Here is a 57,671-nt window from a genome sequence, read left to right on the forward strand (position 1 = left end):
TCTTCGGTGCTGCACACACGCCGAATTACCGCTTCGCGGCCTGGATTCTCTGAGGATTCAGCTTTGATTGCTTCGGAAAGATCGGCGACGCCTTCGACGCCCTGGTAGAGCAACCGGCTCATGCCGTCACCTCGTCGTGAAGAGCGGCTTCCAGAGCCGACATCCACGGCTGACGAAGTTCCGATAGTGAAGCGGAGATCACCATATCGCCATAGACCGAGATCTCAAGCCGGTCACCACCTGTTGTCCCAATACGAGCAGTCATGAAGTTGTACTCCGAGGCCAAAGCCTCAATCTCAGAAACCCGGTTCGGTCGCGTCGAAATCACGACCGTGGAGGCCGGCTCTGCAAAAACTCCGAAGAGCGGGTTGGCCATCTGCGACCGCTCCTGCTCGACCGAGGCACCGATGCCATGAGCAAATGATGCCTCAGCCAATGCCACAGCAAGTCCGCCATCTGTTAGATCGCGCACCGACGAAACCAGCTTCTTGTGGGCCAACACTCCCAGAAGTTCTTGAAGTTTCGCTTCGGCGGCAAGATCGAGCGACGGCGGACAGCCCCACACACTGCCCTGCACCACCTTCGCATATTCAGAGGAACCGAAAACAATCAGGTTCCTGCTCATTTCCGCCTCTGTTCCCTCAGCGGTTTCGCGAGCCCTGGGCAGCGGCTCCATCGCCGGAAATGGATACTGACTGATCGGCAGCGGCTCAAAGGGAACCTGAAGATTGGGCTCAGGCTCTTCGCCGCGCGGGACAGGCCACAACAGCAGAATTGCGTCCCCGGCTTTCTGGAAATCCGCCGGAACAGCCTTGGTCACATCCTCCAGAATGCCAACGATTCCCAGGACAGGCGTGGGATAGATTCCTTCGCCGCGTGTTTCGTTGTAGAGCGAGACATTGCCGCCGGTAATCGGAGTTCCAAGCGCAGTGCAGGCCTCACCAATGCCGTCGATGGCTGCGGAAAGCTGGGCCATGATTTCGGGCTTTTCCGGGTTGCCGAAGTTAAGGCAATTCGTAGCCGCTACCGGCGTTGCGCCGGTGCAGGCGACCTTGCGCGCAGCTTCGGCTACGGCATGCATCGCGCCCAGTTTCGGATCGAGGTAACACCAGCGGCCGTTGCCGTCGAGCGCCATGGCGAGGCCGCGCTCATGGCCGGGCGTCCCTGTTCCCTTGATGCGCATCACGCCGCCTTCGCCGCCCGGGCCCTGCACCGTATTGGTCTGGACCATGGTGTCGTACTGCTCGTGCACCCAGCGCTTCGAGCAGATATTGGCGCTGGCGAGCAGCTTTTTCAAATCGGCCGTGTAATCGCGCGGCTCATTCAATGCAGCAACCACCGCTTCCGGAGGGTCGAGCGGCAGTGGCGACTTCCAGGTACCGACAGGGCGATTGTAGAGCGGGGCGTCGTCCGTCAGTGACTCGTTGGGAATGTCCGCGACGAGCACACCGTGATGGCGAATGCGCAGGCGCGGCTCCGGCTTGACAGTGCCGACGATGACCGCGTCCAGACCCCATTTGGCAAAGACGCTGAGAACTTCGTGCTCGCGGCCGGATTCGGCGACGAGCAGCATACGCTCCTGGCTCTCGGAGAGCATGATCTCGTACGAATTCATGCCCGTTTCGCGCTGCGGAACATTGTCGAGTTCGACGTCGAGACCGACGCCGCCGCGCGCGCCCATCTCGCAGGTGGAGCAGGTCAATCCTGCTGCGCCCATGTCCTGAATGCCGACAATCGCGCCCGTCTGCATGGCTTCGAGGCAGGCTTCGAGGAGCAGCTTTTCCATGAACGGATCGCCGACCTGCACATTGGGCCGCTTCTGCTCCGTACCCTCATGAAACTCTTCGGAAGCCATGGTCGCGCCGTGAATTCCGTCGCGGCCAGTCTTCGCGCCCACGTAGATCACCGGATTGCCCACGCCGCTGGCCTTGCCGTAGAAGATCTCGTCGATCTTGACGAGGCCGAGCGCGAAGGCGTTCACCAGCGGATTGCCGCTATAACAGGACTCAAACTTCGTTTCGCCGCCGAGATTGGGCACGCCGAAGCAGTTGCCGTAGCTGGCCACGCCGCTGACCACGCCATCGACAATCGAGTGATTCCTGCGAACAAGCTCCGGCGATTCAGATCCCGCTTCAATCGGCCCAAAACGCAGCGAATCCATAACCGCCAGCGGACGTGCACCCATGGTGAAGATGTCGCGGAGAATGCCGCCGACGCCAGTCGCGGCGCCCTGGTGCGGCTCGATGTAGCTGGGATGATTGTGGCTCTCGATCTTGAAAGCGCAGGCCCAGCCGTCGCCTACGTCAATAATGCCGGCGTTTTCGCCCGGTCCCTGGACGACGCGATCGCTCTTGGTAGGCAGCCGCTTCAGATGCACTTTGGAGGATTTGTAAGAGCAGTGCTCGCTCCACATCACCGAATAAATGCCCAATTCGGTAAGCGAAGGCACCCGGCCAAGCGCAGCCAGAATGCGGGCATATTCGTCAGGAGTGATACTGTGCTGGGCCAGCAGCTCCGGAGTAATCACTGCCGGTGCGGGAGCTTCCGCCTCGCCAAAATTCTGGCTCGAGACCTGACCAGGGAAAGGGGATGATGTCATCTCGGTCACATTCCATTGTCGCACGGCTGTAATGGAGAAAACATCTGCCAACCTCAGCCCAAACGAACCGGGAACGGATGACGCCGCGCGCGCACCTATGCGATACTGTCCGCTGTAGCCCACCCCAAGCCGGGATGGCGGAACTGGCAGACGCAGCGGACTCAAAATCCGCCGAGACAACCTCTCGTGGGGGTTCGACCCCCCCTCCCGGCACCAACAAAATAAAAGGTTTAGAATACAGACATTGTCGTAATATTTTCCGACTGCTAACCTTGCACAGGTGTTACACACTTTCACGATTGTGAAGGGAGTGACCGATGCCGGAGCATCACACAATCCTCGGCGGAAAAGTCCACGTTTACAAACGGGACGATGACAGCCGGTACTGGCAATGTGCCAGCTACCTTGCCGGCAAAAACCGGCGGGAAACAACAAAAGAGGCGAGCCTCGCGAAGGCCAAGGACTTCGCAGAGGATTGGTATCTGGGCCTGCGCGGCAAAATCCGCGATGGCGAACTCATCACGGAAAAAACATTTCGTGATGCAGCCACCCAGTTTGAGCGTGAATACGAGATCATCACCGAAGGCCAGCGCAATCGAGTTTATGTGAACGATCACAAACGACGACTGCGCATCCATCTGGTCCCCTTTTTTGGCAATATGGGGCTCTCAAAAATAAACCCCGGTCAGGTTCAGGAGTACCGTATTCACCGCCTTGAAGAGGCGATGAAGGTGCATGGCAAGCCCCCGGCCCGGAATACCATGCACCAGGAGATCGTGACGCTGCGCCAGACACTCAAGACGGCAGTACGTCACCAATGGCTCCAATATCTTCCCGACTTGTCGGAGCCCTATCGGGCTTCGGGGAAAATCTCGCACCGCGCCTGGTTTTCCCCGGAGGAGTACAAGAAACTCTACGAAGCAACCAGAAAACGAATGCAGCACCCAAAGAATCCACGCTACAAATGGGAATCCGAACAACTCCATGATTACGTGCTTTTCATGGCCAATACCGGCCTGCGGCCGGATGAAGCCGCCCGCCTCCAGTTCCGGGATGTGACCATCGTCGAGGACGATGCCACAAACGAGACCATTCTTGAGATCGAAGTGCGCGGAAAACGAGGTGTCGGCTACTGCAAGAGCACGACCGGCGCAGTCAGGCCCTTCGAGCGACTGAGGGACAGAAACAGTGCCCGAAAGGCTCAACAGAAGCAGAAGGCGCAGCCGACCGACCTGATCTTCCCCAAGACGCACCGGGAGCTTTTCAACACAATCCTGAAAGAGGAGAATCTCAAGACGGACCGCGAAGGTCAGGCGCGCACGGCGTACAGCCTGCGGCACACATACATCTGTCTGCGCCTCATGGAAGGCGCGGACATTTATCAGATCGCGAAGAACTGCCGCACCAGCGTCGAAATGATCGAAAAGTATTACGCCTCCCACATCAAGACCAGCCTTGATGCAGCAGCCATCAACATCCGAAAGAAAAAGCCGTTGAAGAAAGCAGGGAGCGAATCCCGTCAGGAAGCATAAGGCTCCCCTGTTGGGATGAAGAGGATATGAGCGAAGAACTTCTTTTCAATACATACGACATATATGGGGTCGTTCAGGGTCGCACCGAATCGATAAAGAAACGCGTGAATTCAATCCCACCCAACACGCTTCTGGGTGCGAGCGAACATGATCTCATCCAGGTGCTCGTGGAAGAATTTCGATTGAACGTGCCCGTGATCAAAGAGGATGAAATCCATGTCGCAGATTCGGGCGAAGTCTCGGTCGACGTTAGCGGCGATTCCATGCGAATGATCTACGACCGGTCGGAGCCTTTTTATGTGCCCGGCAATAAGACTGTCATCGCCGTGCCTTTTGAAGGTCAAGTGGAATTTTTCAGAGTACAGCCAAGGAGCTTCAGCCTCAGCCCTCCACGGGCGGAGATCGACAAAGGTGAGCTACTGCTCACATATGTCAGAACGAATCCCAACGCCGAAGAGATAAAGAGGAGCTACCAGGGGACGATCAATTCCATCAAGGAGTACCTTCGCTCGCTCTCGGAATCGGTGGCACAGTTCAATGACCAGCTGCAAAGCTTGATTACGGCTCAACTGAAGGCAAGGAAGGAAAGGCTCCTCGCCGATGCGGGCATGACGGCGGCACTTGGACTGCCGATGAAGAAGCGCGAAGGCGCACCAGCCACATACTCCGTCCCGGTCACCCGGCGCGTACCGAAAATCGAGCAGATCAAGGTAGCGGGGGCATTTAAGCCCGAGCCAGCTCTCTCCGCGCAGGATTATCAGGAAATCCTGCGAATCATGAAGAACATGGTGCATGTGATGGAGCTAAGTCCTCATGCATTTTCCGCGATGGGAGAGGAGGATTTGCGCTCCCACTTCCTCGTTCAACTCAATGGCGCGTTTCAAGGCCAGGCAACTGGAGAGACTTTCAATTTTCAGGGAAAAACAGACATTCTCATCCGGGTTGACGGGAAGAATATCTTTATCGCCGAGTGCAAATTCTGGAAGGGCGAAAAGTCTCTCATCGACACAATCGACCAGCTGCTTTCCTACCTCAGCTGGAGAGACACGAAGGCCGCCGTAATAGTGTTCAACAGGAATGCCGATTTCAGTGCAGTCCTGGCGAAGATTGCGGAGACTGCGCCAAAGCATTCAGGCTTTAAACGTGATCTTGGCAAGGAAGATGAGAGCACGTTTCGCTACGTTTTTGTCCAACCCAACGACTCGAACCGTGAGATCGCGCTTACCGTGATGGCGTTCGATATTCCGACGGCGTCTGTCAGCTAGTCCTTCAGTTATCTTGCTCCCCAAGGACGGACCTGATGGTGTCGCTCATATAAACAAGAGATAGTCGCAAGACCCGTGAGGGTTGAACTCCCTCCGCCCGCACCGCCACTCGACGAACCGTCACCGTGTCGGGCTGAAGCTCGTTGACAATCTTTTCTTTCCGGTTTACCCAGGTTCTCCTATAAATTAGGTGTCGGGTATTGTGAGGCCGGGTATGATACCTCGTAATTCTGGCAAGAGCCAATATCCCCAAGAGATAAAGAAGGCTGCATATGTATATATCAGAGATTCACGCTGTGGGATTTCGTTGCTTTGGACAAGAGAACGCTCTCACTCTGAACTTACACCCGGGGTTGAATATTCTTGCCGGACCGAATGACTCAGGAAAAACTGCCATCATCGACGCTTCGCGATTTGTGCTATGGACGCGTGGCGACGACTTTCTTAGACTCGAGCCGGCCGACTTTCATGTAAAGCCTGACGGCGAGCGGGTCACGGAGCTTCTTATCCGTTGCACGCTCGACGACCTGACACCGGATGAAGAGGCTCGCTTCCTCGAATGGTGCAGCAATGAAGCAGGGCAGCTGCGCCTCTACGTGTGCCTGCGTGCCACCCTTCGCAAACTTCCCGGCGGCGGCGAATCCGTAATTCCGCTATACCGGGCAGGCAAGAACGGCGATGGGCCAGCACTGGAAGGTGATCTTCGGGAGTACTTGAAGACAACGTATCTAAAACCGTTGCGAGATGCCGAGCGCGAACTGCGCTCGGGCCGCAGGTCGCGGCTTTCACGCATTCTCGGGGCACTGCCCGCGATGGCCAGGCAAGCCGACCCTGCAACACCCGGCAGCGCCGCGACGCTCCGAGACACAATGCAGCAGGCCGACCTGGCGGTCGAAGGTAATCCGGCTGTTCAGGGCGTGCAAAACGCCGTCAACTCGACATATCTTGACGATCTGTCTTTTTCCGGCGATCCGCTGAACGCCACTCTGGGTCTTGGCGCGAAGGGCTCATTCGACCAGCTTCTTGAGAGGCTCGAATTGTATCTGAATCCTCCACCCGGTCAGACACAACGGCTGACGCGGGGATTAGGTTATAACAATCTCCTCTTCATGGCGGCCGAATTGCTTCTCCTCCAGTCCCACTCCGATGAGATTCCCTATCTGCTGATTGAAGAGCCCGAAGCACATCTTCATCCGCAACATCAAACGCTCTTTATGCAGATGCTGGAGACGCGTGCTGCACCCGTACCGGAAGGTCAGGAAGGCCAACGGGTTCAAATTCTCTTAAGCACGCACAGTCCGCATCTCGCTGCAAGTGCGGACCTCGAATCCATGGTGATGATTGTCGGACACAAGGCCTTTCCCCTCGGCAAGCACCACACAAAACTGAAAGATGGCGACTACGCATTTCTTCGCCGGTTTCTCGATGCCACAAAGGCCAATCTCTTTTTTGCGCGCGGGCTGATCATCGTCGAAGGCGATGCGGAGAATATCCTGCTCCCTTCGATTGCCAAGAAAATCGGCAAGTCGTTTGGAAAGTTCGGCGTTTCTGTCGTCAATGTCGGTCACCGTGGTCTGTTTCGCTATAGCCGTATTCTGCAGAGAGCAGACGGCATGCGGATGCCGCTACAGGTTGCCCTCTTGCCTGACCGTGACATACCGCCAGACACTGCCAAGGCGTTGGTGGGTGATCGGCTGACTCAAGGCGATTGGGGGAATGCCGAAATCGCAAAACATATGGCGGCGCTTGTGAAGGATGAAGGTGGTGCCGTCAAGGTGTTTCCGTCTGAACAGTGGACTCTTGAGTTCGATTTGGCGCGGACAAATGCTTTTGCGATTTTCGTTCATCAAGCCATTCAGGTTGCAAAAGGAAGGCGCAACAAGACCGATGCGGAAGTGGCAGTGGAGGCACAAGCTGAGGTTATCGCACTTCGGGCGGATGACAGCAAGAGTGCCGACGACGTTGCCGTCTTCATCTTCGAACCGCTGTTTAAGAAGCAAGTTTCTAAAGCGATGGTTGCAGAGCAGCTGGCGGCCTTAATTGACGCGTTGCCCGACACGGCGGCTGAATTCAGAGCCAAGCTCCCGACGTATATCGTCAATGCAATCGACCATGTCACGACTTTCGACAAAGCCGAGTCCGTAAGAGAAGAGGCACCTGCCCCTAAAGCGGAGGTGGCAGCATCATGATCAACATCCCGCCACTGACTCCGGAGTTGCTGGACGAGCTTGGTAATGAGCTTGGTGGATGCACGTTTACCGGCGAAGACCAAAAGGCATTTCTGTCTTCCAATCAATCCTGCGATGTGCAGGCCGCGCCAGGAAACGGCAAAACAACCTTGCTTGTTGCGAAGCTCGCTTTGCTTTCGCGATGCTGGACATCACGGTCTCAGGGCGTCTCCGTCATATCTCACACGAATACCGCTCGTGAGGAAGTCGAAAAGAAGCTTTTCACCCACCCTGCAGCATCGTCTTTTCTTGCCTATCCGCATTTCATCGGCACGGTAACGGCCTTCATTGATCGGTTCATCGCGCTTCCCTACCTTCGCGGATTAGGCTGGTCAGTGCAGCGCATAGATGACGATGTGTTCGCTTCGGTTGCGGGTTCAAGGTGGAAATCAAAGCCGACTCTCACAAACATCTCGCGTGCAAATAAGGGGAAAAATGCACATTCTGTGACAGCATGGGTTTGCGGTATGGACCTGGCAAGTGATTTCGTCTGTGCGGTGGATGCCAGACCAACACGACTTGCAATAAGGGACAAGGGAAACCGCCAGCCCGGACCGCACACGAAGTCGGGCGCAGAGCTTGAAGAGCTGAAAGCTGAAATCGGAAACGACGGATTCTATCGGTTCGCTGATATGACAGCCATCGCGCTTCAAGCCATTGACAAATGTCCCACACTCCTGGATCGAGTCCGCAGACGCTTCCCCCTCGTCCTCCTGGACGAGGCTCAGGACACGAACGGGGCGCAACTGGAATTGCTCGACCGTCTCTTCAGTCAAGGTGTTGCCTATCAGAAACTGGGTGACCAGAATCAGACCCTTTACGAAGACGCCGCCCTTTCCCCGAACCAATACTGGAGAGCGGGCCACACTGTAATATCACTGAACCAAACCAGGCGTTTTGGCGGAGAAATTGCCGCATTTGCCAGCCGGCTGACCGTTCGGTCCACTCAACAGATCGAAGGCCTGGCTGGGATTCCATGCCGCCGCAGCCTTATTTTGTTCGACCGTGCATCCATCGCTCGGGTGCTTCCCGTATATGCCAGTGAGGTACGCGCTCACTGGGGTCAAAGCCTCGGATCAAAACACAAGATATGGGCGGTAGCCTCTCGCCACAATCCGTCGAAGGACACGACGGGCGATTGGCCGAAGACCCTTATGGATTACTGTCCGCATTACCGAAGCAGCAAGGGCCGAACCAGCCGTCACGATACCCTTTGTGGTCCGCTGCGCGAGATGTCTCTCTTGTCGGAACGTTCTTCCCCTTTGCCGGAAATCGTCGATTTGTTCACAACGGGAGTGGTCGATCTTTTGCGGCATCAAGGCATCCTGGACCCTGCAGGGAACCGGATTGGCAAGCGAAACCTTTGGACTGTTCTTGCCTCTCGTGATCGACAGCTCCCTCTGCGCCTTCGACGGCTCATGCGGGATCGGATTCTCTTTGGTAATGCAGCTTGGTGCGCTGACGGATGGAAACAGTTCTGCCGTGATCTCAACGCAATCCTCGGAATCAGTCAACCACTGACAACGCTTGCCGTGAGCTTCTTAGCCTTCGTTCCAGAATCTGCGGCTGAGCAAGGAACGCAAACGCCGCAGCGCTCCCGGGCGGTTTTCGTTCATGATGACATTCCAGTCCAGCTCGGATCGATCCACTCCGTCAAAGGCAAGACGGTTGATTCAATTCTGGTTCTTGAAACGGAAGTGTGGCGGGGACAAGCACGCGACATGCGCGCAATGGATGTCGGCACGGTGTTGCCGCATGTGCTCGGGATAGAAGATCGCGACTTTAACGGCAGCGTCGCGCACCTTGCAGCCGCAACCAACATATTTGTCGCGGCAACACGCGCAAGGCAGCTCCTCGCATTGGCGCTTCGCAAAGAAGCCGTGTCGCAAATCCATCTTGAAGCAGCTCACAATCAAGGATGGCAGATTCTCGATACGACAGAAGTTGTTCTCAACCGCGCCGCAACACCACCGCCGATGGCATGACATCGTAAACCGGCTGCGCATTTGGACACGAAACGTTCGAGCTGGGAACCTGCTCGTTGCACTGCCGGCGCGGGCTTGGCGGAGTGAACGCTGCCCGTCCGCCCTGCTTTAACATCCGGCAGGAGCGCCTTTGTCTCGCCCACCCGGCGGGCTTGCGCTGTCGCTGCAGCCGAGTCGTCGGCCGGCAATGACTTCTCACATATTCCGGCGGTGTCCAATAGCTCACGTGGATTTCCTCTCGGAATTATTTCAGTGGGCCTGGACTCATCGAAGCAGACCTGGGATAATCATTCCAGTCGAGGTTATATATGCCGCGTCAGGAAATCTTTTTTGAACAGCGAAGTGGTGACCGGCGTGTCGAGGTCCTGAAAACCTATGACCGATCATATGCCCGCGAGGTCTTCAGCGGAATTGATACCGGAGCAAGGGAGGCTCTTGCTGCGGCCCTTGAACTTGAAAAGAATTATGAGCCAGCGGATATCCCGGATCCTGATGGAAGCGACTATGACGACTTCCTGTGGGACGAACTGCTTGAGGCCGCCCGCGAAGACGTCCGCAATGACCCTAATCTTTATTCATTCTTCGTCGTCTCAGAAGCGAAGTCAGCTCAGTCTCAGGATTTGTACATTTCGCCTGACTGGCCGAGCGCCGAGGCGTTTGCAAAAAATCGCATTGCGTCCACGAGTTAACGACACCCTGCCCGGAAGCGATATGCAGAACAGCCCGCTCATCAAAGAAGTTAAGGGCGATCACCACCACATCCATCTGGCGGCGATTGGAGCACCCACGCTCAACGTTCCGATCCGGTTTGCGGACGAGGCGTCGAAAGTGTTTTCCGCGTACCGCGAAAAATACGAATTCGGAGCGTCGGAAATGAAAGCTGGATGCGGCGATATCTACGACTCCCAAAATATCATCGTGGGGAAAATCTCCTACAACGGCCGCATCTGGACGGCTAATGGCGTCCCTGTCGAATAGGTCGGCCAGCATAGCCCTCTCACTTATCGCGGCCGGCCTGTGAGGCGACGAGTTCCGAAGTCAGAAGCATCCGCAGACCTTCCTCCGACCTTGACTGACATTCCCAGATTGTGACGACGTGCCAGCCTGCAGCTTCGAGCGCGGCCCTGTGCTTTTCGTCGCGAGCTACGTTTCCACCGCGTTTTTCCTTCCAGAATTCAGCCCGCGTTTTCGGAATGACGCTGCCCCATCGGCATTCGTGACAGTGCCAGAAGCAGCCGTGCACGAAAATAACGGTGCGGTGTTTCGGAAGAACAATATCGGGCTTTCCCGGCAGGTCTTTTCTGTGAAGGCGGTATCGGTATCCAAGAGCGTGAAGGATCGAGCGGACCCGCATTTCGGGTTTTGTATTTCGGCCTTTTATCGCAGCCATGTTACGGCTGCGCTGTTCAGGACTGTGAACATCTGCCACGATCAGGCCACCCCGGAGCGGCCTTCTCGTTCTTTGACCATCGCGGTGAAGTCAGCAACGGTGAGCAGCGTCTGTCGTTGTGCCGGCGTAAATGTCTCGTGAAGGCCGCGTGGAATAACCAGCTGGAGCTTGTGTTCCCGCATCTGGTCTGTCTGGTGGCTGCTGATAGCCGCTTCGAGCGTCAGCAGGTGTTTATGTTCGATGCGCTTTGCTTCCGCGAGGACCTGACGCCAGCGGTCCTTGCAGGTAGTCTTGGCCCCCAGCATTGTAAGCAGAGCGGCGTCGTAAGCTGCATCCCTGTACTCCTTTGATCCGGGGAAAAGGAAGTCCGGTTTGGCCTTTCCTTCGGTCGCTACACCGCGCTCATAGCGCACCTTGTTGGAGTTGAAGATTACCTGAAGATGATTTTCCAGTGCGTGCCCCGACCGGCTTTTACGCCGGTTTTGGACAGCAAGAGAGAAGGCAAGGAAACCGTCAACATCGTCGGCAAAGCCCTTTTGCAGTCGATCACCCAGGAGATGCTTTTCCATCGTGCGGAAAAGGATCTCCTCCCGTTCCATCCATCCCAGCAATGCGCCGTCAGGGTCGGCCACGGGATCAAGCTCCGGGACCGTTTCGCGGGCGTAGGCCGAAAAAAGATTGGTCGCCGGCAGCTTGCCGTTGAATTTCGCCAGCATCGTGTCGAGATAATTCTCGGCGGCGACAGGATCGTCAGGCTCGATCCCAAGCTGCTCCAGGATAAAGGCTGACGCGAAATGAATTCGGTCCTGTTCTGTTTCCAGTTCCTCACGAACGGAAAATCCTTTATGTTCAACGTGGACGCCAAACAACCATTGAACCTGGCTGGCAATTGTGGAGCCGCCCTGTGCGATCACAACCAGGACTGAATTGTCCGGCCGCCGCGCGACTACGAGCAGATCACCTTCAGCCGCCACCATCGACACCTGATTTGTGGGAAAGTACAGGCGGTGTTCGGTGCGCGTTGCATGGTTCAGCCGCGCGTCATACCATGTCAGGTTTCCCTTTGCGACTACGGGTTCATCATCGCCGTCGCTCAGGTAAATGTACAGAGCCTCATACCGCTGTTTTTCTGTCGCTGCGCCGAAAACCTTCATCAACGGATTAGCACCGTTGAACTCATGCTGATGGCTGCGACTTGGGTCCGCTTCGACGGCACTGAGCGTCTTCATCGCAACGCCTGTAAAAAACTCTGAAAGATAGCCAGCCTTCATACGCTCCTAGCTCGCATCCGCGAACAGCGGCAATTCCAGGATTCCCGTTTGTTCGTATCGTTGCAGGATACGGATATGAGGAGCCATGAGCCGCGCGACTTCTGCGATCACCGGCACGACGACGCTATTTCCAAACTGCTTGTATGCCTGGGTGTCCGAGACGGGAATGATGAATTTGTTCCCGGTCGGACTGTCGAACCCCATCAGGCGGGCGCATTCCCTGGGGGTGAGTCGGCGCGGGCGTTTCTTGCCGCCACGACTGACGAGAATTTCGGAGCCGTCCTTGTAGTAGCGGGCGCTGAGTGTCCTGGTGGTCATTTCGGGCGTGACCAAACCAAATCCGAATCCGTTGCCGGCAGCCTTATGCTTTGCAGCGTAACCCTTGAGGTACTCCCACAATTTTTCCGTCAGCACATATTTGGAATGAACCTTTGCCAGCGGGCCAGTCGTGAATGGCGCTTCTGCCTCTTCCGAGCCGTCTTCAGGGTGAAGGATCGAACCCAGGAGCGGCCCCTTCGCCGGTTTTTGGAAATCATCAAAGCTGAAACCGGTGGCTTCCCGGAAGCCCACAATCAGGATGCGCTCTCGATGCTGCGGCGTGAAACTCTGGCCGTCTATGACTTTCGCCTGGACGTGGTAACCCAATTCCCTGGCGAGCGTTTCCTTTATGACGCGGAACGTATTGCCGCCGTCGTGGCTCACCAGGTTCTTTACGTTCTCAAGCAGAAATGCTTTCGGTTTTTTCTCGGCGATGATGCGAGCCACATCGAAGAAAAGCGTTCCCTGCGTTGTGCATTCAAATCCGTGCGGCCGGCCGAGCGCGTTTTTTTTGCTTACGCCGGCGATGGAAAATGGCTGGCAGGGAAAACCCGCTAGTAGAACGTCGTGGTCTGGAATGTCGGCCGCATCGACCTGCGTAATATCGCCGTCAATTTCATGCTCGTCACTCGGAAAATTCAGGCGGTAGGTTTTCTTTGACCATTCATTCCACTCACTCGTGAAAATGCAGCGTCCGCCCGCGCTTTCAAAACCCCTCCGAATGCCGCCAATGCCGGCGAATAAATCTATGAAGGTAAAACTGCTCGGAGCTTCGCTGCGGCCGCGCATCGGAAGCATCTCGCGCAGGGCCGCCTGGACGTATTTGGGGCAATCGGTTTCGCGCCGTTCCCAGCGTCCCACAGTCTTGGGGTCAACCTGGAGGTGTTCCCCAATCTCGCGTTGTGTCATGCGCTGGCGTACCTGGGCTAAGAGCGCCAGGGATTCGGTAGGGAGATTCGAGAAAGATTCGCTGGGCATATCAGAGGACATTTTGTCCTAAAACAGTCCCTTATGTCCAGGAAAACGCGTTTTTTTTCGTAAACCCTTCTATAGCTGCGCGAGTGTCGCAGCTGTCAGGACGGTGAACTCGGATCGGGGGATTCGGATCACGGCGCTTGCGCCACCCTGCATATTTGTCCCGCCGGCGCGAGAACCCCAGGATGCGAACTGTGCGAGATGATCGAAGGTGATATAGGACCAGCGAACCAGATTCCGATCTGTTGCATTGTCGATTTCGCGAACGACGTAGAGTGAATGGAGATTACCCCGCTTTGCCGCATAGTAGGCGAGTTTCACAAATGGTCCGATATCGAGTCCGAAATAAAGTCCCATGTCGTCGGAATCTGCGGGAGCCTTCTCCTTTATCTCAATCGGATATGTGTGCTGATTACCCCAGAACAACCCGTCGATGTCGGAGATTTCTGCCATGTAATTCGTATTGAATGTGATGCGGAGATGTTCTTTGGCGAATTCTTCCGGCACGGCCAGATCAGGGATCGTGCCGGCGTCGGCCGTGTATCTCAGAAAATTGTAGTTGCGGCCACGCAGAACGAAACCCGTTCCTGCAAGGCGTTCTATCAAGGGCGCGTATGGTTGCGGCACGGGTACACCCAACTGAATCGCGTTCCAGCGCAGCGAACCCGGATTGTCCGTTTCGGGAACTGTCGCCGCACAGAAAAAACTCGAAATGCCGCTCTGGTGAAAAGTGGCGCATATTGTGTGCAGTCCTGGATCGGGGTACGGCAACGCTCGATCAACCGCGTAGTCGGCGAGGGGATCGGGAATTTCGGGAAACAAAGCGACGGTCGACTGTCCGAATATCGCCGGCCCTTTCGTTCGCACGATCCAGCCGCCTCTGGAAATACGATTTCCGAACCCCTGCTCCGCGAGATAAGAGCGCAAATTTACTTCGGCCAGCAGCCCTCTCAATTTGTTCTGATTGAGGTTCGTGATGCTCCTCGAAAGGTACGTTCGCATTGCTTCGAGTGAAAGTGTCCCCATCAATATCCTGTCGCAGGAGTTAGGCCCGCCGTTTGAATGACTTGCCTCATTCAAATAGCCGCCTGCGCTAGAGTAGCAGACCAGATATGCTTGTACGCCTACGCAACACACGCCGCGTTCCAGCGCCTTGAAGCAGCCCGCGAAAACCGGGGCTAACGTATTCCCGGCACCCCCGGCGATACCTGGCAGTGATGTCTTGAGCAGGATCAGGGCGTCCTTGTTGACCTTCTGCCCCGCCTGCATGCTCAATTCTGTACAGAAGAAAACCGATCATCCCGATACCCCGAGACTGGTTCACGCAGGTCAACTCGCTGCTGCGCTCCATCCCGACATGACCGCAGGGTTCACGCCGACCGTCGAAAACTATTTCAATCGCATCACCATGCTTCAAACACTTGAAGCCTTGCAGGAGGCGAGACAACAACCCCGGCACCTGCCGGGGGGAATCTCAAGAATGCGGAACTCGCCGCGCTCGCCGCGAAAGAGGCCGCCGCAACCGGCTGGCCGCCTTTGCCGCTCCAGCAAGCACTGTAAGCAGCCACGCCATGACGCCGGTCGCGCAGGCGACCGGCGTCATGGCGGTGCTGGCGGCAACGGTGGAACGGGATCAGGAAACGGTACAGCGGGCACTGCGCCGGGCGGCGGCGGCGGTGGCAGTGGTGGTACCGGCGGAACATCTGGCGCAGGCGGTGCGGGCGGTTGTGAAATACAGGGATACGTATAATGAGTTAATAGCTGCAATTGTTCTAGATATCTACTCCCCTCCTTCAGACCACTCCTTCGATACATATCTGCGACTTATTAAGGAGTAGAGCTTCTGCTTTGCACAGAGAGAGCACCAGTGTTCCTGTTTAGTGCTATGAGGAGCAGCTTCTCGCGAATGGCCCTCCTTGCCGAGCTAACAGGTGGCTCCCAGAAAGAGAAAACGTGAGACTTTAGGGCTATTGACTTACACGGTTTCTTACACGTATAAGGACAGGATAGAAATTTTGATAGGAATTACAGTAGGTTGGAAATAGCTGGTTCGCGCTCATAACCTGAAGGTCACAGGTTCAAATCCTGTCCCCGCAACCATTTATCAATGACTTAGCAACTGTTTCTTAACCTTCTCCTGTCATAATAGTACTTACACGGTACTTACACGGTGGGAGAAAGGCGATGCACGATCAAGAGAATCAACAGAACTATGCCGTCCTCGGTGGCAAAGCCTATGTGTTCAAGCGCGACGACAGTAAGTACTGGCAGGCCGCCACATATCTCAATGGCAAAAACTTCCGTTATAGCACGAAGGAAGAGCAGCTTCACAATGCCATACAGTTTGCAGAGGACTGGTACATTTCGCTTCGAGGCAAGGCCGAATTAGGCATCCTGCCATTGCCGCAAACGCTTGAGTTGCAGGAGGAGGCGGTTAAAGAAAAGACCTTCCGCGAAGTCGCGGATCAATTCATGAAGGAATATAGCATTATCACCGAGGGCCAAAGGAGCCCTCGGTGGGTGGAAGGCCACACCATCCGCTTACGTATCCACCTTCTGCCTTTCTTCGGCGATTTGCCGATTTCGGCGGTAAGCTCGGGCAAGGTCCAGCAATACCGTGTATCCCGCATGACGCCCCGCCAAGAGAAAAACCCCCATTCGAAAGATAATCGGCGCTTTAAGCCGACCCTACCAGCCCACAAAACACTTCATAATGAGATTGTGACACTTCGCCTGGTTCTGAAGTCTGCCATGCGTCAAGGCTGGTTGGCGGGCCTGCCTGATCTTTCCCCGCCATTCAGAAAGCAAGGTAAAGTTTCTCATAGACCTTGGTTTAGCCCTGCCGAATACAAGCAGCTTTACACTGCGACACGTGCATACGCTCTAAAAGCCCCGCGCCATATCAAATGGAGCGCGGAGCAGGTGCACGACTTTGTTTTGATAATGGCTAATACCGGCTTGCGCCCTGATGAAGCTATGAACTTGCAACACCGGGACGTAGAGATTGTTCACGACGAAGATACGAACGAAACCATTCTTCATATCGAAGTCAGAGGCAAGCGCGGAGTCGGTTATTGCAAAAGTACGGCCAATGCTGTTACGCCGTACAAAAGACTGTTAAACCGTCCCAAGCCGTCTTTTCTCAACCAGGAAAGCGAGGAGACGAAACCAGATAAGAACAAAAAGCCGGCACTACCGCAGCCGGAAGATCCACTGTTTCCCTCAAACCATATCAAGCTCTTTAACAATCTTCTCAATCGCAAGAAACTAAAATTTGACCGCGACAATCAACCCCGCACGGCATACAGCCTCCGTCATACTTACATCTGCATGAGGCTGACGGAAGGGGCAGACATCTATCAGATATCTAAAAACTGTCGTACAAGTGTCGAGATGATTGAGAAGCATTATGCCGCACACATCAAAACGCTCTTGGACGCGGGACTAATTAATACTCGGAAAGCAAAGAAGGCAAAGAAGACTAATAAGGCAAAGAAGTTAAAGAAAGCAAACGCCGAAGAAACTGTTGAACACGAGGATTTGTGAAAACAGGAGGCAGATGTCCTCCTGACAAATCCGTCTAAAGGGGACGTTCAGCGGCTCCCCGTGGCGAAGGCTTGCCCGTAGCACCATCGGCAGGGTTCAGCCCTGCATCTTGGATTAAAGAGAAACCATAAAAAATACTTACCGGTCAAAAGCGAACTGGCTGCAATATCATCTGCGCCGACAAACCGCTTGTGTGAACCTTGCTTCATGAGAGTTTCCCTCCGGTCTACCAAGCTTATTTCGCCTTGAAGTTAACGTTGACGCCCGCCGTAGTGGAGTGCCTTGACACATATATATAAGTAATGCAGAAGTAACTGCCTAGTTTCGGAAAATAGCAGATAGGGTGTTGCAAAAGAACAACAGCGGTCACATTTATAACATACCGAGAGCACGTATCGTTGACCGAATCCAAAAATGGCCTTAGCTTCTTCAGTAACGGTGTGATGTTTGGCTTATAAGTCCTTATATAACACTTCTATCAAACCCGCCCCTTCTTAACGGGGCAAACTGGAGAAAACAGAATGAAAAAACTCTTACTCGTAAGCACAGCAATCGCAGGTGTGGCTCTGATGTCCTCACCTGCTTCTGCCGCTTTGACAATGTCGCTCGGTGGCTATTTTGATGGCTACGGCGTGTATGCTGATAACAACCCGCCCGCAGGCACTGATCTGCACCAATACGTTTTCCGTCAGAATTCGGATGTTTTCGTTAACGGCGAAGCGACGCTGGATAACGGCCTGACCGTCGGCGCGCATACCGACCTCTCTATCGCCAACAACAACACGACCGGCGATGCCAACGCAGGCACCAACACCGTTTATCTGAACCAGGAATACGCTTACGGTTCAGGCGGCTGGGGTCGTGTTAACCTCGGTATCTCCGATGGCGCTGCTTACCTGTTACAGGTTGCTGCTCCTTCAGCTGATAGCAACATCGATGGTATCCGCACCAGCATTCAGGCGCTGACGCCGGCAACTGGTGCGCAAGACACACGTCTTGCCGCTCTGTTTGGCGCAGGTAACGGCACTTCCGTCGAAGCTTTCGGCGCTGCTACAAACGGCGATCTGGGCTACGCACAGGATGACTTCCGTCAAACCACTCGTATCACCTACCTGACGCCGAAGTTTAGCGGCTTCCAGGTTGGCGCTTCCTTCGCACCGCAATCAGGTATTGCTCCTGCAACCGGCGCCACAACGAATGACGATCCTGCAGCTACACTCGGTGGAGCAACCACGTTCAAGAACCTCTGGGAAGCTGGCGCACGTTGGGACGGCGAATACCAAGGCGTTGCTGGCAGCTTAGGCGCTGGTTACAGCGGTTCAAGCCTCGGCGATGCGCTTATAGCGGAAGGTGCGGGCGGTAATGAACTTACCAACGGCCTTAAAACCTGGAACTTTGGCGCTAATCTGGCCGTTTCCGGCTTTAGCCTCGGTGCTATCTACAAAGAAAGCAAAGTAGGTGAAGAAGCTGAAACTACAGATAATACAGCAACATCATCAGGTAACGTTACGGACAAGACTTATGATATCGGTCTTGGCTACGACAATGGTCCATATCATGTCGGTGGCAGCTATCTGCACGACAGGACGAATGATCCTCTTCTCGGCCCAACAACAACGACCGATTGGTCTCCTGGTGATGAAATAACAGTGACCCGATACGCCTTCGGCGGTGGCTACACCTTTGCTCCTGGCATGACCTTCCGTGGTTCTGTTGCTTGGGGTAAATTTGACGGCGCGGCTCTCGATGGCGCTACTGCAATCAACCCAGGCAGCACTGCTATTACCAGCGGCTCCAACGACTTCACTCAAGTTGCTATCGGTACGGACATCCAGTTCTAATCGATACGATTTGATTGATACCGATAAAGAAAGAGGCGCTTCGCAAGGAGCGCCTCTTTTCTATTGGCAGTTGATTTCAGTCAGTGCATAACTTTCCTGAACGTAACCGACAATTGGATTGTCCTTCGCGTTGGCTTCGGCATAATGGCCACTCGGCATTCCGTTCGTTCCGGATCGGCGCAAGAGTGATTAGTCTTAGAATGAGAGCAGTTTTGTGAAATTTACAATTCTGGATATGCAGAATATAGCAAGTCGCAGGGGCGGCCAATGCTTGTCGAGCGAATATGTCAGAGGCGACTCTAAACTGACCTGGCGATGTAAGGAAAATCATCAGTGGGACGCCGTCCCCAGTCTCATTAAACGGGGAAGGTGGTGCCCTCACTGCGCGAAATTAATGCAGAGCGGTTCCATTGAGAAGATGCAGGAAGTGGCTCGGGAGCGTGGAGGCCAGTGCATATCACAGAAATATACAAACAGCACCACAAAGCTGGTCTGGCAGTGCAAGCAGGGTCACAAATGGAATAGTACTCCCGCCCAGATTAAACAGGGGAGCTGGTGCCCCGTCTGCGCTGGCAACCAATTGGGCGCGATTGACGAGATGCGCCAAATAGCAAGAAGTAGAGGCGGCGCGTGTTTATCGCGCGAGTACACAAACAGCCGAACCAAGTTGACTTGGCAATGCAAAGACGGCCATCAATGGGAGGCTTCTCCTCTTAACATCAAATTAGGAAAATGGTGCCCCGCCTGCGCTGGTACGCAAAAAGGCACGATTGAAGAGATGCGGCGAATAGCGAAGAGCAGAGGGGGAAGATGCTTGTCAGTTAAGTATATAAACAGCCGAGCGAAATTGGCCTGGCAATGCAAAAAAGGCCATCAGTGGGAAGCTCTTCCCAGCAGTATTAAACAGGGACACTGGTGCTCCCGCTGCGCATGGAAGACCAAATAAACTTAATTGCATTTAGTACGAGAACATTCTCATGACTTTTACGCTTCTGGATATGCAGAATATAGCAAGGTACAGGGGTGGTGGATGTTTATCGACAAAGTATATTAACGGCACCTCCAAGCTACTTTGGCAATGCAGAGAGGGTCATCAGTGGCAAGCCGTTCCAAACAATGTCAGACGAGGAAGGTGGTGCCCGGCCTGTGCTGGCAGGCCAGTGGTTACGATTGAAGAGATGCGGGAGATAGCCAAAGAGCGCGGAGGCCAATGCTTATCAAGAGAATATATAAACAACAAAACCAAGCTGGCTTGGCAGTGTAAATGGGATCATCGATGGGAGACGACCTCCAGCCACATTAAACACGGGAACTGGTGCCCAGACTGTGCTGATAGGCCATTAGTCACGATTGAAGAGATGCAACAAATAGCTACCAGCAGAAACGGTAAATGCCTGTCAGCAAAGTATATAAACAGCCGAACGAAATTGACCTGGAAATGCAAAGATGGTCACCAGTGGGGGGCCGCTCCCCGTAACATTACACAGGGGCACTGGTGCCCTTCCTGTGCGAGGAAGAACAGATACAAACCAGCTCCTCAACTAATCACATTCCTTTGCTGAAGGAATGGCTTGAGGACTGCTCCTGAACTCAAAGAAGTTGAGAGGAGGAGGGCAAATAACCAGGACCGATACGGCGGCTATACATACCCCCGTGTTTCGCAGCCAACGCCACCGGGGGAGTTCCTGCCGTTGCTACTGTGCTGCTTGATTGCAGCAGCACTGCCTGATCCGCCATGGGTACCTTTGACGCTTCTACAAGCATCATAGGCAGTCACGACATAACGCTGGCCGAACAGGGCACACTCCTTTTGCTCCCCTCTCCCGCATCAGCATATTGCCGCAACCTTATTTCTCTTGTCAGTTCTTCGCTATCAGTTCTTCTCCTGAAGCCGTGTTGACTAACCCCTAAGGCATCGTCTGATCCCTGCCATGCGCGTGCGCTTCCCGCGTCAACAGATACTGTAATGCGGTGCACCTAAACACCGCTGTTATAGATCGTGATATGAGGCTGTAAAAGAAGCCGTTCCCGATGTAGAAGCAGCTATCTACAACAACCTCAACAACGGAGAACGGCTATGAAGTATTACTGCGGTTTAGATGTATCCCTGAATAACACGGCTATATGTGTTGTCAATCAAGATGGTGAAGTGATTCGGGAAAGTGAAGTGCCAACAGAGCCTGTTGCCATCAGCCAGTACTTGAAAGCGACGGGGCTTCCAATGGAACGTGTCGGCCTGGAAGCAGGCGGCCTGACGCCATGGCTTTGCCACGAGTTGCTTGCAGCGGACTGGCCAGCCATCTGCATCGAAACCCGGCATGCCAAGGCGGCGATGCAGGCTCAGCAGGTGAAGACAGACCGCAACGATGCCCGTGGCTTGGCACACATCATGCGCACCGGCTGGTTCAAGGAAGTGCACGTCAAGAGCCATGCTAGCCAGAAGCTGCGCGTGCTGCTCGGCAACCGGCGCTGCCTTTTAGACAAGCGGCTTGATATTGACAGCCAGATCCGTGGGACTCTGAAAGTCTTCGGACACAAAACCGGTAAGGTGACACCGGCCACGTATGAGCGCCGCATCCGGGAGTTGGTCAACGACGATAAAGAGTTGCAAGCCTACATCTTTCCGATGCTGGAGGTTCGCCGTCACCTTGTCCAACAATGCAACGTCCTGGAGAAAATGATTCTGGATTGGGTAAAGAAAGATGAGATTTGCGGACTTTTCATGACCATCCCCGGCATAGGGCCACTGACGGCCCTCGCTTTCAAGACCTTTGTTGACCGGCCGGAGCGGTTCCAACATTCGAAGGCGGTCGGTGCCGCCGTGGGGCTGACACCGCGCAAGTATGCTTCGGGCGAAGTCGACTACGACGGTCATATTACGAAGTGCGGCGATGCTTTCCTGCGCTCACATCTCTTCGAGGCTGCCAAGGTCATGTTGAGCAGAGTTGGGAGACCAAGCGCGCTCAAGGTCTGGGGCTTGCGTCTCGCCAAGCGCAGTTCGAAGAAGAAGGCTTGCGTGGCGGTCGCCCGCAGGCTGGCGGTCATCATGCACGACATGTGGCGCGACGGCACGGTATTCGAGGTGAACGAAGAGGCCGCTGCCGTGATGGCAGCTTGATCTCAACCTTACAACAACAGGAATAAGGAGTCAGATAGTCTTCGCCGCAAGGCGTGGCCGTCCGGCAGGACGGGAAGAGGTAGAGGTGAGAACGTGAGGCTTCCAGCAAGGCATGCTCTTATTGCCATTGCGATTAACAGATGGTTCCCCTCGCTCTTCAAATGGACAGTCACTTGGAGCTGCACTAAACGAACGCACAATGTGCCGGCGCAGACTCCGTAAAGAAGCATGATCCCTGCCGAGACATTCCAGATGACGCCTTTGATTCCCGCCGCGCCAAAACGGGACTGATGCCGCCCGTGCGCAGTTCACCTTGCCTCCGTTCTACGGATAAGAGCTCGATTGAGCAATCCGGCTGGTTACCATGTTTCGTGGTCGCCATTCCGGTGTTGTCAGCGTTCTCCTTGAGGCCGTGCTTGAAAAACCCCTCTGGCATCGTCTGATCCCTGCCACGAGCGGGCGCTTCCCGCGTCAACAAGAAATTCGCTTCCTCCTGTTTTGCGTACGAGGAAAGTAGGAAAAAGCCCATTGACTCGTACCGCATTAAAGAAGGAAGCCTCGGTTCCCCCGCGGGCGGTTTCCCCCAATTTTCCTGTTGACGCCGCGCCCGCGCATAGCGACGGGGACTCGTCCCTTCGGGGATTTGTTCAAACACGAAAAAGGAGAAAGACCCATGACAACACAAACCGAAACATCCAAAGAAAAACAGATACCGGCCTTCTACATCTTCTACACGGTCGAGAGTGAGGGAAAGAAGGAGAACAAACGCGTCGGCGTCGCCTTCGCCCACAAGAAGGGGATTGGTTACAGCTTCCTCATCAGCGGCAAACGCTACTCGGCATTTCCGCCGAAGCCGAAAGGCACTGTTCAACCCGAACCGGGGAAGGGCGCTTAAGCGCTCTTCCTCCCATAAGAGGAGGTCATCATGCCCTACGAAGTACAGCACTACACATTGTTTTACGGCTGGGTTAACACATGGTCTTATGCCGAGGCCAATGGCATCATGCAGCCGGAAACCTTCGCCACCGCGGCCGAAGCACAGGCAGCTCTCGACGAATTCTTTCAAGACCTCGAAGAAGAAGTCGCGGCAGGCCAGATGGCCCCTCACGACCGCGACGAATTCCGCGTCCGGCAAACAGGCGGCACTGCCACTGCCGCACAGCCGGACGCTGCGGGAGGTGCACCATGAACGGCTCAACCGAACTTCATCGCTTCGAGTGGAATGGCATTCTGCTCGAAATCACTTACGAGCCGCAATGGTTGCCGCCTGCCATCCTCGGCGAGGACGTTGCACACCTGCAGGTGCGGAGCATTTACCCGACTGACGTTCCTCTCCCGTTTGCGAAACACGGGTATTTCTGCAGCACGGTTCGTGTGTCTACCGTGACCGCCGCTGGCGGCCCGGTCAACTACGTTGACGTGATGCTCGCAATGGAAGACGTTGCGGGAGGTACGCTGTGAATAGTTCAGCCAATCTCCACCGCTTCGAGTGGAGTGGCATTCTGTTTAGCCTCGACATCGCCCAGAGTGCGAATGTAGACTACCCGCGTCTCCGCACCTTTGCGGGAGCGCTATTGGGCGAGTCCAGAAAAGGGATGAGCGCCACAGACAGGAGGCTACGATGGAACCCGCCACCGGCGCAATCATCGGTACTGTGGCTGGCAGCTTAACGCTCGCAAATGCGTTGATCAAGATCTGCCAAGAACATCTGCAGGACCAAACAGGCATCCCGTCCAACGTAGCTGAACTTGTTGCCACTCTTCCTGCAGCCGTCCTCAGGGCGACCGATGACATCATCAAACAGGTGGGTGACTTGCGGGCTGAGTGCGTTAAAGCTGGTATCGACCTCACACAGAATCTCGACGAGCTTCGTGGAAACACTGAAAACACCAGTTTCTTCCAAAGGGGCCGTCGCAGGATTCTGAAGACTTTTCAAGCCAAAGCCGAGGCCATTGCGACTGAGATATCGATCCTCTTTGACGATGTAGTATCTGTGTTGGACTGTGCTGATCGCCTACGTTTGGTTTCCTACTCCTTCGAAGCCTCACAAGGGGAGAAAGAAGAACTCAGAAGAGACACGGAAGAAGGGCTCCCGCTCGGGACAATCCTCCGCAGCCTCATAGACCATGCGGAGAAGGCAAAAATCAAAATCGGCGATCTGAATCGCAAAAAGTAGGGCGTTTGGCGACCAATCAGCTACGTCGTGGATAATGGGGGTGTCTTCTGAGACGCGCCAATTCGACCAGACCGGCAACCCCAAAGGTTACGGATGCAACCCCATTCAGCGCTGCAGGCGCTGATTCATTTATCCGAGCTTGCTGATACACCAAGCCTCCCAGAGAGGCCGAGGCTGCCAGCGCGAAGACGGCAGCGAGCCTCTCAAGCCTTCGCGTAATTCGCATTGGCTTCTCCTTGTGTCTTAGTTGAGATTCACCGCAGTTATAGCTGTCGGAGAGGGCATCTTCTAATCACAAATTATTACAAATCATTGCCAGAATAATGATTGATTGTTCGCGCAGGTTATAGGAATAGGGATAGACCAGAGCGCTGCCAGTACGCCGTGAGCTGTGAGGCACGCAGACTCTACGGTCCGCGAGGCCGTGTGATGTTGTTCCGTGCCGCTCGCTCGTGACGGATGTTATCCAGCGATACCATGCAGTTTTGCCATTCAGGTGATCCGTGCGACGCATAACCCATCTCCGTCAAGACCAGGTCGAAGATCGCGTCCAGATCGTATTTGCTGCGGTATGTCAGTTCGCTGCGTGTAATCACTCTCATGTCTTTTTCTCCTCTGCTTCGAGGCCCCGACATCCGAGGCCTTTCATGCTTGACGGGAGGGCGCGTCCTTTGGCGTGAGCCGCATCCGTAGGACCGCAACGAAGAGAAGGAGCCTTGCGCTTGCGGCTGCACACGCCAGGACGTGCGAAACCGGAATCTTCAAAAGGCCCGTGAGAGGGGAGTTAGCAGAAGGAAGAAAACGAAAGACTCGAATCCACGCACATGAACTGCACAACTAAGCAGCCCGGCTGGACAGAGGTTTACGCAGTACCTATATCCGGGAGTCTGATGCGTGCTTCGCTGGAAAAACGGCAACGGGATTGAAGCTGGAAATAATCTTGCAGGAAGTGAATGGTAAGCGTCTGGGTCTTGGACGCAGGAATTGATTGGGCCTAACCTCTCATCGCAGCCCGGACACGACGCACATAGTCGAGCGTGCTTCCTGGTCCTGTTTTCGGTGTTGTCGGCTATCTCCGCGAATCACCTCCCGAGCATCGTCTTGGCCCCTGCCACAGTCGGCCGCGTTGTCAATGACGAGCCCTCGGCCCCCCCGCAAGCGGTCCCCCCGACGTTCTATGACACCACGGCCTTGTCCTGTGGCTGATCGGGGACAAGCCCGAGAGGGTAATTCACAAAGGAGATAGACATGACAACGACCACCGAACACCATGCCCTCAACGCACTGCGGAATCTGTCGAATCCGGAAGTCTGGGAGAACTGCTCCCCGCTCTCTGGCCTCAAGAAGATTGGCACTTGGGCCACCTACGCCCAGGAAGCCATTCAACGCAACGACATTCAAGGCGCTAAAGCCTGCATAGCCGTGATTTCTCGGCTGGTCGGCGAATGAAGGGTACATCGCTACGCCGGGTGCTGTTGAGCGCGCGGGTCTACGGACCGCGAGGCCTTGGGGGGCGTTTTGCGTGCCCCCTGCTCCCGACGGATGTTCTCCAGCGACACCATCGCGCTGTGCAATTCCGGCGACCCTTGCTTCGCATCGGCAATCTCCCGCAACACCAGGGCGTGTATCGCGTCCAGATCGTACTTGCTGCGGTATGCCAGTTCGCTGCGTGTAATCACTCTCATGTCTTTTTCTCCTCTGCTTCGAGGCCCCGACATCCGAGGCCTTTCATGCTTGACGGGAGGGCGCGTCCTCAGGCGTGAGCCGCATCCGCAGGACCGCAACGAAGAGAAGGAGCCTTGCGCTTGCGGCTGCACACGCCAAGACGTGCGAAACCGGAATCTTCAAAAGGCCCGTGAGAGGGGAATTAGCAGAAGGAAGAAAACGAAAGACTAGAATCCATGCACATGAACGGCGTAACTGAGCAGCTTGGCTGGACAGAGCTATACGCAGTGCCTGTTAGGGAGACTCGTGCGTGCTTCGCGGAAGAAAACAGCAGGATTGAAGCTGAAAATAAGTTTCAGGGAGTTAGGTCAGAAAGGCTTATACTGGGCGCTGACCTGAACGGGCTTAAGCCCTCAACCAAAGTGCGCAAGCGATACTTGAATGCCGGCAGGATATGGCGGTACCTACCGCTAACTCTCGCCCTGTGCCTGTTCGCTGCGCCGGGCTTTTCCCAAGGGCCTGATGCAACGGCCCCGCGCATCGCTGAACTTATAGTCCAAGCCGCACCCGCCGCAGCCCCCCTACCCGACAATACGCCCGCGTTTCTCAAGCAAATGCCAGAACCAGACCATGTTCTTGCTGACATCCATGGTTCGGATGATCTTGACACCGCCGCACGCCAAGTGGCTGCTTTGAAGCGTCTGAGCGATGCCGTGGTTTTTCTCTCTGGAACGGCTGATGCACCAGGAGGACCACGGCTGACAACTGAGGAGTTGGCGCTGAATGGCCGCTATTCGGGAGCAGCCTCTTCTCTCTCAACCGCCATTTATCGAACGATAGATCCGGATAACAAACAGCGACTCGATGAGAACTCCAGGCGTAATCAATGGAATCTCTTGCGTGATCAATACTACAACGACGAGACATTCATTGGTCCACTATTGCAGCGCTACCTGACGCCGGATTTACAAGAGAAATATCTCGGGTATTTTCGGCAGACGCGCCAGCATATTCAGGCGCTGAACCAAAAGATTCAGGCGGCGCAGGCGCGCCAAGATGCTCAGGCGGCAGCAGTGCGTCAAAGTCACGTTCCAATTCAGAAGACCACCGCGTCGGAATCCCCATCCTTGCTTGGCACGGCTGTGCTTTGGGGCGTCATTATTGGCGTACTGGCCCTGGGAATATGGGGCGTCTGGCGGTTGCGAGGCGCACAGGCCCGGCGGATGCGTGTCAGCAATCAAAACAGGATAACTAAATTCGGTGCAACGAAGGACGAGAGAAGCCAGAACATTGACAGCATCTTTGACAAAAGAGCAGTGGATGTGGGATTCGATCTTCAAGAGAGCGGCATAAAATGCAGTTTCTCCAGATCATTGTCGGCAATGGCTGCGCGCGAAAGAGAAGCACTGCGGACTGCATATCATTTATACAATTTGGAACTTTTTGGAGGTGAAAATAACTTCTATTTTGCCCGATTCGCCTTGATCTATGGGGAGGGAAAAGCAGCCATCACCGGACAGACTAGATATCCCAAAAACAATCCCAATATTAGGTCGATGTCTGATGCGCTTCGATGGTATCAGGAGAGCAACGGCCTCGAACCCATGATCAATCTAACCTTGAACTGGCTTCAGGCCGCTATAAGGCGGAATAACAACGACCCGATTCTGAACAAGCTGTCTTCGCGTTTGCATGGCGACGGCGGCGGCCTCGTGCCGGGTGCGCCTCTGAAATCCGGCGCGAAAGGCATGCCGGTTGAAGGAGGTCTTATTCTTGGCCTCGACGAGAAAGCGTCTGACACGTGGTGGTACTACGACGGCGAGGGTTCACTTATCACCGTTGCGCCTCCGGGGTCCGGAAAGACGCAGAGCCAGGTGTTCCCGAATTTGCTCATGTGGAAAGGCGCTGCCGTCGTCCTCGACGTGAAGGGCGAAATCTACGAGCAGACGAGCAAGTGGCGTCGGGATAACGTGGGTCCGGTATACAAGTTCAGCCCTTTGGACCCTGCGACGAGCCACGGTTACAATCCACTCGCCGAGGTCCGTGCTGATCCCGATTATCTCTGGGAAGATGCCCGCTTTCTCGCCGATATGATGATCGTTCCCAGCGGCGCGAAAGACCCGTTTTGGGAAAACCGCGCCCGCGATGTGCTGACGGCTGCGATTGCGCGCGTCTGCCTTGAGGAAGATGTAGCCGAGCGGTCTATGGGGGACGTTCTCGACATTCTCCACGGCGTTGGCTGGGACGAATTCGTTGCCTATCTGGGAGCGCGCACCGATTTTCCGTCAATGATGCGCGCGGGACATTCCCTTGCGAGCATGGACCCGAGGACGCGGGACGGTGTGTTGCAATCGGCATTGTCCAGCACGAGTGCCTGGGACGGCGAGCGTATCGCGCGCGCCACACGGAAATCGGATTGGAGCCCGCTCGATCTTCGTGGCGGCAAGAATCCGACAGTTTACATTTGTCTGAAGCCGAACGAGGTGGACAGCTATATCTCCCTTTTGCGTGTATTCATCGCGCAGCACATTCGCACGCTAACCTCGACTCAAGTTCCCGCGCATGGAGTCCATCCCATCCTGTTCATTCTGGATGAGCTTCCGCGCTTGAAACATATGCCGCCGGTCGAAGAGGCATTGGAAATCGGTCGCCAGTACGGACTCAAACTCTGGTTGTTCGCCCAGAGTCTCGGTCAGCTTGGAACGGCCTATCCCAACGCCAAGGGGATGATCGGCGGCTGCGCCATCCGGATGTTCATGAATCCAAGTCTTCACGACGAAACCGCCAAGAAGGTTTCCGACGACATCGGATTTCAGGAAAGCGTCATCGACGGCACCCACGTCAAAGTCGTTGAACCGAACGTGCTGGCCGGTCCTGACTACAAGGATCTGGTGATCGTCATGGCCGTGAACGCAAGGGCGGCACGATTGAAGAAATACTTTGCCTACGAAGATGAGGGATTGAAGGCGAGATTGGGAAGCGTTTGACGGTCATTGACATGACCGGACAAAGGAGAAGTTGTGGAAGAGCTGACTTGGGAACGGGTTGCCAAAGCCGAAGAATTAAGCCGCGCCAGGGAACTGTACGATCTGCGCAAGGGTCAGGAGAAAGCGCTCGAAGCCATCAACAAAGGCGTAGAGAAAAACGGCAATGACCCGGTTGAGCTGGCAGAGAAACACCGTGCTTTCGAGGAGGTGTGCAAGCGGCAACTGGAGGCCAAGATGCGCGAACAGCAGGAGCGCTTGGAGCGGCGTGAACTCGAATTCAAGTGGCCACCGAAGGGTCGGGACCGCGAATAGGTCTCAGGATTCGCTCTCTGGACTTTCCATCCCGAGTCGAAGCGCAGCACTGACCTCCATGAGTTGCTCAAGATTGAGATAAAGCCGGTACCAGATGTGCAGTACCTCGCTTGCGCGTTTGACCACCTTCTCAGCCTCGGCGTCTTTAAGAGTGGCGGCGATATCCTCCAGATAGAGAGCAAGCTCTATGACCTCGCGATCTTTGGGTAACGTGATTGCGCGTATCTGTTCCATCTTGTCTCGTGTCCGCTCCAGGCTGTAGTGGAGGTTCCACAAGATCGCGAACCCGTTCAGGATATCCAGCAGCTTGAACCTCTCCGGACAGTCATGGGGGAAATGCTTGTCGGCAATCAGCTTGGCGTCTAGTCCCAGGCCCAGAAATTCATGGATATTTTTTGCATGCAGTGGCGAATATTTCATCACTTCTTATAGAGCACCCCTACAGCCCCGTACACGGCTTTTTTCGCTGTCTGCTCCTGTATTGGGGACCGCCCGACGAGAACCCATATGTCGCCTCGCCTGAAGATGCGCCGAAGCTGGCGGGGACGCAAGAGGCACGAAGCGATCCACCGCGCCGGTCAAAGATGACCATTAATGAGGCGCAGGGGATTCTTGGGGTAAGGCAGGCGGCCTACTTGCACGTTATGTCACATGCGCATCCCGATCATGGAGGCTCGAATTACTTTGCCTATGCAGATGACGCATTGAAGGCAAGGATGGGGGGCGTTTGATCGTCATTTATCGCCATCGATACCTGTATTTATGCTCGCGTCAGGATTGATAGGCGGGCATGCTCAGTTGCTCACGGAAAACTTTCCTTCATTGAGCTGGCCGCGTCAATTCAGGAGAGAACTTTGCATCCCGCAGGCGCTTCTTGGCGTCAACAGGCTGCCCGCTCCATTCGCCCCGGCTGCGCCGGCCTCCCGTGTTGCCTGTTCCCCCCTGCGGGGGTGACGCCGCGCCTTGGCGGTCTGTGGCCGGGTTTTTGCGACTGACACAACCAACTCAATGAAAGGAGAAAAGTCATGACCAACAACAATAAGAGCCCGCATTCCGTGCCGTCAGCGTTAACAAACGCGCTGACGAGGATATCTTTGCTGAGATTGCATCACCTCAGAAATCTGTAAAACAATCAAAAAGATGGAGTTTTACGCATGTTTCAATACAATAAATTGATGAGCGACGATGATAAAAAGACGCCGGAATTTGATCGCCTTCTCACCGACGAGGAGTTGGCGCTCGTGGCTAAGCGTCGAATCAAAGGGATGCACCTTCAAGAGATCGAAGGAAATCCCCTCGATGCCGAAGACATCGCTATGTTCGAGATGTTTGACAAAAATCGCTGGTCGCACGAAAAGCGCATCGCTTACATCACCGAACAAGCAAAAATTGCCAGAGACGCTCAGAAAAAATGAGCGACTGGGATTCTTACCTTAACCTCGGCACAGAAACACTGCGCAATAAGCTTGGTATTTCGGACAGCAAATTGCTCGATCAAACCGAGCGGCGTCTCGTCGAGGCCCGAATCGATGAAGGATGCCCTACAGGCAATTTCGATTTAGAACATCTTCAGGCCATCCATCGTCACCTGTTTCAGGATGTGTATGAGTGGGCGGGGGAATTGCGATCCGTTTCTATGTACAAACCTGATTCCAGCTTCATGCCTCCTGATCGCATCGAAACGGGCATGCACTTCGTTCATGAGCAGCTAGTGAAGGCAGATTTTCTCCGCAACATGAATGTTTGGGAATTCTCAGACAGGGCCGCCCAGATTATCGGCGACATCAACCACGCTCACCCGTTTCGCGAAGGGAATGGCCGGACACAGCTTGAATTTCTAGAGCAGCTCGGTGCACGAGCCGGTCACAACATCGACACAACAAGGATCGAACGCGCGGCCTGGATTGAAGCCTCAATCGAGGCGAATCGGGGTAATTATGGCGCGATGAACGACCAAATCCGCGCAGCGATCGTTCCGACTTTGGAGAAAACACAGATTGCGGAAACGCAGGCATGGGAAGCCGATACGGTCGAACGGCAGGAAGCGGCGCGAAGCGTGGAGCATCCTGCTCCAACTCGGGAATGGGAAGTGGCGAGAGAGGCGGAACTAAACCGTCAGGAGATCGAACGCCGGAATCAGTCGGAAGCGCAGCAGAAAGCGCTCGCCGACATTCTCGAAGGGGATCGACGGAAGGGAAAGGCGGAGTCGGAGATAGAGGAACGCCGCCGGAAGGTCGAAAAGGCGCATCGGGAACTGCAAGAGAGGCTGACGCACGAGCAGCAACAGAGGCTTGAGCGGCTTGAATTGCTTTATAGAGGCCCGCCCTCGGAACGCGAACGATAGCTGGCCGTACCCTCGTGCATTCGTAATTGCCTGCCGTAGAGAGATGCCGCTATTCTGGCCAATCTCGAAGTGTTACAATGCATCTGCGGAACCATAGTTATTATTTTTCATAAGTTTTATTACAGAAGGCGAATAGACCCGACCACTGCCAGCAAATGGCGTGTTTTGAGAGGCGGCAAGAACACGCATCTCTGTATTGGAAACCGCCATTGATCTACGTCGAAAATCCCTATGTCGCCCCGCCTGAACCAGACGCGCCGAAGCCGGGGAGGAAGGAGGAGGCGCGAAGCGATTCACCCCCGCGCCGGTCAATGATGACCATTGATGAGGCGCGGGGGATCTTGAGGTTTAAGGCGGGGCGACTGGAGATCAGGTCGGCGTACTTAAAAATTATGTCTAAAGTTCACCCCCGATCATGCAGGCTCCAGTGACTTCGCAAAGCAGCTCAATGCAGCCAAGGCAGTGCTGATGGGAGAGTGAATGCGCGGGGTGTCTACGCGGCTCGTTAACCCATATTAACGGCGAATCGTGCTAGAATCCGTGACCGAAACTGGGAGATTCCCACTGAGCCGATCGGCGTTAGTATTCCTTACCAGCCGATGTTACTCTGGAAATAAGAGAGCCGCAGCACGGTTTACCGTGCTTTGCAGGCCATGTGCGGATATCCGCACAGTCTTGGCAAGGGGTCACTTCGTCCCCCGTTGCATCCCCCGGAGCAGGGGTTTTTCCCAACCCCATGCACCCCAAGGGCGGAGGCTTTGCCTCTGCGACTCCACCAGGCCGTTCCGCCTGGACCTGACCAGGGGCTTTCGCGCCCCATGGACCCTGTGCAGCGGGAAATAGAGCTGCACAGCCAGGAGGTATCGCTCCTGGCCCCTGCGCGGCCCTGCCAGGTTCGTCGCGCAGCCTGTCGTCTGCTGGACCGATCAGGGGCTCGTGCCGCCCCTTGAACCGGGAAGGCCCTTGCGGCGCATGCCAACGCGAAAGGGGCGTCATGGCAGGCAGCGACAAAAGGCGGCGTCCCCGCCAGTCCCTCGTCAGATGGACCGACGAGGAATTTAATGCCGTCTCCGCCAAGGCCGATAAAGCCGGCCTCGCTATTGCCGCCTTCATGCGCGCCGCAGCCTTGGGCGACCCCGGCCCCCGCGCCCAGCGCCGTCCGCCCGCAGACCATAAGGCCCTGCGCCAGATACTGGGTCAGCTCGGACGGATCGGAAACAACCTTAACCAGATCGCCCGTGCCCTCAACGCCGGGGAGCAAATCTACCTCCCGGAACTGAAAGACGCCCTCCGTGCCTACATCGCCATCCGCGATGTTATTTTCAAGGCGCTCGGCAAGAAACCAGGTCCCGACCCATGATTATCAAGGGGGGCAGCCGAGCCGGACCGGAACAACTCGCAAAGCACCTTCAGCGGCGCGACACCAACGAGATGGTCGATATTCTCGAACTCCAGTCCCCGGCTCCCAATCTTGACGAGGCCTTGCGGGACTGGCAGACCCTGTCCGAGGGCACGCGCGGCCAGAAGGGTCTATATCACGTCAACATCGACCCGGCCGAAGGGTACGTCATGTCCCTGGAGCAGTGGGAGCGCTGCGTCGAGGTACTGGAAACGGAACTGGGTTTCGAGGGTCAGCCCCGCGCCGTCGTCATGCACCAGAAGCATAGCCGCCAGCACCTTCACGTCGTCTGGGCGCGGACCGACATCGACACGATGACGCTTCGGTCGGACAGCATGAATTATCCGGCTCATGAACGCGCCAGCAAGGCCATGGAACTTGAATTCGGCCACGAGCCGGTGCCCGGCAAGCACGCGAAACGGGACCGCGAAAAGCAGCCGGAATTCCCCAATGCCGCCGTCAATCATGCCGAATGGCAGCAGGCCCAGCGAACCGGCATCAACCCCGCTGAACGCAAAGACCAGATCACCGCCCTCAAACAGGCCTCCGACAGCCCGCAAGCCTTCATGCGGGCCCTTGAAGAGCAGGGCTACATTCTCGCCAAGGGCGAGCGGCGCGATTTCGTCCTGGTCGATGCGGCTGGGGAGATCTACAGCCTGGCCCGCCAGATTCACGGAATGAAGGCCGCCGAACTCCGCGCGTACATGAAGGGCCTTGACCCTGAAATCCTCCCTACTGCCGAACAGGCAGCACAGCTCCAGCAGCAAATGCAAGACCAGAGAAAGCAAGTGGCAGAAAAGCAGGTCGAACCTGCTCCGCCCGAATCCGATCAACCCGAACCGGCACAACCCGCCGAACAAACAAAGGGTCTCTCTCCGGAGGAAATTCAGGCTATTCAAAAGGCCGTCGCCGACCGCCAAGCCCGCGAGGCGAGAGACATGCGCCAGCGTCAGGAGAACGAATACAACCACACCCGCGACGTCCTCGACGCCGAAATGGCCGAAAGTATCGGGCATTTTGAAGCCCGGCAGGAGGCGGAGCGCGCCCGCTTCGCGCGGGAGAACGCACCGGTCGCCGGTGTTGACCGCGCTATCGACAGATTCCAGCGACGGTGGAATCCAGAGCTTGTCCAGGAACGCGACGCGGAGCGCGAACGCCGCCAGCAGGAGATGGAGAACCGGCTAACGAAAGAGCACGCGGACTATGCCGCGCAACTGAAGCAGACAAGGGACCTCGACCTTGAAAACCTTGCAGAGCGGCACGCGCAGCAACTCCGCGACCATGCGCAACAAACCGCAGAGGACCTCGCCCGCTACATCCGCGAGCAGGAAACCGCCCGCCGTCTCCGCGCCGAGATCAAGGAACGTACCATGGACGGCCCTGAATGGCCGCCGCCGCTCACACGATAAGCGGCTCTGGCTTCCTGCGACCAGAGCTGAGCCGCTTCATTAACCAGGTTGCACAGGTTCGCCCGCCGATATCTCGTTTCGCGAAGGCTACCGCTGCGCACATGCCGCCGACGCCGGATATTTTCGCATCGCGGTTCTTAGCGAAACCGACAACCACACCTGCGGAAGTCGTCTGCACGCCTGACCAGTCTCGCTTCCTGCCATCGAAAATGCTGAGCCGCTTCATTCATCAGGTTGTACAGGCACGCCCGCAGATCATTACCCGATTCCTGAAGAGCATGGCTGCTCTCATGCCGCCGATGCCGACTCTCTTCCCGTCGCGCTTTTTCTCAAAACCACGAGCACCTCTCCGGCACCTTCGCCCCCACTGGCCGAGCGGAAAGCCCAGAGGCCCCGACCTCTGACGCCGATCATCTTCACGGACACCGCCATCGCGGTCTTTGTCCTTCTGTTTCTGCCCCCCCGCCTCCAGTCGTTTTTTCTCCCCTTCCATCATCCCTCGGACTTTTTTTGGCCTTTTACCAGAGCCGTGCTCCCCGTCAAGGGTCTTGCGATGAACTCCGGCTGCGCCTCCGCCCTGTGACGGGTCCGCTCCGCTCTAAAAGCTGGCCTCCGTTCCGAGGGATTTCGGAAAGAAAAAACTTTGATGGAGGAAAAGACAATGCAGAAAACAGATGCAACAGATCGTCAGGACGTTTACACGCGCATTACCGCGCAGATCGTGGCCAACCTTGAAAAGGGCGTACGCCCTTGGGTAAAACCATGGAACGCCGAACACGCCGCAGGCCGGATTACCCGCCCGCTGCGCCACAACGGCCAGCCCTACAGCGGCATCAACATTCTCTCGCTCTGGATGTCCGCGACAGCCCAGAATTTCGCCGCGCCTATCTGGATGACCTTTCGCCAGGCCGTCGAACTCGACGCGCACGTCCGCAAAGGGGAGAAAGGCTCGCTCGTTGTTTATGCCAACAGCATCACGCGCACCGAGCACGACGACAAGACCGGCGAGGATATCGAGCGCGAAATCCCGTACATGAAGGGTTACACCGTCTTCAACGTCGAACAGATCGACGGCTTGCCGGAAATCTACTACGCGAAGGCAGAATCCACGCTCGACCCCGTGGCCCGTATCGATCATGCCGAGAGATTCCTTCACGCCACCGGCGCAAAAATCGCTCACGGCGGCAACCGCGCTTATTACAGCCTCTCGACCAACACCGTGCAGATGCCGCCGTTCGAATCTTTCGGTGATGCCGACAGCTATTATTCAACGCTCGCGCATGAGCTGACCCACTGGACGGGCTCCAAAAACCGCCTCGACCGTGACTTCGGCGGCCACCGCTTCGGCAGCAACGCCTATGCTCAGGAAGAATTGGTCGCTGAATTGGGCGCTGCTTTTCTCTGTGCCGATCTCGAACTGGCGCCGGAGCCCCGCGAAGATCACGCCGCCTACATCGCTAGCTGGCTGGAGGTTCTGCAGAACGACAGCCGCGCCATCTTCACCGCCGCCGCGCACGCGCAGAAGGCCGCTGATTTCATCCACAAATTCAGCGCGAGCACCGCAGAAGAAGTCGAGGAGTCCCGTGCGGCTTAACATCGTCCGCGCTAGCGGGCAGGTTCTGCCCGCTAGCGACTCCCCAGAAACTTGCTGGCAACAATGGCGCGGGCGCTTTCATCACTCCAGAGAAGGCGGTCCGGCTTGCCGCGCTCAATCGTGCGCCGCTTGCGACGGAGATTCTCGCCCTTCGGCAGAAGGGCAACCTTGCGGCCTGGTATTCTCTCGCTCGACAGGACGCAGTCGCGGGTCAGCAGGAAGACCCATCCTTCCGCATCTTCCCGAAGCACTTCGGCTGTCACGACGCGCTCGCCGACATTTACCGCACGGGCGTTTCGCCTGCGGCTGCGCTTTTCCCACACGCTTTCTTTCCAGCGGACCACATCCGCTGCGATAAATCCGCTGCCGCAAGGAACCCACTTCACCGTCATGTTTTCCGCCCTTCCGTTCGGTCCTCACCCAGAGAAGCGCATTTACGCCTTCCAGGCAAGGATTCAAAGGCTATGGGAGCGTGATGGTTAGGATGTGAGAAGGGCTCCACAGGAAGGCAAAACCTCATGGAGGTTTTGCCTCTTCTTTACACATCTACTTACACACTTTCACATTTATCAGAATTAAGTATTTTAAAATGAGCTATATATAGGCATACAAAAGGGACTCAAAATCCGCCGATCGCAAGGTCGTGGGGGTTCGACCCCCCCTCCCGGCACCAACAAAACAAAGAGCTTAAATTGAATTGGCCTCTCGAAATCGGAGAGGCCAAAAATCGTTTGGTGGCTGTTTTGGTGGCTGTTGGTTGCGACAGTGACCTGCCATGAACAACAAGCGCACCGAAACGAAGGCAGCTCGTGTTTCGCCGCGCGCTACCCTTTGCGCAACACTGAAAGTTAGCGCTGAGAAACTCCCCGCGCAGCCGACGTATTACTAAGAATTCAATCGGCTGCGGGTCTCAGCCCCCCAGAATTTCAGCGGATCGCGGCCGGAGTTCCGCTTGCCGCGATCTTCGGACACCCGAACTCGATCTTGCTCTATGTTTCATCGAACGCGGCGTCGTGATAGAGGATGTTCCACAAGGGCATGCCTCCTCCCGCCGTACGGAACCTAAATCGTTCCGGACGTTCCACCGGCCTTTGCGCCAATGGAACTTCAGCGATCGAGATGCAGTCGGGCATACGGCGTTGCAATCCATGCACACAGATTTCTTCGACAAAGCAAAGCATTCTATCTGTCACGAATTTTGTGAAGTCCGAGACCGATCGTGCCATGATCCCGGGCTCAATTACGACAACACGTCCTTCCTCGATCCGGTACTGAACCCGCGGCACCGACCAGAAATTGTGCTCCATATCATTACGCACTGAGTTAAGCATGTCTGACCAGGTCCTTGCCTTCCGGCAATAGTTGGCAAGGTAAGGGTCGCTTCCATCCAACGCGGTGACACCATTGAGAAATGTCGATTCCTTCTTGAAGAAGAAGCCGATATCGATCTGCAGTGCCTTTGCCGCTTCCTTCATCCCGGTCAGCATGACTCGGTTCGAGGAATTGAGAAACGACTCCACTAGTTGCCGAAGGTCCTTATCGATCGGTTCATCCACATGGATGGTACGGCCGTCGATTCGAATTCCAACCCCTCGCTCGATCTTGGATCGGTGATCGGTAAGGAGCTCGCCAATCTCGCGCGCAAGATCTCTCACGGTAATGCTCGACATAAGCACAAGCTCATAAGGCTTTTCGAAGGCTTCGATATCTGCTTTCGTCTCCAAGGCCGACTTTCGAAGATCGAGGATATTGAGAAACAACCTCGCCATGAAGGGACTTGCTGTCCCCTCGTCGGCCATCTTCGTCACCGTCCAGCTTGGCTGTTCGCGCTTGAAGATGACGTTGGATTGTCGATTGAATCTCGCAAGCATCACCTCGAACTGAGGCCGCCCGATCGGGAGAATACTGGAGATCGTCCCGTCTGGCGTTTTCATTTGCTGGGGCGGTCGGTCCATCTTACCGAGAAGCACGATGAACGGCATCAGCGGGAGATCGCCGTAGACACGAATCGCCGCTCCGCCTAGCCATGGAACGAACTGCACTCGTGAGAGTAGCTTGCCCTTTTGGTCCTCAACTCGATACGGCATAAGTTGTAGTCCGTACCCACGGTCCTGCCGCATCTCATCCGGCACTGGAACGAGATGATCCGTCGCGTCGAACATATAAGCTCGGATGTTCACTGCGATCCGAGGAACGCCTTCCATCAGCATCTGATTGGTCGGAAGTGAGGTCTTTCTAGAAAAACATCCGAGGTGCATGAAAAGAAAGCCGCAGGTTCGATTGAAGGTATACGTTCCCGGAGAGCTCACCACCACGTGGACGTACATTGCGAACTGCATTGCCCCTGTTTTGTTGGGCAGGATGAAATCCCCACCGATCTTGCCGCCTTCGAACTGAACAGCGTAGTTAATCAGCCCGAGCGAAAGTACGGAGACGGCATCCGCCCATCTCGTTGATGGGATACTGGCATTCAGAGTCGCGATCGCGTCGACGAGCTGTTCCAGAGGACGGTCGCAGTCACACGCGACGATCATCCCAACAGGCACGTGATGCCACCCTTCGATCGAGTCCGTATCGTGGCCTGGAAGCGCTTTGATTTTGCCGATCGGCGCATATCCGTCCGCCAACGACGCTTCATTCAAGCTTTGCGTCACATGGAGAACACCGGCCACGGCTTCAGGGGCCACATACTGCGGCGCACCCTCCAGCTCTGCCAATGCCGTTGTATAAATGAGGAGCGCCGGCTCCATTAGAACCTCGCCGGTCTCGCCTCTGACGCCTACGAACCCAACACGAAAACCCGGGCTCAGCATCGGTTCAAGAGTTGCGCAAAGTTGCTGGGCGAGGTCATCCCCCGCATCTCGACATCGTTCGAGAAGTGAACATCCGAGTTTGTGAAAGGTTTCCGTGAGTGAGACTGCCATACGTGTGCTTCCTCTTGCGTCCCCTTCCATCTGCTTGCCGCGCCTTAATACGCACGCCAATCGTTGCGTTCCGCTTCATCGTCAAAGTCGCGTGCGTGGGTTTCGTAGCTCCTGGCAATCTCGCGCAGCATGGCGGAGGTACGGGGATAGTCGAGCTTGGTCGACTCAGCCCAGCCCTTGTAACGCTGTGCAATGTCACGCTCTTGATTTCCCCCGTCCAACATTCCCCGAGACGTGACGCCCCGGCTGCTGTGCACGCCGATGATGATTCCCGTTTCGAGCTTGGAGTTCCGCATGGTTTCAATGACGTCACGTACGGTCGGGTGCGGCCAGACACCATCCCTTCCTGCTGGTGAGTGAGAGAGCAGCTTTCCGATGTACTCGTCGCCGATGGCACCGCGTTCCGCCTGGACAGCAAGACGATGGGCTGCCTCAACCCATTCCTCCAGAACGCTAGCGTCGATCTCCCCCTTATCTTCACCGGGAAGCTGGCCCCAAGATTCCAGCAAACGCCATGCTTGTGAAGCGACGGCTTTTTCCTGCGGGGTGGGCGTGTAGTCTGGCGATGCTTCTCTCGACGAAGCGCGGAACACAGCAGAAAGCACTTCGACAAAGAACTGCGGACGCGACGACATGAAGCGGTGCAGCATCTTCGCGGGTCGCTCGGAGTGCTCCAAGACTGCGAGGTACTGCCACTCCAGCAGCGCAATCTCATCCTCACTCACGGCGCTGTCTGTTTCGAGTTGGGTGAACAGATGTGCGACTCCCCACTGGAACATGACCGCGTCATTGCCTCCGGTTGGCAACGGGTCGCCTGTCGCTGCATGCAAGACGCGCAGGATCGTTTCCGTGCCGATAGCAGAGGAATCGCTCGCGATCCCCTCAACGACTTCGGGTGCACGATCGGCTGCCACCATCTGTGTGATCGCGTATTCCATATCGTCAGTGCTCTGGTTATGAACGAAGAAGGTAGTGTCCTTCCAGTACGACGCTTTGATGCTGTCTCCCAACGCCGCTGCAGAATCCCAGGTGCTCCGCTGGGAAGGGAGGGCCAGCAACAATTCGACGATGGCGGCTTCCGGCAGCCCTTTCATAACTGCGGCCTCCAGAATATTGCGTGCCCATGCCTCCTTCTCCTCGTGGAAACGTGCTGCAGCGAGCCCCTTCACGAAGCCGCGGCCGCCCGGCGCAGCACCGCCGAGCGTATTGAGCAGTGCCTGGTCCGCATCCGCCTTGGAGCTCGCGATCAATCCGTACGCCAGACCCACTTGGAAGGGATTCTCCGCGAGGCTCACCAGTCGATACAACGCATCCATGCCGTGATCTCGAATGAGGGCCTGAACGGCCTGCTGCTGGAGTTCCATGAGTTCCTTCTCCCGCCGCCTCCAGTCCTGATCGCGTCCGCTCAGAAGAGGAACACCATTCCCGAAAAGCCAACTACGCTGCAAGATGGGATCGCTCGGTGAGAACTGTCCATAGATGCTCTCCACGCGATCAATTTCTTCGGCAGGAAGCGCCCAATCGGTGTTGGGGAACGAACGATGATGGCCGATGAACCGGCGCAGGCCCGTCCAAATCTTGATCCGATCCTCGTCTTTCTGAATTGACGCTGTGGTCTCGGAAAGCTTTGACCAGGCCGCAGCGCGGATATCGGGGGGCAGCGAACCGAGGTGCTCGATGAGCCCGGCCCAACGCGCCGGATCGACTCCTGCATTCGCGATGAGCAGCGCGGTGAGCGCGCGCGTTGCACGATCGATCAGGCCATAGGTGACGGGTTCGGTCTTGTCTTCCGAGAAGTCTCGCCACCGCGGCTTGGGGTTGTGGCTGCCCGTATCGTAGGTCTTCGGCAAGATCGCGAGAATGAGATCCCAAGCTGCCTTCGGCTCCACTCTGAGGAGTCGTTCGATGACCCTAAGCCTCTGGTAGAGCGTTGCATGCGTCTGCGGCAACCAAATTAGGAAGATCGATCGCAGTGACACTGCAGGACGGTTGGCCCATCGTCCACCCGGATCGAGCACGGCGAGCCGAGCGAGAAGTTCAGACGCTCGTGCGAGATACTTCGTGCTCCATGCCAGGGTCTCCAAGGCCCAGAGCAAGTTGCTGTGATAGGCTCGGCCCATCAAAGGTCCCGCATCTTCTTTGAACAGCTCCATCACGGGCTGATCTGGCTCTGCGAGACTGTCTTCGACCTCCGCCATAAAGGTTTCCGGAGAGACCTCGGCCAACATACGGAGTTCATCCGAGATCGACCACCAGCGGCTCTTGTTGGCTCTGTTTAGCAGATCGCGAACGACGCGATCCGCGTAGACATTCGCCGAGGGTACGGCAGTTACCTGCTCGCCGTACATAGCCAGCAGCAGAAGTGTTTCTGTAATGCCAGACTTTAGCCACGAGGAGTATTTCGGGGTGCGTCCCCGAATATCCGCAAACCAGCGTTCACCCGAGTCCATGTCGAACCGGGGATCGGTCTCGCCGAGCACCTGCTTCGCCACGTCAACGAAGCGCTCGAGTTCACTCTTGCTGAGCAGATGCGCGAGCCGGAACCATGCGTCGAACGGGGATGCGAGCTTCCAGGTCATGCCAGCATGGCGAAGCGGGGTGTCACCCACGGCAGCCCAGCCGGGGAACAGCGCTTCCAGGTCTGCAAAGGCCTTGCCCGACAGAGTCTCCAGGGCCCTCCGGTCGCCTTCCGAACTCGTGTCCCACGCCCCGGCGAGGAGAAGAGGTAGTATAAGTTTTCCGGTTTCTCCACTTGCCCAATCGGGATGCGATGCGATCGTCGTCGTTGGAATGAGCCGGCGAAGAATGGTCAGTTTTCGTGCAGAGTCGCGGGTCAGCGCGGTAGCACGGTCGTCCGTGAACCCCATCACGACGAGAGCATCCTTGAACACCTCCGGGTCAGGCCGCGACAGACTGTTCAACAAGTCTGAGGTTCCCACCTGAGAGCCGTGAGCAATCAGGAGATGGTGGCCCTGCTGCATCAACTCGGTCGCGAGACCGGGTTTGGATGCTTCGATCAGGATCACGAGAGGCGTTGGGCTCTTACCTAGCGCGATGGCAGCGTTAGCAGTCGACGCGATGATGCAGCGCGAGGCCTGTTGTTTCGCGTGCTCGGGTGGGAGTCGATCAATCGTCGCATACAGGAACGCGATCGCCTCTTCTGGCGAGTCTGCCTGCAACTCAAAGATGGACGGCGCACCGCGAAGCCACTTCAGCAGCTTGGTGCCGTCGTCATCGCGCTCTGCGAAAACCAGTTCCGGCGTCATCGGGCGTTCCGTGGAGAGACGCCATTGTGACCAGAACTCCGTGAGCGCTTTGGTGTCTGGAACGACCTTGCCGAGGCGTGCCCCCAGCCACTGTTGCACCTGAGGGTACAGATCGATCCAGTGAACAAGGTCATCCGCGTCGATGACCATGACATTCTTCCAGAACTTCTTGGCCTTCTTTTCGTTCGCCCACTTCTTGCCTTGTCCCCAACGCCTGGGCGTTGCAAAGACAAAGGTAGTTTTGGAGGGCTCGAGGCCGAGCGGGTTGGATTCTCTCGTCTCGTAATCCTCGTTGGCCTTCTGGCGAAGCCCTTCGGCCTGCGCACCGAACTCCCATCCAGACACGCCTACCGGCAACCACGGAAGACTCGCATTCCCGTCCTGCTCGCAGATGCCATCCCAGCCTGCTTGCTGCGTGCTGTCGCCGGAGCGGAAGAGGAACTGACGCGGTACGTAGCCCGCGCTGGCGAGGATCAGCCGCTCAATCAGCTCCGGGAAATACTCTTTGCCGTCGTTCCGCTCGGCCCACTGGTCCAAGTCGGTCGCTTCGATCAAACGTGGCCTGCTGCCGTTAGCCGGTGTTGCAGGGGTATCGGCGGTTGCCGCGATTTGGATACCGCCACCCGCGAAACTGATACCGGCTGTGGTGAACGCCTTGACCATCGCCTCGATGTTGCTTTCTGTAGGTGTGCGCTTGCCGCGTTCGAAATCTGCGATAGTCGAGACTCCGAGCTGGGCCAACCGGGCCAGCTCCTGCTGGTTCCAGGCAAGGAGGGCTCGGGCCGCTTTGCATTCCGCTGGGGTGAGCGAGAGCGTCATATTCTTGTCGTTGGTCATACAAAATATATGATGCGATATAGAAAATATGGCCTCAATACTTTGCGATAAAATCTTTGCCTCAGCATCTTATTGCTCATTATTTACATTTAAATCAACAGTTTAGTAAGCAGACAGAACGTTCGGGAGGGTGTCTCCTTCCGCACTTTCAGCTGCGTACCGCATTGCTCCTTTTCTCCAGCCTGCCCGTAACACCGCAAAATCGCGGTGTGCCGAGGCGAGCAAATGAGGAGGACCGACTTCACTAAAGCCAAGTTCCTTTTCACTGCGTCCATCGGCCGCAGGCCCTTCAGCCAGACAGTTCTAACTCATGGAGGCGATGCGATCGATCACGGAAAGCCGGTGCTCCGGCGACAGATGGCTGTAGCGTGCGGACATCGTGATCGTCTTGTGGCCGGCGAGTTCCTGGATCTCTTTGATCGATGCTCCGGCCATGGCTAGCCAGGAGCAAAATGTGTGCCGGTTCGAATGCCAGACGTAGTTCGCAATTTTCGCTTCTTCTAGACAGGGTTGGAACCAGGATCGCGTGTCAAATCTGCCGTTCGATCCCTCGCGCGGGAATACCGGATCGAATGCTTTTTGCAGTGGTCGCTTCAGAGAGTCAATCGCCCTCAGCGCGTCGGCATTGAGATGCACGGTTCGAGCTGAGCCATTCTTTGTCTTTGTGAGCTCGATTGTGCGTCGTTTTAGGTCGACTTGAGACCACATGCACGAGTACTGTTCGCCTAGCCGCATCCCGGTGTGAATGCTGACGACAAACTCGGCCAAATGTTCCGGGAAGCGCGTCGCAATCACTTTCTGGAGCTGATCATATTCCTCGCGGCTTAGGAACCGAAGCCGACCCGGTCCCTCTTTCCTTTGCCGCACCAAACGTGCCGGGTTAACACTGACTTTGCCATTGCGAACGCCCTCGCGATAGCACAGGGAGATGAAGGCCTTATAACGATTCGCTGTAGCTGGTGTTTTGCAGCGGGTTCTAAGCCACCGTTCCAGCTCCTGTGGAGTGAGATCGGCAGCGGGTTTAGAGCCGAGCGCTTTCCTGACGATTTCTCCCTTGCTTTCGTAGCTCCGATTGTCCTTGTGATGCGCGACGAATTCGAGGACATCATCGATCAGTTCCGACAGCGTGACAACCTTGCTGTTGCGCAGCTCGGGCAGCTTTCTTCCGGCGACGACATCCGCCTTGCGCGATTGGTACAACTTGATGGCATCTGATTTGCGGCCCACCTTCTCTCTGTGCCGCTTTCCAGCTCCGTAGTAATGAACCCACCAGATGCCGCTCCCCATTGGATTTTCGTAGACTCCGCGCATAGCCGACCTCACTGTATTTGCTCTTCAGCATTTTGATGACATTTCCCGGATATTGGAATGATTTGCCGAGGCACCAGGGGCGGTGTCAAGGCTCTCTGACCGCGAAGCGGCGCGCGGAGCGCGGCCTTGACTCCGCCCCGGCCTCGGCTATTCTCTGCTATCCGGGGAATGTCATTTCTGTAAGGCTTGCTGTGCGCGTTTTGACAGAATCTCTTGCGCCTGTGCAGCCTTCGATTTCTGAATTTGTCCGAACATGGCGTGGACTTCTTCTTTGGTGCGTGTTTCGCCGCTCAGGAGCGTACCCAATGTGTTCATCAGGAGCATCTGAATTCCGACGAGTTCGGTAAAAATGTGCATCTCCATGTCGGATCTTCTTTCGTTCTTCTCTGTGCGCAATAACGCATCCCGCGCCCATTCGCGGAGATTCTTGCCACTAGCTTCTGCCCTCTTAAGAAGCGCTTGTTCTTCCGCCCTCGTGAATCGCGTAGCGATGCTCTGGGTGCGAGCTTCTCGACCTTTACCTTGAGCAGGATGATTTTCAATCTGCAGATTGTTTGTTGCCATGTAATGACCTCGAATTTGGCGTTTACGCACGCGGTTCCAAATGGAACCGGCTAAAATTCACTTTCCGCGTAAGTCGTGGCTGCTCTGCATGATTCCAAATGGAACCGGAATGGTTCCAAACGCAACCCTTTCAGGGGTGGAGTGTCACAGTTCACCCGGTGCGCAGCACCGAACGGGATGCATGCCCTGATTTCCTCCGTCGTGAGCGACAACATAACTCCATCTCTCGCGCGAGTCCAATACCTTTTAGGACAAGAGTGATGCCTTGTAGGCATCGTCGCAAACGGGAAACCGAGATTGGCACAACTCAGATTCGGCCGTACCCTCAAATGCGTGAAGATGCCTCCGAATGACCACTAATGCCTCTGCGATGCCTTCTAGGAATAGAGCTGTAAGTAAAAGGTCTTGGACACGCAATCAAAACTGGGCAAAGCTGTAGCTGATTGCAGATGCAAGCAAATCATCCAGCCCATCGCGCGGTAGTGGCGCGAATACGGACTGACCATCGGGAGCATCGGATATGAGATCACTAGACGGCGAGAACAAGAAACCGCCCGCGAGAATCACCGTAGCTGTGGAAAGCAAAATCCTGGCGAGCCGAGAGGAGGCGGCACAGATGCTCTCGATTAGCCAGAGAGCGCTGGACTACCTGATCGCGGCGCGGCGTCTGCCAACACGGCGCATTGGCGGCCGGGTTCTCATCCCAGTCTCTGAGCTTCGGAAATATGCGCGGACCGACCATCCAGAGCGGATCGTGGCTTAGCCATTCTGAATGGGCGTAATCGGGTGCGATTTTGGGTGCCGCAAAACGGGTGTAATTGGGTGTATTGTTGGGTGTGATGATCCGTGCAAACACCCTCCAGATCACGCCTGAGATTCTGAATTTCATCGCCGAACTCGATGAGTTCAAGGGCGCATGGCAGGCTCTCGGCACCCTGGCTCCGGAGCGCCTCTCAGCATTGCGGCGCGTCGCCACCATCGAAAGCATCGGTTCATCGACTCGCATTGAAGGCAGCAAACTCTCCGACCGCGAAGTGGAGCGACTGCTCTCAAATCTGGAGATCAAATCTTTCGCAACGCGAGACGAACAAGAAGTCGCCGGTTATGCCGAAACCATGGAGCTGGTCTTTCGATCCTGGGCTGAGATCACGCTCACCGAAAACCACATCAAGCAGCTGCATCGCGACCTACTCCAATACAGCGAAAAGGACGCGCATCACCGCGGCAAATACAAGACGCGACCGAACAATGTCGCAGCATTCGATGAGACCGGGAAACAGGTCGGAATCTTGTTCGAAACGGCCACTCCATTTGATACCCCACAGCGCATGTCTGAACTCGTTGCCTGCGCTTCAGAGGCGTTTTCATCACGGCAACTGCATCCGCTTTTGGTCACCGCGATCTTCACGGTTGTCCTTCTCGAAATCCATCCGTTCCAGGACGGAAACGGTCGGCTAAGCCGCGTCCTGACGACGCTCCTATTGCTCCGCGCGGGCTACTCCTATGTCCCGTACAGCTCACTCGAAAGCGTGATCGAACAGAGCAAAGAAGGCTACTATCTCTCCCTTCGCCAGACCCAAGGGATCATTCGGTCCGACGCCCCGAACTGGCAGCCTTGGTTACTGTTTTTCCTCCGCGCATTACAGCAGCAAATGAACCACCTGGCGAAGAAAGTCGAACGGGAGAAGATCGTCCTCGCGGCCCTGCCAGAGCTGTCCATGCGCATCATCGAATTCGCTCGCGAACATGGAAGGGTCACGATCAGCAATATCGTGAGGCTGACCGGTACGAGCAGAAATACATTGAAGCAACACTTCCGCCAGTTGGTCACGCAAGGGCATCTCGCCCTCCACGGCAGCGGACGCGGAGCGTGGTATGCGTTACGTTAGTCGGAATAGGAATAGCAGGGCCGTTGCGAGAAGAAGACCTAATCACGGCTTTGAAAGGGGCTGGCGGAATGAAGGCCGCTCGCCCTAGTGCAACTCATCGATAATACGTGAATCACTACACACACCTTTCGAGGACACCAGTGCTCCAGCCCCCAAGCTACCGTCAATCCGTTAAGGAAGTCTCTCGAATCCAACTTTGGACGAATGCAGTTCACCGGCTGACAGCCCATCGCTCGGAAACACGCATCATCCCTGAGAGCTACATGCGGAACCTCTGGGAGTATTCAAAGACCAAGGTTCGACGTCCGTATACGAACATTCAGGATTTAGACGATAGCGTCTGTGATCAATGGTGTGCCTTCGCGGACTCCTCATATGGCAAGCGTGAGGCTTCGGACCTGAAGATCGCATACCTGAGTGGCCCTGAGCCGGAAAATGACTTGGCTGTCCTGCTCGGCCTGGGAGTCCAGATATGGAATGTTTGGGCATTCGAGCAGGACTCGAATATATATGATTCTGCCCTTAAGAAGGCCCATGCGCTCTACCCGGCATTGAAGATCTACCCCGGCAAGATAGAGGATTTTGTTGCCACATCGCACATACGATTCGACATCGTATATTTGGATTTCACAGGGCCACTTTTCAGCGCGTCCAGCAAACCCTTCCGTTCCCTTCACGGCACTCTTGAGAAGCATGCGCTTGCACCGCTAAGCGTTCTGATTGTCAATACGGCAGAACCCGAACTTACGGACGATTCTGTCAACCTGCTGGCTAGTTATTTCCAGCATCAGCTATGGGTCGAGGGTACCGTTTACGGAGAGAAGAAGGAAAATGGTGATCTGGTGGAGCATTACATCGACGGGCCAGATAGCTGTTGCTACGAACCGGCGCAAATGCGTGCCTTCGTGAGGCAGAACTTCGGCGCGGCGTATTCCGCATTTGCCACACAATACCCGGCTCTTTATGCCAACTATGTCCAGCCCGCATACGGTGTGATGACAAACAGAGTGGCGAGAAAGCGATTCTTCAATCCTGACGAGAGCGCGCTGGATGCGGAGATCAATCGCTTCTCGGGGATTGACGCAATTATTGCGAACATCTTAGGAAGACGAGAATCCTCTGAATCTGGAAGCGGGGACATCGAGGTGCAGCTGGGTTCTGACTTGATCCTCTCGCCATATGAGTATCCTCTTGAGCATTTCCTACTGGGGCTGTCTGACCTGGGCGGGAAGGATGCCAGGTCTCTGCTGGGCTTTTATAACGAAAAGGAGAGTGGTTTCACACGGTCTCGTGCAGTGGAATCCTTCGATGTCCTTCGCTCGATCATGGAGGGTTATTGGAAAGTTCTCTCGCCGGAAATGTTGAAGGCGATTCGAGAGGTCTATCGCGCCATTCCAGACCGGGATGGAGGGCTTTTCTGTGACATTCCGATGGTACATTTATGGGCTGAAGCGACACTCTACCAGCTTGGATTTCCATATCACGTGAATGTGCAACACCACTGGCGCGCGACATACGTGGCAAAGGTACATCGAATGTACCTCGACAGCTTTGTATTGGATCAGTGTCGCGCATTTTACGATTGGATGCCGATGATTGAACTTTATGGAAAGGACCTTTCTTCTATCGAAAGGCAGATGATTTCGAGGATATGCATGGACGCGATTTGCAAATCGAGGGGAGACATGATCCCACAACTTTATGCAGGAGCGAACGTGATCTGCCCCTACAAAGAAGACTGGGCTAAGAAGGCTGAACTCCGACCTCGCAAAGACCTTGGGCTGTCAGAAAATACCGATTGAAGCCGCAATTTCCGAACAGCAAACATGGCATCTCGATGCGCTACGGACCCTAGAGCGATTGATTCCCCGGCAGACTTGTGTCCGCGCGTGTCTAGATGTGCAAGCGTGGGCGCCTAATGTTCGGTGGCTGTTTGAAATCGGATTTTCAATCCGCTGTGTTTTTGATCGATTTGCCTCACTTTTGGGGCAGATTTTGGTGGCCGTTTTGATGGCTGTTCGTTGCCAACTTTCGTGCGTTTTGTTGCTACGGACTGCAAGAAAAGTCTCACTCGTAACGTCCTCACCTCAAACGGCTTATGCGACACTTTGCGATCGGCTGCGACTCGCTGCAAAACCCCCAAAAACAGACTCAAAATTCGCCGAGACAACCTCTCGTGGGGGTTCGCCCCCTCCCGGCACCACTCATATCGTATATATCACGTTGAATATAAATGGCTTATGATGGTCGCCGCTAGATGCGTTGCACCTGCGGTGGACGGGCGGTACAAATACCAACTATGGGGCGGCATAACCGACCGAAACTACATTAGCTTGGACAGCATTCATAGTCGCACTCGATGGAGCACCTGCTGTCATAGCACCCTCGAAGAAGGACCCTATAGACGAGTTGCTATTATCTCCTCCGATGCCAAGGATGATGGCTCCCTCCTGACGCATCGGCTGGTACCCCTTTGCCGGAAGAGGTAGTAAACCACTGGTCGTGAGGCTACCCGCATGAGCGTTGCCCCAGTAGACGGCGTAATTCTTCTGACCATTGCTTGCTCCCATCGCAGTTACAAACGGCAACCCGGCGGGCACCGGAAGGCCGGGGTAAATACCGTTCTCCATGTCAAGTCCCACATGTGGTTTGCACGGGTTGTCGCACATAAGGCTTATCGCATCCATATGGCCGTTGCCATTATCGTGGTTATTCCTCTCCGCATTGCCGAAGTCGAAACAGCATCCTCCATTGACATGGATTCCCGAGGTCACCATATACACCCCCTCAGGTTGCCCATTCACGGCAATACCCGAGGTCGCGTCGTTGCGGTAACCCATCCCGGCTGAAATATAGACGCCGTATACCTTGCGACCGCGAGCAGTTATAGGCAATGCGTTCGCAATTGCGGGAAGATCCTGGCCACCTGGACCATGACCGCGTGCTGCACACCGCCGGCCGGGGCGACTGTGAGGTCATTATGGCGGGATGATTGATCGTAAATTCTGGTGATCGTACAGGTGGTGCTTTTGCAGAAACTGTCCTGCGTAGCCGCATTTGCATAGCCGTCGGAGAGAACTCCGACGTTGAAAGTGGTCCTGTCTGATTGCCGTGTCAACTGGTACAGAGAACCGTTATAGGAGGCGTATAGTGCCCTCGTAGTGTTGAATGCAGCAACGCAGGGTGTGTGGGCTGCGTCGTAGATGTCGCAGGGACGAGTAGAGAAAGCGCTCGCGCCGAGATGCCAAACGGCAGTGGGTTGCTGGATGCAAGTACATTTTTCACCGCGGGCGATTTTGCATGAAGCAATGACAGAAAACCCAATAACCCCATAACCAGAATGCGTCGTATCGGCGGCATAGGCATTTAATCTCCAAGTGGAAATGCAGTTATCCCTAACCAGGCGAAACCGCAAGACACAATCCACGTCCGCGCGGCACCAGGCCAGAGGCGAAGAAACAGTAGCTAACCAGAAAAGGGGCATCCCATCGCTGTGCCTCAGTAGCAATGAAGGACGGCCGGTGACAACACTATAGTGGCCCTACCACCAATTGAAAAATACGCAACCTCTCATGAACCGGCAAGTGTCTCGCAATCCGCAATTCGGAACGTCAACTGTTGTCGCATGCGCTCGCACCTGGGGGCGATGCACTCACGGCCATTTCACCGGAGTTTGAATGACCTGGGACACGGCTTTCCTCAAATCCGCGGAAGGATTTTGGGGCTAGCAGCGAGCGTCTAAAATGGAAAAGCTGGTTGCGGTAGACCCATGCAGCGTTTTAAGCGTGCGGACGAATTCCTTTCGTGGCTATTTCTCCTCGGTTGCATCGTTTCTGCCGCTGGGCAGACGTCAGCGGTCAACGGTCCTGTGCGCCTCGCGGTTGTCGACGAGGATGGTGTGGCCGTTTCGGACGCTCAAGTGGTCCTTCAGGAGTCCACGCACGCTGAGGTTCGTCTCTCGACCGATTACGCCGGCCATGCCTCATACGTCCTCCTGGGGACTGAGCCCTACCGCTTGCGCATCGACAAGTTGGGGTTTTACGAGACGGTGTCGGATCAGTCCGATCCGCTGCTTCGAGATGTTCGGGTAGTGCTGAACCACGAGCAGATGGTGGTGCAGCAGATCAGCGTAACGGCGTCGGTGCTCGGGATCGATACGGAGCAAACCTCCGATACACGCACCATGACTGTGCCGGAGATCGTCAATGTGCCGTATCCAACCTCCCGCGACATCCGCAATCTGCTGCCCTTCTATCCCGGAGTGGTTCAGGATGTGACCGGTCAAGTGCATGTGGTCGGTTCGGAGACCTGGGCAACTCTGGATACGCTGGATGGATTCGACATCCGCTCCCCTGTCAGCGGGATTCTTGCCATGCGGGTAAGCCCCGACGCGGTTCGCTCAATTGACGAGGAGACGACTCGCTACCCGGTCGAGTTCGGCAGAAGCACGGGCGGCGTCGTGGCGTTCTACACCGGAATGGGCGACAACAAGCTCCGCTTCAATGCCACGGATTTTCTTCCCTCTCTGGAACAGCGCAACGGAATCCGCTTTGACAAATTCGTGCCCCGGTTGACTCTTTCCGGACCGCTGGTACGTAGCCGGGCTTGGTTCTTCGACGGACTGGAAACGGAGTATGACGACATCTACATCCAGGAGCTTCCTTCAGGGGCCGACACCAATCACCTGCTGCGCGGAAGCAACCTGATGAAGTTCCAGGTGAATGCGGCGTCCACCAATATTCTGTCCGGCGGCTTGCTGTTTAACGACTATCATTCGCCCTACGACGGCATCTCATCGCTGGTCCCGCAGGAGAGCACCACAAAGCGCAACACTATAGCCTGGCTGCCATATCTGCGCGATCAGCAAATCTTTCACAATGGCGCGTTGCTGGACGCCGGGCTGGGCGTAGTGCGATTCAGGGACGGCTACGAGCCTCATGGCGAAAGCTCTTTCCAGATCACACCGGAGCTTTTTGAGGGCAGCTACTTTGAGAATCTAACCAGCCGGTCGCAGCGCGTCGAGGGAAATGCGGCGCTGTATCTGCCACCTTGGCACTGGGCTGGACTGCACAATCTCAAAGCCGGCATCGATCTGGACCACATCGGCTTCGACGAAGCCGTGACACGCGCTCCAGTCAATTATCTCCGCGAGGACGGAACACTGCTGAGGCAAAGCGTTTTCCCCACTACCGCGCCTTTCACCCGCCACAACGTAGAAGCTGGCATATATGTGCAGGACCGATGGGCGCCGCGCGCTGGCCTGATCATCGAACCAGGCTTACGGTTCGATTGGGACGAAATCATCCGCAGGCGGCTCTTTTCGCCGCGTCTGGCTGCCAGCTACTCGCCTTCGGGAGCCGAGGGCAGGACAAAGCTCTCTGTGGGCATCGGGCGCTATTTCGAGCACACGCAACTGGAATACCTTACGCGTGCTCTGGCCGGCATTCGCTACGACACATACTTTGCGGCCGATGGCATAACTCCAACGGGCTCGCCAATGGAAACTAGCTTTTTCGCCAACGACGGTTCGTTGCATGAGGCCCGTGCGCTGAACTGGAGCGTGGGAGTGGAGCAGAGGTTGCCAGGCTCCGTCTATGTCAAAGCGAATGTGATTCGGAAGCTTGTCTCCGACGAATTCACCTATCTAAACCAGAGCGGTCCGACCGCGCTCTCAGCGAACTATGCGCTGACGAATTCCCGGCAGGACCATGACAAGCTGGCCGAGGTCGAAGGCCGCCGCACGTTTGCCGGCGGCTACTCCCTCTTTGCCGCTTATACACGCTCCTACGCTCGCACCAACGCCGCCATTGATTATGTGCCCACTCTGTCGATGCTCGGCGCGCAGCAGAGCGGCCCTCTGGGATGGGACACGCCGAACCGCGTGCTCTCCTGGGGATGGCTGCCATTGCTGGCGCCGGGTTTCAAAAAGAGCTGGGACTTCGTCTACACCTTCGACTGGCGCACGGGCTTCCCGTACACCTCGATCGACGACAGCTACAAGGTAGTGGGCGCGGCGGGATCGAACCGCTTTCCCAATTACCTTTCATTTAGTCCTGGGCTCGAATGGCGTTTTCACTTTCGCGGGTCGTACTTCGGACTTCGTGGCGTCATCGAAAATGCGACCGACAGCGGTGATTACGCGGTCGTGAACAACGTGGTAAATTCGCCCAAGTATGGAACCTTCAGTGAGCCTCTGGGGCGAGCATTCACCGCGCGCCTCCGCCTGATCGGGTCGACTAAATAGTCGAAACCGCAAGCCAGGCTCGCATGCGCTTACCATCGTCTCTATATGCGCTTATTTGTCGGTGTACCCTTGCCGGCTGCGGTCATCGCCGAACTCTCGGCGATCACGCTGGATCTTCGATCCAGCGGGCAGCAACTCCGCTGGTCAGCTCACGACTCGTGGCACATCACTCTGCAATTTCTCGGCAACACCGTTCAGGAACAATACGAATGTACCGTCGCACAACTGCGACGGCTGCGTTTGCCGCCGATTCCCATTCGGCTTGAGGGGCTGGGCTTCTTCGATCGCTCCGGGGTTTTCTCTGCCTGTGTCAGAGTGACGCCAGAACTACTCTTGCTTCAGGAACGTGTCACGGCAGCAACCCAGCTTTGCGGGTACGTTCCCGAGACTCGTTCCTTCCAGCCCCATATCACGCTCGCGCGAAGCAAAGGAAAGGGACTCCGTGAACTCAAAGCCAAAGTGCCGCATCAACCGAAGTTCACCAGGTTCGTCGCGAAAGAATTCCTCCTATACGAAAGCTTCCTCGGCTCCGAGGGCTCTCGCTATGAAGTCCGCGAGCGGTTTCCGCTCGATAGCCCGCAAGTACACGAGTAATGATTGGGAAAGACGCTGATCTTCAGCCACGGCGCTAGACCCGCGGAAGCAGACACCTCGTGAGCGCAATTTGAACTGCTCGTCGCTCATGTATTCATGCGATACACAGGTTGTTCTTTCAGCAGGCCGAAACGGTGAGAGTGCGGCGCAACGCCGCACTCTCACTCCCTATGACACCTCAGAAGACTATCTTCCCCGCGAACTGCACAAGCCGCGGATTGTTGAGCTGGCCCTGGCCCGAGATCACGCCGAAGTTCGAAGACCCGAACCCATTTGCCGGAGGTATGAACTGCACATGGTTGAAGGTGTTGAATATCTCGCACCGAAATTCAAATCCCAGCCTTTGATCGGGGCCGAAGGTAGTGTGTTTGAAGGCGGCAAAATCCCAGTTGTCGATACCTTGAGCTTTGAGAGTCGGATCGACACGTGGTTCATTGCCGAAGGTATACGGCGCTGGTTCCGTGAAACATGCAGGGTTTATCCAGCCGGCATTGCCGGCCAGGCCGCTCTTCACGCGCTGGTCAGCGCTCCCACTGGTGGCTTTGTTGCAACCTGCCACTACGTTGGGACGAAGCCCGGCACCATAGTAGTTTGCGCCATTGCTCACAGCATTGATGTTAACGGGGAAACCATCTTGGAAAGTCGTCACGCCATCGACTCCCCAACCACCTACAAACTTGTTGGTCAGGGGAGAGACGCCATTCAGGTATTTTTGCTTGTTACCAAACGGGAGATCCAAAACATAGCTCACGATCAGGTGCTGCGGAACGTTCTGCGACGAAACAGACTTCTCGCCACGCAGGTTATTCCAGTCCTGAATTGCTCCCGTGCCTCCGGTTTCGAGCCACGAAGTGATGGTGTCCGTGTTGCTGAGAAGCTTGGACCACGTGTATGCCGCCAGAAGCGTACCTCCGCCGCTGAACCGCTTCTGCAGAGTCGCCTGAAGCGAGTGATAGATGCTGCCAAAGCTTCCCTGGCCCGCATATTGCAGGCCGTTGTACTGAGGGAAGGGCCTCAACAATTGTCCCGAAGTAGTTGTCGCCGACGACAGCGCACTGCCCGGGGCGGAACTGGCCGCGAATGGATTTGTGACTAACTGAGTGATGCTGACGGCCGCATAGGGATTTGCCGGGTTGGAAACCAATCCTGCCTGGTATTGCAGGGCTGCCTGGGCGAGATAGTTGTCTCCTAACTGGTCTACTTGCTGGCTGTACTGAGGCAGGTGTGTTCCTTTATTGGCTGCATAAGCTACATCGGCGAACCATCCACCCCACAGAGAGCGCTGGATATCCAGGTTCCATTGCTGCATGTAGCCATAGTTGTATTCCGGAATGTCAAAAGTCGGGTTCGCTGAACCCTCAAGGTCCACCGCAGCAAGCGAAACTCCGGTAATCGACGACGGAGTGCGCCCAGGCGGCTGGACAAAGCTGATCCACGGCGTGGTAATCGTGTTCGTTGGAACTTCTGTATTGCCATTGTTTCCTGTGTAATCCGTTTGAATGGAGTTAACAGGATCATTGAGAGGATTGGTAGCCCAATTAGCATCAATCGGCATCCAGAACAATCCATATCCGCCGCGTATCACAGTCTTGGAGTCGAAACCGTAAGCGAAGCCAACACGCGGTGCAATGCCAAGTTTGTTCGTATCCAGATTGTAGCGGCTGGAGTGCCCTGGCGTATCCACCAGACCGGCAGCACCAAGCACGGTCAGACCGGTTGCGGCACTGGCAAGCGGATCGACCGCGAGTGGATTGAAGTATGACTGCCGGTTAAACCGCTCTGTCCACGGGCTCTGGTAGTCGTAACGCAGACCAAGGTTGAGTGTCAGTTTGTTAGTCGCGTGGTAGGTATCATTGACGTAACCAGCAAGGAGCTTCTGCTTCCCGGCCACCAGATTCGGAATGACAGCGTCGCCAAAAAAGTGGTTACCCACGTTGCTTGGATTCTGAGCCCATCCCAGCAGGTAATCCGCGAACGCTAACTGAGCCCCTGTCGGATTCACAGTAGTATCGTAGTCCTCTGTGTAGGAGCCGCTAAACCCGAGAGATCCGCTGACGATGTTGCTCTGGGCGTAGTCGTCCAGCGTGATTTCATCTTGAAAGCCAAGCTGGAAGGTGTGACGTCCATGCACCAGGGTGATAGAGGGCGATATCCAGTACTGGGTATCATGGTCGACGATATAGCTCTGCCCCTGGGAGGCCATGACGTTGTCGGACATACCCAGAACGTCGGGAGTGGGCGGCGTTCTGAGTGAGGATGGCAACTGAGTATTGAACCCGGAAGGCCAGCCAATACTTGTGAAGTCAAACCCCGAATTCTTTGGTGTCCGAAGATAGTTAAAGCGGCTTGCAGAAATGTCCAGATTGCCAATGACATTCGGGCTGAAGACGTAGTTGTAGCCAATAGCGATCGCCTTCGAGGTCATTGTCTCTGTGCAACGATCCAGGCAGAGACCGGTTCCGAGTGGATCCTCAGGAAGATTCAAATTGTTCCATTGGCTGAATCGTCCAAATATATGTTGTTTGTCGTTGATCTTTTGGTCGATGCGCACAAGGTTTTGGTTCTGATTGCCGCCAAGGCTGTAACTTGCAACATAATTGTTCAGCTGGTTGGCATTGGTTGGTTTCGGCCAAAGATTCAACATCGCCTTAGCCGTTGCATTGACGCGGTTGGCTGGGATCATATTGCCGGCAAACGGAACGGGATTGTATGTGGCGCTGGGACCGCCTGCGGCGTTCCCGCAACCGCCAACGCCTAAACCATCTGCGTTGGGGATAGTTTGAAGCACTCCACCGCACGGATCGATGATTTGCGCTACGCCTGAGGCGGCCGCAAGACTGCTTAAATCGTAGGCTCCGTTGGGTCCTCCGCCGATCTCTTGAGCCGTTGGAACTGTAGATGTCCATGGCGCTCCGGAGCGCAACCGGAATCCCTCGTAGCTATAGAAGAAAAAGGTCCTGTCTTTGATAATTCTTCCACCGAAGTTGACGCCAAACTGGTTCTGCGTAAAGGGCGGTCTGGCGATCCCGGCGTTATTTGAAAACCAGTCATTGGCGTTTAGGACTTTATTTCGAATGTACTCATATGCCTCGCCGTGGTAGGCATTGCTGCCGCCCTTGGTGCTCAGGTTGAGAACTCCGCCCGCAACCTTGCCCCACTCCGGGCCAATGTTATTTGTTTGAACTTTGAATTCTCCGATCGAATCCTGCGTTGGAATCAGAATAGGCAGATTGATGTACCCGATATTGAGCGGCTGTCCATCCAGATACTCGGCACTCTGATTCGCAAAGGCGCCACCGATCTGGAAGTTACCCCACGAAAAGGGGTTCTGACCGGTCGCCGTAGCACCGGCTTGTCCCTGCATAACTACGGATGGCGCAACCTCAACCAGGCTGAATACATTGCGCCCGTTCAACGGTAGTTCATCGGCGTTGCGCTGCTCAACAACCTCGCCTAAAGAAGAAGTCTCCGCCTGCAGCAGAGGGGCATCGGAAGTTACGGTTACAGTTTCACTTACCTGGCCGACAGTCAATGTAAAGTCGATTCGCGAGGTCTGCTGAACCTGAATCGTGACATTGGAGCTATCGACGCGTTTGAACCCCGCCTTTTCAACTTCAAGACGATACTCGCCGGGGTTGAGGTTCACAAAGGAGTAGAGCCCGGTTTCGCCCGTAGACTGGACCTGTTTCTCATCTGTCGCTTTGCTGGTTAGCGTGACGGTTGCCCCTACCACTGCTGCACTGGACGTGTCCGTTACCGTTCCAGTGACCGAGCCGTAAGTTGACTGTGCTCTCGCTAAGAACGAGCTGGACACGAGAAGAACAACGATCAGAACTGCTCGCGCAAATAGTCTTATTGACATGGCGCCTCCGAAGTTTGCAGGGGCGTAGAGACACCCCTACGCTGCGTAATACGGGGCGTTGGAAAGATATGTACCAGCAGTAACGCAAGATTATTTAGAGGAAGCAGCTTGAAAGAGAGCGTACTCGCGTTTTGCATCGTCAGTCCGGCCAGAAATGGAATAAAGATGCATCAGGCGATAGTGCACAAGCTTGTCGGGGTTGGGCTCGCGTTCGGCCGCCGTCAGC

At 55.7% G+C, this 57,671-nt stretch carries 45 protein-coding genes, 1 tRNA gene and 2 pseudogenes (1 of these 48 only partly in view); 31 read left to right on the forward strand and 17 right to left on the reverse strand.

The window, feature by feature from the left end:
- Positions 1-118 precede the first annotated feature (118 nt).
- Positions 119-2,599, reverse strand: a complete 2,481-nt coding sequence (gene purL, locus OHL23_RS01355) for a phosphoribosylformylglycinamidine synthase subunit PurL (protein ID WP_263349976.1) — start codon at positions 2,597-2,599, stop codon at positions 119-121.
- A gap of 128 nt (positions 2,600-2,727) precedes the next feature.
- Here purL and OHL23_RS01360 point away from each other — a divergent pair.
- From OHL23_RS01360 to OHL23_RS01390, 8 genes and pseudogenes are all read left to right on the forward strand, one after another.
- A tRNA-Leu gene (locus OHL23_RS01360) sits at positions 2,728-2,815 on the forward strand.
- Between the two features lie 101 nt (positions 2,816-2,916).
- Positions 2,917-4,131 (forward strand): site-specific integrase, encoded by a 1,215-nt coding sequence (locus tag OHL23_RS01365; protein ID WP_263349977.1) that lies wholly within the window; start codon positions 2,917-2,919, stop codon positions 4,129-4,131.
- 26 nt (positions 4,132-4,157) lie between these two features.
- Positions 4,158-5,396, forward strand: coding sequence for a GNAT family N-acetyltransferase (locus OHL23_RS01370; protein WP_263349978.1), 1,239 nt, complete (start codon positions 4,158-4,160; stop codon positions 5,394-5,396).
- 272 nt (positions 5,397-5,668) lie between these two features.
- Positions 5,669-5,821, forward strand: a pseudogene (locus OHL23_RS28675) (AAA family ATPase); the annotation flags it as partial.
- Positions 5,822-6,265: 444 nt separating this feature from the next.
- A complete protein-coding gene (locus OHL23_RS01375) occupies positions 6,266-7,585 on the forward strand; it encodes an ATP-dependent nuclease (protein ID WP_263349979.1) in 1,320 nt (439 codons plus the stop codon).
- The gene (locus OHL23_RS01380) at positions 7,582-9,609 is read left to right on the forward strand and encodes a UvrD-helicase domain-containing protein (RefSeq protein WP_263349980.1); all 2,028 of its coding nucleotides are present in this window, start codon (positions 7,582-7,584) and stop codon (positions 9,607-9,609) included. The genes OHL23_RS01375 and OHL23_RS01380 overlap by 4 nt, the downstream gene beginning before the upstream one ends.
- A gap of 308 nt (positions 9,610-9,917) precedes the next feature.
- Positions 9,918-10,298 carry a hypothetical protein gene (locus tag OHL23_RS01385; protein WP_263349981.1) on the forward strand — a complete coding sequence of 127 codons (381 nt, stop codon included), beginning with the start codon at positions 9,918-9,920 and terminating at the stop codon, positions 10,296-10,298.
- 22 nt (positions 10,299-10,320) lie between these two features.
- On the forward strand, positions 10,321-10,587 hold the full coding sequence (locus OHL23_RS01390; protein WP_263349982.1) for a hypothetical protein: 267 nt from the start codon (positions 10,321-10,323) through the stop codon (positions 10,585-10,587).
- A 19-nt stretch (positions 10,588-10,606) separates the two neighbouring features.
- On the opposite strand, the gene OHL23_RS28680 is transcribed toward OHL23_RS01390, so the two are convergent.
- From OHL23_RS28680 to OHL23_RS01405, 4 genes are all read right to left on the reverse strand, one after another.
- Positions 10,607-11,038, reverse strand: coding sequence for a very short patch repair endonuclease (locus tag OHL23_RS28680; protein WP_396127253.1), 432 nt, complete (start codon positions 11,036-11,038; stop codon positions 10,607-10,609).
- Positions 11,039-11,040: 2 nt separating this feature from the next.
- Positions 11,041-12,228 (reverse strand): type II restriction endonuclease, encoded by a 1,188-nt coding sequence (locus OHL23_RS01395; protein ID WP_263349983.1) that lies wholly within the window; start codon positions 12,226-12,228, stop codon positions 11,041-11,043.
- 48 nt (positions 12,229-12,276) lie between these two features.
- Positions 12,277-13,566 (reverse strand): DNA (cytosine-5-)-methyltransferase, encoded by a 1,290-nt coding sequence (gene dcm, locus OHL23_RS01400; RefSeq protein ID WP_317891642.1) that lies wholly within the window; start codon positions 13,564-13,566, stop codon positions 12,277-12,279.
- 69 nt (positions 13,567-13,635) lie between these two features.
- Positions 13,636-14,430, reverse strand: coding sequence for a hypothetical protein (locus OHL23_RS01405; RefSeq protein WP_263349984.1), 795 nt, complete (start codon positions 14,428-14,430; stop codon positions 13,636-13,638).
- A gap of 376 nt (positions 14,431-14,806) precedes the next feature.
- On the opposite strand from OHL23_RS01405, the gene OHL23_RS01410 reads away from it, so the two are divergent.
- The 10 genes from OHL23_RS01410 to OHL23_RS01445 all read left to right on the forward strand — a co-directional run bounded on the left by OHL23_RS01410 (position 14,807) and on the right by OHL23_RS01445 (position 24,244).
- The gene (locus OHL23_RS01410) at positions 14,807-15,313 is read left to right on the forward strand and encodes a hypothetical protein (protein WP_263349985.1); all 507 of its coding nucleotides are present in this window, start codon (positions 14,807-14,809) and stop codon (positions 15,311-15,313) included.
- Between the two features lie 434 nt (positions 15,314-15,747).
- Positions 15,748-17,109, forward strand: coding sequence for a tyrosine-type recombinase/integrase (locus OHL23_RS01415; RefSeq protein WP_263349986.1), 1,362 nt, complete (start codon positions 15,748-15,750; stop codon positions 17,107-17,109).
- 521 nt (positions 17,110-17,630) lie between these two features.
- A complete protein-coding gene (locus OHL23_RS01420) occupies positions 17,631-18,950 on the forward strand; it encodes a porin (protein WP_263349987.1) in 1,320 nt (439 codons plus the stop codon).
- 598 nt (positions 18,951-19,548) lie between these two features.
- A complete protein-coding gene (locus tag OHL23_RS29155; RefSeq protein WP_449701810.1) occupies positions 19,549-19,896 on the forward strand; it encodes a zinc-ribbon domain-containing protein in 348 nt (115 codons plus the stop codon).
- Between the two features lie 52 nt (positions 19,897-19,948).
- Positions 19,949-20,512 (forward strand): zinc-ribbon domain-containing protein, encoded by a 564-nt coding sequence (locus tag OHL23_RS29160; RefSeq protein ID WP_449701811.1) that lies wholly within the window; start codon positions 19,949-19,951, stop codon positions 20,510-20,512.
- A gap of 515 nt (positions 20,513-21,027) precedes the next feature.
- The gene (locus OHL23_RS01425; RefSeq protein WP_263349988.1) at positions 21,028-22,068 is read left to right on the forward strand and encodes an IS110 family RNA-guided transposase; all 1,041 of its coding nucleotides are present in this window, start codon (positions 21,028-21,030) and stop codon (positions 22,066-22,068) included.
- A gap of 673 nt (positions 22,069-22,741) precedes the next feature.
- The gene (locus tag OHL23_RS01430) at positions 22,742-22,963 is read left to right on the forward strand and encodes a hypothetical protein (RefSeq protein WP_263349989.1); all 222 of its coding nucleotides are present in this window, start codon (positions 22,742-22,744) and stop codon (positions 22,961-22,963) included.
- Positions 22,964-22,993: 30 nt separating this feature from the next.
- Positions 22,994-23,257 carry a hypothetical protein gene (locus OHL23_RS01435; protein WP_263349990.1) on the forward strand — a complete coding sequence of 88 codons (264 nt, stop codon included), beginning with the start codon at positions 22,994-22,996 and terminating at the stop codon, positions 23,255-23,257.
- Entirely contained in the window at positions 23,254-23,529 is a 276-nt protein-coding gene (locus OHL23_RS01440) for a hypothetical protein (RefSeq protein ID WP_263349991.1), read from the forward strand. The genes OHL23_RS01435 and OHL23_RS01440 overlap by 4 nt, the downstream gene beginning before the upstream one ends.
- Before the next feature lie 160 nt (positions 23,530-23,689).
- Entirely contained in the window at positions 23,690-24,244 is a 555-nt protein-coding gene (locus OHL23_RS01445; RefSeq protein ID WP_263349992.1) for a hypothetical protein, read from the forward strand.
- Between the two features lie 407 nt (positions 24,245-24,651).
- On the opposite strand, the gene OHL23_RS01450 is transcribed toward OHL23_RS01445, so the two are convergent.
- A complete protein-coding gene (locus OHL23_RS01450; protein ID WP_263349993.1) occupies positions 24,652-24,846 on the reverse strand; it encodes a hypothetical protein in 195 nt (64 codons plus the stop codon).
- A 646-nt stretch (positions 24,847-25,492) separates the two neighbouring features.
- Between OHL23_RS01450 and OHL23_RS01455 the strand changes: the two genes are divergently transcribed.
- A complete protein-coding gene (locus tag OHL23_RS01455; RefSeq protein WP_263349994.1) occupies positions 25,493-25,693 on the forward strand; it encodes a hypothetical protein in 201 nt (66 codons plus the stop codon).
- Between the two features lie 11 nt (positions 25,694-25,704).
- On the opposite strand, the gene OHL23_RS01460 is transcribed toward OHL23_RS01455, so the two are convergent.
- Positions 25,705-25,929: a hypothetical protein gene (locus tag OHL23_RS01460; RefSeq protein WP_263349995.1), complete on the reverse strand. Its 225-nt coding sequence runs from the start codon at positions 25,927-25,929 to the stop codon at positions 25,705-25,707.
- Between the two features lie 594 nt (positions 25,930-26,523).
- On the opposite strand from OHL23_RS01460, the gene OHL23_RS01465 reads away from it, so the two are divergent.
- Both OHL23_RS01465 and OHL23_RS01470 read left to right on the forward strand, forming a co-directional pair.
- A complete protein-coding gene (locus OHL23_RS01465) occupies positions 26,524-28,896 on the forward strand; it encodes a type IV secretory system conjugative DNA transfer family protein (protein ID WP_263349996.1) in 2,373 nt (790 codons plus the stop codon).
- Positions 28,897-28,929: 33 nt separating this feature from the next.
- Complete coding sequence (locus OHL23_RS01470; RefSeq protein WP_263349997.1) at positions 28,930-29,208, forward strand: hypothetical protein; 279 nt, start codon at positions 28,930-28,932, stop codon at positions 29,206-29,208.
- Between the two features lie 3 nt (positions 29,209-29,211).
- Here OHL23_RS01470 and OHL23_RS01475 read toward each other — a convergent pair whose 3' ends face one another.
- On the reverse strand, positions 29,212-29,628 hold the full coding sequence (locus OHL23_RS01475; protein ID WP_263349998.1) for a hypothetical protein: 417 nt from the start codon (positions 29,626-29,628) through the stop codon (positions 29,212-29,214).
- 734 nt (positions 29,629-30,362) lie between these two features.
- Here OHL23_RS01475 and OHL23_RS01480 point away from each other — a divergent pair.
- The 5 genes from OHL23_RS01480 (at position 30,363) to OHL23_RS01500 (ending at position 35,954) form a co-directional block, all read left to right on the forward strand.
- Positions 30,363-30,623 (forward strand): hypothetical protein, encoded by a 261-nt coding sequence (locus tag OHL23_RS01480; RefSeq protein ID WP_263349999.1) that lies wholly within the window; start codon positions 30,363-30,365, stop codon positions 30,621-30,623.
- Positions 30,620-31,552 carry a Fic/DOC family protein gene (locus OHL23_RS01485; RefSeq protein ID WP_263350000.1) on the forward strand — a complete coding sequence of 311 codons (933 nt, stop codon included), beginning with the start codon at positions 30,620-30,622 and terminating at the stop codon, positions 31,550-31,552. The genes OHL23_RS01480 and OHL23_RS01485 overlap by 4 nt, the downstream gene beginning before the upstream one ends.
- A gap of 994 nt (positions 31,553-32,546) precedes the next feature.
- Positions 32,547-32,912: a MobC family plasmid mobilization relaxosome protein gene (locus OHL23_RS01490; RefSeq protein WP_263350001.1), complete on the forward strand. Its 366-nt coding sequence runs from the start codon at positions 32,547-32,549 to the stop codon at positions 32,910-32,912.
- Positions 32,909-34,360, forward strand: a complete 1,452-nt coding sequence (locus tag OHL23_RS01495; RefSeq protein WP_263350002.1) for a relaxase/mobilization nuclease domain-containing protein — start codon at positions 32,909-32,911, stop codon at positions 34,358-34,360. The genes OHL23_RS01490 and OHL23_RS01495 overlap by 4 nt, the downstream gene beginning before the upstream one ends.
- Positions 34,361-35,021: 661 nt before the next feature.
- Positions 35,022-35,954 carry an ArdC family protein gene (locus OHL23_RS01500; protein ID WP_263350003.1) on the forward strand — a complete coding sequence of 311 codons (933 nt, stop codon included), beginning with the start codon at positions 35,022-35,024 and terminating at the stop codon, positions 35,952-35,954.
- Positions 35,955-35,986: 32 nt separating this feature from the next.
- Here the strand turns inward: OHL23_RS01500 and OHL23_RS01505 are convergent, their stop codons facing one another.
- From OHL23_RS01505 to OHL23_RS01525, 5 genes are all read right to left on the reverse strand, one after another.
- On the reverse strand, positions 35,987-36,346 hold the full coding sequence (locus OHL23_RS01505; protein WP_263350004.1) for a hypothetical protein: 360 nt from the start codon (positions 36,344-36,346) through the stop codon (positions 35,987-35,989).
- 597 nt (positions 36,347-36,943) lie between these two features.
- Entirely contained in the window at positions 36,944-38,878 is a 1,935-nt protein-coding gene (locus OHL23_RS01510) for a hypothetical protein (protein WP_263350005.1), read from the reverse strand.
- Between the two features lie 44 nt (positions 38,879-38,922).
- On the reverse strand, positions 38,923-42,981 hold the full coding sequence (locus OHL23_RS01515) for a helix-turn-helix domain-containing protein (RefSeq protein WP_263350006.1): 4,059 nt from the start codon (positions 42,979-42,981) through the stop codon (positions 38,923-38,925).
- Between the two features lie 303 nt (positions 42,982-43,284).
- Positions 43,285-44,292 carry a tyrosine-type recombinase/integrase gene (locus OHL23_RS01520; RefSeq protein WP_263350007.1) on the reverse strand — a complete coding sequence of 336 codons (1,008 nt, stop codon included), beginning with the start codon at positions 44,290-44,292 and terminating at the stop codon, positions 43,285-43,287.
- A 171-nt stretch (positions 44,293-44,463) separates the two neighbouring features.
- Positions 44,464-44,886, reverse strand: a complete 423-nt coding sequence (locus OHL23_RS01525; protein ID WP_263350008.1) for a plasmid mobilization protein — start codon at positions 44,884-44,886, stop codon at positions 44,464-44,466.
- Between the two features lie 490 nt (positions 44,887-45,376).
- Between OHL23_RS01525 and OHL23_RS01530 the strand changes: the two genes are divergently transcribed.
- From OHL23_RS01530 to OHL23_RS01540, 3 genes are all read left to right on the forward strand, one after another.
- The gene (locus OHL23_RS01530) at positions 45,377-45,619 is read left to right on the forward strand and encodes a helix-turn-helix domain-containing protein (RefSeq protein WP_263350009.1); all 243 of its coding nucleotides are present in this window, start codon (positions 45,377-45,379) and stop codon (positions 45,617-45,619) included.
- A 76-nt stretch (positions 45,620-45,695) separates the two neighbouring features.
- The gene (locus OHL23_RS01535; protein ID WP_263351695.1) at positions 45,696-46,745 is read left to right on the forward strand and encodes a Fic family protein; all 1,050 of its coding nucleotides are present in this window, start codon (positions 45,696-45,698) and stop codon (positions 46,743-46,745) included.
- Between the two features lie 263 nt (positions 46,746-47,008).
- A complete protein-coding gene (locus OHL23_RS01540) occupies positions 47,009-48,547 on the forward strand; it encodes a hypothetical protein (RefSeq protein ID WP_263350010.1) in 1,539 nt (512 codons plus the stop codon).
- A gap of 495 nt (positions 48,548-49,042) precedes the next feature.
- On the opposite strand, the pseudogene OHL23_RS01545 reads toward OHL23_RS01540, so the two are convergent.
- Together OHL23_RS01545 and OHL23_RS28685 are read right to left on the reverse strand one after the other, a co-directional pair.
- Positions 49,043-49,669: pseudogene (locus OHL23_RS01545) on the reverse strand (arabinofuranosidase catalytic domain-containing protein); the annotation flags it as partial.
- Entirely contained in the window at positions 49,630-50,229 is a 600-nt protein-coding gene (locus OHL23_RS28685) for an arabinofuranosidase catalytic domain-containing protein (protein WP_396127254.1), read from the reverse strand. The gene OHL23_RS28685 and the pseudogene OHL23_RS01545, both read right to left, overlap by 40 nt.
- Positions 50,230-50,514: 285 nt before the next feature.
- On the opposite strand from OHL23_RS28685, the gene OHL23_RS01550 reads away from it, so the two are divergent.
- On the forward strand, positions 50,515-52,989 hold the full coding sequence (locus OHL23_RS01550) for a TonB-dependent receptor (RefSeq protein ID WP_263350011.1): 2,475 nt from the start codon (positions 50,515-50,517) through the stop codon (positions 52,987-52,989).
- Positions 52,990-53,034: 45 nt separating this feature from the next.
- On the forward strand, positions 53,035-53,583 hold the full coding sequence (gene thpR / locus OHL23_RS01555; RefSeq protein WP_263350012.1) for an RNA 2',3'-cyclic phosphodiesterase: 549 nt from the start codon (positions 53,035-53,037) through the stop codon (positions 53,581-53,583).
- Between the two features lie 178 nt (positions 53,584-53,761).
- On the opposite strand, the gene OHL23_RS01560 is transcribed toward thpR, so the two are convergent.
- A complete protein-coding gene (locus tag OHL23_RS01560) occupies positions 53,762-57,445 on the reverse strand; it encodes a TonB-dependent receptor (protein WP_263350013.1) in 3,684 nt (1,227 codons plus the stop codon).
- Positions 57,446-57,535: 90 nt separating this feature from the next.
- Positions 57,536-57,671, reverse strand: partial view of a tetratricopeptide repeat protein gene (locus OHL23_RS29165; RefSeq protein ID WP_263350014.1) — the 3' end only. The gene runs 1,238 nt beyond the window's last position; 136 of the gene's 1,374 nt are visible here — the last part of the coding sequence; its start codon lies beyond the right edge, outside the window; it ends in the stop codon at positions 57,536-57,538.

It is taken from the genome of Acidicapsa acidisoli, from assembly GCF_025685625.1.
Lineage (GTDB): Bacteria > Acidobacteriota > Terriglobia > Terriglobales > Acidobacteriaceae > Acidicapsa > Acidicapsa acidisoli.

Bases quoted from the DNA above. Each gene is read 5' to 3' on its own strand.
- OHL23_RS01380 (WP_263349980.1), top strand. From the start codon at position 7,582: ATGATCAACATCCCGCCACTGACTCCGGAGTTGCTGGACGAGCTTGGT.
- OHL23_RS28685 (WP_396127254.1), bottom strand. From the start codon at position 50,229: ATGCCCCTTTTCTGGTTAGCTACTGTTTCTTCGCCTCTGGCCTGGTGC.
- OHL23_RS01395 (WP_263349983.1), bottom strand. From the start codon at position 12,228: ATGAAGACGCTCAGTGCCGTCGAAGCGGACCCAAGTCGCAGCCATCAG.
- OHL23_RS01510 (WP_263350005.1), bottom strand. From the start codon at position 38,878: ATGGCAGTCTCACTCACGGAAACCTTTCACAAACTCGGATGTTCACTT.
- OHL23_RS01435 (WP_263349990.1), top strand. From the start codon at position 22,994: ATGCCCTACGAAGTACAGCACTACACATTGTTTTACGGCTGGGTTAAC.
- OHL23_RS01425 (WP_263349988.1), top strand. From the start codon at position 21,028: ATGAAGTATTACTGCGGTTTAGATGTATCCCTGAATAACACGGCTATA.
- OHL23_RS01415 (WP_263349986.1), top strand. From the start codon at position 15,748: ATGCACGATCAAGAGAATCAACAGAACTATGCCGTCCTCGGTGGCAAA.
- OHL23_RS01420 (WP_263349987.1), top strand. From the start codon at position 17,631: ATGAAAAAACTCTTACTCGTAAGCACAGCAATCGCAGGTGTGGCTCTG.
- OHL23_RS01440 (WP_263349991.1), top strand. From the start codon at position 23,254: ATGAACGGCTCAACCGAACTTCATCGCTTCGAGTGGAATGGCATTCTG.
- OHL23_RS01475 (WP_263349998.1), bottom strand. From the start codon at position 29,628: ATGAAATATTCGCCACTGCATGCAAAAAATATCCATGAATTTCTGGGC.
- OHL23_RS01485 (WP_263350000.1), top strand. From the start codon at position 30,620: ATGAGCGACTGGGATTCTTACCTTAACCTCGGCACAGAAACACTGCGC.
- OHL23_RS01445 (WP_263349992.1), top strand. From the start codon at position 23,690: ATGGAACCCGCCACCGGCGCAATCATCGGTACTGTGGCTGGCAGCTTA.
- OHL23_RS01560 (WP_263350013.1), bottom strand. From the start codon at position 57,445: ATGTCAATAAGACTATTTGCGCGAGCAGTTCTGATCGTTGTTCTTCTC.
- OHL23_RS01450 (WP_263349993.1), bottom strand. From the start codon at position 24,846: ATGAGAGTGATTACACGCAGCGAACTGACATACCGCAGCAAATACGAT.
- OHL23_RS01465 (WP_263349996.1), top strand. From the start codon at position 26,524: ATGCCAGAACCAGACCATGTTCTTGCTGACATCCATGGTTCGGATGAT.
- OHL23_RS01370 (WP_263349978.1), top strand. From the start codon at position 4,158: ATGAGCGAAGAACTTCTTTTCAATACATACGACATATATGGGGTCGTT.
- OHL23_RS01455 (WP_263349994.1), top strand. From the start codon at position 25,493: ATGACAACGACCACCGAACACCATGCCCTCAACGCACTGCGGAATCTG.
- OHL23_RS01550 (WP_263350011.1), top strand. From the start codon at position 50,515: ATGCAGCGTTTTAAGCGTGCGGACGAATTCCTTTCGTGGCTATTTCTC.
- OHL23_RS01430 (WP_263349989.1), top strand. From the start codon at position 22,742: ATGACAACACAAACCGAAACATCCAAAGAAAAACAGATACCGGCCTTC.
- OHL23_RS01385 (WP_263349981.1), top strand. From the start codon at position 9,918: ATGCCGCGTCAGGAAATCTTTTTTGAACAGCGAAGTGGTGACCGGCGT.
- OHL23_RS01490 (WP_263350001.1), top strand. From the start codon at position 32,547: ATGGCAGGCAGCGACAAAAGGCGGCGTCCCCGCCAGTCCCTCGTCAGA.
- OHL23_RS01505 (WP_263350004.1), bottom strand. From the start codon at position 36,346: ATGACGGTGAAGTGGGTTCCTTGCGGCAGCGGATTTATCGCAGCGGAT.
- OHL23_RS29155 (WP_449701810.1), top strand. From the start codon at position 19,549: ATGCGCCAAATAGCAAGAAGTAGAGGCGGCGCGTGTTTATCGCGCGAG.
- thpR (WP_263350012.1), top strand. From the start codon at position 53,035: ATGCGCTTATTTGTCGGTGTACCCTTGCCGGCTGCGGTCATCGCCGAA.
- OHL23_RS01365 (WP_263349977.1), top strand. From the start codon at position 2,917: ATGCCGGAGCATCACACAATCCTCGGCGGAAAAGTCCACGTTTACAAA.
- OHL23_RS01530 (WP_263350009.1), top strand. From the start codon at position 45,377: ATGAGATCACTAGACGGCGAGAACAAGAAACCGCCCGCGAGAATCACC.
- OHL23_RS29160 (WP_449701811.1), top strand. From the start codon at position 19,949: ATGCAGAATATAGCAAGGTACAGGGGTGGTGGATGTTTATCGACAAAG.
- OHL23_RS01480 (WP_263349999.1), top strand. From the start codon at position 30,363: ATGTTTCAATACAATAAATTGATGAGCGACGATGATAAAAAGACGCCG.
- OHL23_RS01375 (WP_263349979.1), top strand. From the start codon at position 6,266: ATGCAGCAGGCCGACCTGGCGGTCGAAGGTAATCCGGCTGTTCAGGGC.
- dcm (WP_317891642.1), bottom strand. From the start codon at position 13,566: ATGCCCAGCGAATCTTTCTCGAATCTCCCTACCGAATCCCTGGCGCTC.
- OHL23_RS01460 (WP_263349995.1), bottom strand. From the start codon at position 25,929: ATGAGAGTGATTACACGCAGCGAACTGGCATACCGCAGCAAGTACGAT.
- OHL23_RS01535 (WP_263351695.1), top strand. From the start codon at position 45,696: ATGATCCGTGCAAACACCCTCCAGATCACGCCTGAGATTCTGAATTTC.
- OHL23_RS01540 (WP_263350010.1), top strand. From the start codon at position 47,009: ATGCGGAACCTCTGGGAGTATTCAAAGACCAAGGTTCGACGTCCGTAT.
- OHL23_RS01390 (WP_263349982.1), top strand. From the start codon at position 10,321: ATGCAGAACAGCCCGCTCATCAAAGAAGTTAAGGGCGATCACCACCAC.
- purL (WP_263349976.1), bottom strand. From the start codon at position 2,599: ATGACATCATCCCCTTTCCCTGGTCAGGTCTCGAGCCAGAATTTTGGC.
- OHL23_RS01515 (WP_263350006.1), bottom strand. From the start codon at position 42,981: ATGACCAACGACAAGAATATGACGCTCTCGCTCACCCCAGCGGAATGC.
- OHL23_RS01500 (WP_263350003.1), top strand. From the start codon at position 35,022: ATGCAGAAAACAGATGCAACAGATCGTCAGGACGTTTACACGCGCATT.
- OHL23_RS01520 (WP_263350007.1), bottom strand. From the start codon at position 44,292: ATGCGCGGAGTCTACGAAAATCCAATGGGGAGCGGCATCTGGTGGGTT.
- OHL23_RS01495 (WP_263350002.1), top strand. From the start codon at position 32,909: ATGATTATCAAGGGGGGCAGCCGAGCCGGACCGGAACAACTCGCAAAG.